65 protein-coding genes, 10 tRNA genes, 3 rRNA genes and 1 pseudogene (1 of these 79 cut by a window edge) are annotated in these 55,441 nt (G+C 36.5%); 15 read left to right on the plus strand and 64 right to left on the minus strand.

Annotated elements, in window-relative coordinates; translation table 11 throughout:
• The 9 genes from FKM95_RS00435 to FKM95_RS00475 all read right to left on the minus strand — a co-directional run.
• On the minus strand, positions 1-336 hold a 336-nt coding region (locus FKM95_RS00435; RefSeq protein WP_226338819.1), incomplete at its 3' end, for a hypothetical protein.
• Positions 333-710 (minus strand): 50S ribosomal protein L7/L12, encoded by a 378-nt coding sequence (rplL, locus tag FKM95_RS00440; protein WP_159128950.1) that lies wholly within the window; start codon positions 708-710, stop codon positions 333-335. The genes rplL and FKM95_RS00435, both read right to left, overlap by 4 nt.
• A gap of 8 nt (positions 711-718) precedes the next feature.
• Positions 719-1,204 carry a 50S ribosomal protein L10 gene (gene rplJ / locus FKM95_RS00445; protein WP_159128951.1) on the minus strand — a complete coding sequence of 162 codons (486 nt, stop codon included), beginning with the start codon at positions 1,202-1,204 and terminating at the stop codon, positions 719-721.
• Between the two features lie 17 nt (positions 1,205-1,221).
• Positions 1,222-1,878 carry a hypothetical protein gene (locus FKM95_RS00450; RefSeq protein ID WP_159128952.1) on the minus strand — a complete coding sequence of 219 codons (657 nt, stop codon included), beginning with the start codon at positions 1,876-1,878 and terminating at the stop codon, positions 1,222-1,224.
• Positions 1,871-2,305, minus strand: a complete 435-nt coding sequence (locus tag FKM95_RS00455) for an uL11 family ribosomal protein (RefSeq protein WP_159128953.1) — start codon at positions 2,303-2,305, stop codon at positions 1,871-1,873. The genes FKM95_RS00450 and FKM95_RS00455 overlap by 8 nt, the downstream gene beginning before the upstream one ends.
• Positions 2,306-2,891: 586 nt before the next feature.
• Positions 2,892-3,007, minus strand: a 5S ribosomal RNA gene (gene rrf / locus FKM95_RS00460).
• A gap of 14 nt (positions 3,008-3,021) precedes the next feature.
• Positions 3,022-5,936 (minus strand): 23S ribosomal RNA (locus FKM95_RS00465).
• A 68-nt stretch (positions 5,937-6,004) separates the two neighbouring features.
• Positions 6,005-7,569: ribosomal RNA gene (locus FKM95_RS00470) — 16S ribosomal RNA — on the minus strand.
• The 16S, 23S and 5S rRNA genes sit together here, the layout of an rRNA operon.
• A gap of 161 nt (positions 7,570-7,730) precedes the next feature.
• Positions 7,731-7,922 carry a hypothetical protein gene (locus FKM95_RS00475; RefSeq protein WP_159128962.1) on the minus strand — a complete coding sequence of 64 codons (192 nt, stop codon included), beginning with the start codon at positions 7,920-7,922 and terminating at the stop codon, positions 7,731-7,733.
• 45 nt (positions 7,923-7,967) lie between these two features.
• On the opposite strand from FKM95_RS00475, the gene FKM95_RS00480 reads away from it, so the two are divergent.
• Positions 7,968-8,144, plus strand: coding sequence for a hypothetical protein (locus FKM95_RS00480; protein ID WP_206167471.1), 177 nt, complete (start codon positions 7,968-7,970; stop codon positions 8,142-8,144).
• Between the two features lie 61 nt (positions 8,145-8,205).
• Complete coding sequence (locus FKM95_RS00485) at positions 8,206-8,778, plus strand: hypothetical protein (RefSeq protein WP_159128960.1); 573 nt, start codon at positions 8,206-8,208, stop codon at positions 8,776-8,778.
• A gap of 109 nt (positions 8,779-8,887) precedes the next feature.
• Here the strand turns inward: FKM95_RS00485 and dnaJ are convergent, their stop codons facing one another.
• The 3 genes from dnaJ to grpE form a co-directional block, all read right to left on the minus strand.
• Positions 8,888-10,000 carry a molecular chaperone DnaJ gene (dnaJ, locus tag FKM95_RS00490; protein WP_159128959.1) on the minus strand — a complete coding sequence of 371 codons (1,113 nt, stop codon included), beginning with the start codon at positions 9,998-10,000 and terminating at the stop codon, positions 8,888-8,890.
• 102 nt (positions 10,001-10,102) lie between these two features.
• Entirely contained in the window at positions 10,103-11,998 is a 1,896-nt protein-coding gene (gene dnaK, locus FKM95_RS00495; RefSeq protein ID WP_159128958.1) for a molecular chaperone DnaK, read from the minus strand.
• Complete coding sequence (grpE, locus tag FKM95_RS00500) at positions 11,991-12,584, minus strand: nucleotide exchange factor GrpE (RefSeq protein WP_159128957.1); 594 nt, start codon at positions 12,582-12,584, stop codon at positions 11,991-11,993. Before grpE ends, dnaK begins: the two co-directional genes overlap by 8 nt.
• A gap of 174 nt (positions 12,585-12,758) precedes the next feature.
• Between grpE and FKM95_RS00505 the strand changes: the two genes are divergently transcribed.
• Positions 12,759-13,835 carry a 3-deoxy-7-phosphoheptulonate synthase gene (locus FKM95_RS00505; protein WP_159128956.1) on the plus strand — a complete coding sequence of 359 codons (1,077 nt, stop codon included), beginning with the start codon at positions 12,759-12,761 and terminating at the stop codon, positions 13,833-13,835.
• Here FKM95_RS00505 and FKM95_RS00510 read toward each other — a convergent pair.
• From FKM95_RS00510 to FKM95_RS00525, 4 genes are all read right to left on the minus strand, one after another.
• Complete coding sequence (locus tag FKM95_RS00510; RefSeq protein WP_159128955.1) at positions 13,832-14,731, minus strand: lipoyl synthase; 900 nt, start codon at positions 14,729-14,731, stop codon at positions 13,832-13,834. The two genes, FKM95_RS00505 and FKM95_RS00510, sit on opposite strands and share 4 nt — an antisense overlap.
• Positions 14,732-14,888: 157 nt before the next feature.
• Positions 14,889-17,135: a 5-methyltetrahydropteroyltriglutamate--homocysteine S-methyltransferase gene (gene metE, locus FKM95_RS00515; RefSeq protein ID WP_206167472.1), complete on the minus strand. Its 2,247-nt coding sequence runs from the start codon at positions 17,133-17,135 to the stop codon at positions 14,889-14,891.
• Between the two features lie 278 nt (positions 17,136-17,413).
• Positions 17,414-17,551: a 50S ribosomal protein L34 gene (rpmH, locus tag FKM95_RS00520; RefSeq protein WP_159128797.1), complete on the minus strand. Its 138-nt coding sequence runs from the start codon at positions 17,549-17,551 to the stop codon at positions 17,414-17,416.
• Positions 17,552-17,663: 112 nt separating this feature from the next.
• Positions 17,664-18,785 (minus strand): DNA polymerase III subunit beta family protein, encoded by a 1,122-nt coding sequence (locus FKM95_RS00525; RefSeq protein WP_159128796.1) that lies wholly within the window; start codon positions 18,783-18,785, stop codon positions 17,664-17,666.
• A gap of 159 nt (positions 18,786-18,944) precedes the next feature.
• On the opposite strand from FKM95_RS00525, the gene FKM95_RS00530 reads away from it, so the two are divergent.
• From FKM95_RS00530 to tilS, 3 genes are all read left to right on the plus strand, one after another.
• Positions 18,945-20,393 (plus strand): sigma-70 family RNA polymerase sigma factor, encoded by a 1,449-nt coding sequence (locus tag FKM95_RS00530; protein WP_159128795.1) that lies wholly within the window; start codon positions 18,945-18,947, stop codon positions 20,391-20,393.
• 72 nt (positions 20,394-20,465) lie between these two features.
• Positions 20,466-20,537 (plus strand) — tRNA-Glu (locus FKM95_RS00535).
• Positions 20,538-20,586: 49 nt separating this feature from the next.
• Positions 20,587-21,990 carry a tRNA lysidine(34) synthetase TilS gene (gene tilS / locus FKM95_RS00540; protein WP_159128794.1) on the plus strand — a complete coding sequence of 468 codons (1,404 nt, stop codon included), beginning with the start codon at positions 20,587-20,589 and terminating at the stop codon, positions 21,988-21,990.
• Between the two features lie 73 nt (positions 21,991-22,063).
• Here tilS and FKM95_RS00545 read toward each other — a convergent pair.
• From FKM95_RS00545 to trpD, 6 genes are all read right to left on the minus strand, one after another.
• Positions 22,064-22,136 (minus strand) — tRNA-Gly (locus FKM95_RS00545).
• A gap of 127 nt (positions 22,137-22,263) precedes the next feature.
• Positions 22,264-22,345, minus strand: a tRNA-Tyr gene (locus FKM95_RS00550).
• Positions 22,345-23,157: a tryptophan synthase subunit alpha gene (gene trpA, locus FKM95_RS00555; protein ID WP_159128793.1), complete on the minus strand. Its 813-nt coding sequence runs from the start codon at positions 23,155-23,157 to the stop codon at positions 22,345-22,347. The genes FKM95_RS00550 and trpA overlap by 1 nt, the downstream gene beginning before the upstream one ends.
• Positions 23,147-24,343 (minus strand): tryptophan synthase subunit beta, encoded by a 1,197-nt coding sequence (gene trpB / locus FKM95_RS00560; protein WP_159128806.1) that lies wholly within the window; start codon positions 24,341-24,343, stop codon positions 23,147-23,149. The genes trpA and trpB overlap by 11 nt, the downstream gene beginning before the upstream one ends.
• 64 nt (positions 24,344-24,407) lie before the next feature.
• Positions 24,408-25,775, minus strand: coding sequence for a bifunctional indole-3-glycerol-phosphate synthase TrpC/phosphoribosylanthranilate isomerase TrpF (trpCF, locus tag FKM95_RS00565; RefSeq protein WP_159128792.1), 1,368 nt, complete (start codon positions 25,773-25,775; stop codon positions 24,408-24,410).
• A gap of 5 nt (positions 25,776-25,780) precedes the next feature.
• Positions 25,781-26,776 carry an anthranilate phosphoribosyltransferase gene (gene trpD / locus FKM95_RS00570; RefSeq protein WP_159128791.1) on the minus strand — a complete coding sequence of 332 codons (996 nt, stop codon included), beginning with the start codon at positions 26,774-26,776 and terminating at the stop codon, positions 25,781-25,783.
• 79 nt (positions 26,777-26,855) lie between these two features.
• Between trpD and FKM95_RS00575 the strand changes: the two genes are divergently transcribed.
• Positions 26,856-26,927, plus strand: a tRNA-Asn gene (locus FKM95_RS00575).
• A gap of 36 nt (positions 26,928-26,963) precedes the next feature.
• Positions 26,964-27,035, plus strand: a tRNA-Lys gene (locus FKM95_RS00580).
• A gap of 60 nt (positions 27,036-27,095) precedes the next feature.
• On the opposite strand, the gene FKM95_RS00585 is transcribed toward FKM95_RS00580, so the two are convergent.
• The 4 genes from FKM95_RS00585 to FKM95_RS00600 all read right to left on the minus strand — a co-directional run bounded on the left by FKM95_RS00585 (position 27,096) and on the right by FKM95_RS00600 (position 28,716).
• Positions 27,096-28,046, minus strand: coding sequence for a methionyl-tRNA formyltransferase (locus FKM95_RS00585; protein WP_159128790.1), 951 nt, complete (start codon positions 28,044-28,046; stop codon positions 27,096-27,098).
• Complete coding sequence (gene def, locus FKM95_RS00590; protein WP_159128789.1) at positions 28,043-28,504, minus strand: peptide deformylase; 462 nt, start codon at positions 28,502-28,504, stop codon at positions 28,043-28,045. The genes FKM95_RS00585 and def overlap by 4 nt, the downstream gene beginning before the upstream one ends.
• Positions 28,505-28,554: 50 nt before the next feature.
• A tRNA-Leu gene (locus tag FKM95_RS00595) sits at positions 28,555-28,636 on the minus strand.
• Positions 28,637-28,645: 9 nt separating this feature from the next.
• Positions 28,646-28,716 (minus strand) — tRNA-Cys (locus tag FKM95_RS00600).
• A gap of 204 nt (positions 28,717-28,920) precedes the next feature.
• Here FKM95_RS00600 and mnmG point away from each other — a divergent pair.
• The 4 genes from mnmG to FKM95_RS00620 all read left to right on the plus strand — a co-directional run bounded on the left by mnmG (position 28,921) and on the right by FKM95_RS00620 (position 31,759).
• Complete coding sequence (mnmG, locus tag FKM95_RS00605) at positions 28,921-30,801, plus strand: tRNA uridine-5-carboxymethylaminomethyl(34) synthesis enzyme MnmG (protein ID WP_159128788.1); 1,881 nt, start codon at positions 28,921-28,923, stop codon at positions 30,799-30,801.
• 91 nt (positions 30,802-30,892) lie between these two features.
• Positions 30,893-31,498 (plus strand): RlmE family RNA methyltransferase, encoded by a 606-nt coding sequence (locus FKM95_RS00610; protein WP_159128787.1) that lies wholly within the window; start codon positions 30,893-30,895, stop codon positions 31,496-31,498.
• A gap of 75 nt (positions 31,499-31,573) precedes the next feature.
• Positions 31,574-31,656: transfer RNA gene (locus tag FKM95_RS00615), tRNA-Leu, on the plus strand.
• Positions 31,657-31,684: 28 nt separating this feature from the next.
• A tRNA-Met gene (locus FKM95_RS00620) sits at positions 31,685-31,759 on the plus strand.
• 334 nt (positions 31,760-32,093) lie between these two features.
• On the opposite strand, the gene FKM95_RS00625 is transcribed toward FKM95_RS00620, so the two are convergent.
• On the minus strand, positions 32,094-32,246 hold the full coding sequence (locus FKM95_RS00625) for a hypothetical protein (RefSeq protein ID WP_226338820.1): 153 nt from the start codon (positions 32,244-32,246) through the stop codon (positions 32,094-32,096).
• Positions 32,247-32,289: 43 nt separating this feature from the next.
• On the opposite strand from FKM95_RS00625, the gene pnp reads away from it, so the two are divergent.
• The 3 genes from pnp to rsmD all read left to right on the plus strand — a co-directional run bounded on the left by pnp (position 32,290) and on the right by rsmD (position 35,184).
• Positions 32,290-34,404: a polyribonucleotide nucleotidyltransferase gene (gene pnp, locus FKM95_RS00630; RefSeq protein ID WP_159128781.1), complete on the plus strand. Its 2,115-nt coding sequence runs from the start codon at positions 32,290-32,292 to the stop codon at positions 34,402-34,404.
• A gap of 28 nt (positions 34,405-34,432) precedes the next feature.
• Positions 34,433-34,515, plus strand: a tRNA-Leu gene (locus FKM95_RS00635).
• Positions 34,516-34,602: 87 nt separating this feature from the next.
• Positions 34,603-35,184: a 16S rRNA (guanine(966)-N(2))-methyltransferase RsmD gene (gene rsmD, locus FKM95_RS00640; protein WP_159128780.1), complete on the plus strand. Its 582-nt coding sequence runs from the start codon at positions 34,603-34,605 to the stop codon at positions 35,182-35,184.
• A 27-nt stretch (positions 35,185-35,211) separates the two neighbouring features.
• Here the strand turns inward: rsmD and FKM95_RS00645 are convergent, their stop codons facing one another.
• The 37 genes and pseudogenes from FKM95_RS00645 to rpoC all read right to left on the minus strand — a co-directional run.
• Complete coding sequence (locus FKM95_RS00645; protein WP_159128779.1) at positions 35,212-35,724, minus strand: shikimate kinase; 513 nt, start codon at positions 35,722-35,724, stop codon at positions 35,212-35,214.
• 134 nt (positions 35,725-35,858) lie between these two features.
• The gene (gene tsaB / locus FKM95_RS00650) at positions 35,859-36,587 is read right to left on the minus strand and encodes a tRNA (adenosine(37)-N6)-threonylcarbamoyltransferase complex dimerization subunit type 1 TsaB (protein WP_159128778.1); all 729 of its coding nucleotides are present in this window, start codon (positions 36,585-36,587) and stop codon (positions 35,859-35,861) included.
• Positions 36,588-36,869: 282 nt separating this feature from the next.
• Positions 36,870-37,097, minus strand: coding sequence for a 30S ribosomal protein S21 (gene rpsU, locus FKM95_RS00655; RefSeq protein ID WP_159128915.1), 228 nt, complete (start codon positions 37,095-37,097; stop codon positions 36,870-36,872).
• A 338-nt stretch (positions 37,098-37,435) separates the two neighbouring features.
• Complete coding sequence (gene aroB / locus FKM95_RS00660) at positions 37,436-38,530, minus strand: 3-dehydroquinate synthase (RefSeq protein WP_159128916.1); 1,095 nt, start codon at positions 38,528-38,530, stop codon at positions 37,436-37,438.
• Positions 38,531-38,672: 142 nt separating this feature from the next.
• Positions 38,673-39,023: a 50S ribosomal protein L17 gene (gene rplQ / locus FKM95_RS00665; protein WP_159128917.1), complete on the minus strand. Its 351-nt coding sequence runs from the start codon at positions 39,021-39,023 to the stop codon at positions 38,673-38,675.
• A gap of 1 nt (position 39,024) precedes the next feature.
• Entirely contained in the window at positions 39,025-39,687 is a 663-nt protein-coding gene (locus FKM95_RS00670; protein WP_159128918.1) for a DNA-directed RNA polymerase subunit alpha, read from the minus strand.
• On the minus strand, positions 39,677-40,291 hold the full coding sequence (gene rpsD / locus FKM95_RS00675; RefSeq protein ID WP_159128919.1) for a 30S ribosomal protein S4: 615 nt from the start codon (positions 40,289-40,291) through the stop codon (positions 39,677-39,679). The genes FKM95_RS00670 and rpsD overlap by 11 nt, the downstream gene beginning before the upstream one ends.
• 29 nt (positions 40,292-40,320) lie before the next feature.
• A complete protein-coding gene (rpsK, locus tag FKM95_RS00680; RefSeq protein WP_159128920.1) occupies positions 40,321-40,710 on the minus strand; it encodes a 30S ribosomal protein S11 in 390 nt (129 codons plus the stop codon).
• Between the two features lie 14 nt (positions 40,711-40,724).
• Positions 40,725-41,078: a 30S ribosomal protein S13 gene (gene rpsM / locus FKM95_RS00685; protein ID WP_159128921.1), complete on the minus strand. Its 354-nt coding sequence runs from the start codon at positions 41,076-41,078 to the stop codon at positions 40,725-40,727.
• On the minus strand, positions 41,079-41,195 hold the full coding sequence (rpmJ, locus tag FKM95_RS00690; protein ID WP_159128922.1) for a 50S ribosomal protein L36: 117 nt from the start codon (positions 41,193-41,195) through the stop codon (positions 41,079-41,081). It lies immediately after the preceding gene.
• Positions 41,173-41,418, minus strand: coding sequence for a translation initiation factor IF-1 (gene infA / locus FKM95_RS00695; RefSeq protein WP_159128923.1), 246 nt, complete (start codon positions 41,416-41,418; stop codon positions 41,173-41,175). Before infA ends, rpmJ begins: the two co-directional genes overlap by 23 nt.
• A 14-nt stretch (positions 41,419-41,432) precedes the next feature.
• Positions 41,433-42,509, minus strand: coding sequence for a hypothetical protein (locus FKM95_RS00700; RefSeq protein ID WP_159128924.1), 1,077 nt, complete (start codon positions 42,507-42,509; stop codon positions 41,433-41,435).
• 95 nt (positions 42,510-42,604) lie between these two features.
• Positions 42,605-42,952, minus strand: coding sequence for a 50S ribosomal protein L15 (rplO, locus tag FKM95_RS00705; RefSeq protein WP_159128925.1), 348 nt, complete (start codon positions 42,950-42,952; stop codon positions 42,605-42,607).
• Complete coding sequence (locus FKM95_RS00710) at positions 42,939-43,154, minus strand: uL30 family ribosomal protein (protein ID WP_159128926.1); 216 nt, start codon at positions 43,152-43,154, stop codon at positions 42,939-42,941. Before FKM95_RS00710 ends, rplO begins: the two co-directional genes overlap by 14 nt.
• A complete protein-coding gene (gene rpsE, locus FKM95_RS00715; protein ID WP_159128927.1) occupies positions 43,151-43,639 on the minus strand; it encodes a 30S ribosomal protein S5 in 489 nt (162 codons plus the stop codon). The genes FKM95_RS00710 and rpsE overlap by 4 nt, the downstream gene beginning before the upstream one ends.
• 48 nt (positions 43,640-43,687) lie before the next feature.
• Positions 43,688-44,050, minus strand: a complete 363-nt coding sequence (gene rplR / locus FKM95_RS00720) for a 50S ribosomal protein L18 (protein WP_159128928.1) — start codon at positions 44,048-44,050, stop codon at positions 43,688-43,690.
• The gene (rplF, locus tag FKM95_RS00725) at positions 44,047-44,583 is read right to left on the minus strand and encodes a 50S ribosomal protein L6 (RefSeq protein ID WP_159128929.1); all 537 of its coding nucleotides are present in this window, start codon (positions 44,581-44,583) and stop codon (positions 44,047-44,049) included. The genes rplR and rplF overlap by 4 nt, the downstream gene beginning before the upstream one ends.
• 4 nt (positions 44,584-44,587) lie before the next feature.
• Complete coding sequence (gene rpsH / locus FKM95_RS00730; protein ID WP_159128930.1) at positions 44,588-44,983, minus strand: 30S ribosomal protein S8; 396 nt, start codon at positions 44,981-44,983, stop codon at positions 44,588-44,590.
• A gap of 5 nt (positions 44,984-44,988) precedes the next feature.
• A complete protein-coding gene (gene rpsN / locus FKM95_RS00735) occupies positions 44,989-45,294 on the minus strand; it encodes a 30S ribosomal protein S14 (protein WP_159128931.1) in 306 nt (101 codons plus the stop codon).
• On the minus strand, positions 45,287-45,847 hold the full coding sequence (gene rplE, locus FKM95_RS00740) for a 50S ribosomal protein L5 (protein ID WP_159128954.1): 561 nt from the start codon (positions 45,845-45,847) through the stop codon (positions 45,287-45,289). Before rplE ends, rpsN begins: the two co-directional genes overlap by 8 nt.
• A gap of 47 nt (positions 45,848-45,894) precedes the next feature.
• Complete coding sequence (gene rplN / locus FKM95_RS00745) at positions 45,895-46,263, minus strand: 50S ribosomal protein L14 (protein WP_159128932.1); 369 nt, start codon at positions 46,261-46,263, stop codon at positions 45,895-45,897.
• A gap of 9 nt (positions 46,264-46,272) precedes the next feature.
• Positions 46,273-46,509: a 30S ribosomal protein S17 gene (gene rpsQ, locus FKM95_RS00750; RefSeq protein WP_159128933.1), complete on the minus strand. Its 237-nt coding sequence runs from the start codon at positions 46,507-46,509 to the stop codon at positions 46,273-46,275.
• Positions 46,494-46,721 (minus strand): hypothetical protein, encoded by a 228-nt coding sequence (locus FKM95_RS00755; RefSeq protein ID WP_159128934.1) that lies wholly within the window; start codon positions 46,719-46,721, stop codon positions 46,494-46,496. Before FKM95_RS00755 ends, rpsQ begins: the two co-directional genes overlap by 16 nt.
• Positions 46,722-47,129: a 50S ribosomal protein L16 gene (rplP, locus tag FKM95_RS00760; protein ID WP_159128935.1), complete on the minus strand. Its 408-nt coding sequence runs from the start codon at positions 47,127-47,129 to the stop codon at positions 46,722-46,724.
• Entirely contained in the window at positions 47,116-47,763 is a 648-nt protein-coding gene (gene rpsC, locus FKM95_RS00765; RefSeq protein WP_159128936.1) for a 30S ribosomal protein S3, read from the minus strand. Before rpsC ends, rplP begins: the two co-directional genes overlap by 14 nt.
• 6 nt (positions 47,764-47,769) lie before the next feature.
• Entirely contained in the window at positions 47,770-48,108 is a 339-nt protein-coding gene (locus FKM95_RS00770; protein ID WP_159128937.1) for an uL22m family ribosomal protein, read from the minus strand.
• Positions 48,109-48,147: 39 nt separating this feature from the next.
• Positions 48,148-48,450 carry a 30S ribosomal protein S19 gene (gene rpsS / locus FKM95_RS00775; RefSeq protein ID WP_159128938.1) on the minus strand — a complete coding sequence of 101 codons (303 nt, stop codon included), beginning with the start codon at positions 48,448-48,450 and terminating at the stop codon, positions 48,148-48,150.
• A gap of 1 nt (position 48,451) precedes the next feature.
• On the minus strand, positions 48,452-49,207 hold the full coding sequence (gene rplB / locus FKM95_RS00780) for a 50S ribosomal protein L2 (RefSeq protein ID WP_159128939.1): 756 nt from the start codon (positions 49,205-49,207) through the stop codon (positions 48,452-48,454).
• Positions 49,201-49,497, minus strand: coding sequence for a hypothetical protein (locus FKM95_RS00785; RefSeq protein WP_159128940.1), 297 nt, complete (start codon positions 49,495-49,497; stop codon positions 49,201-49,203). Before FKM95_RS00785 ends, rplB begins: the two co-directional genes overlap by 7 nt.
• Positions 49,497-50,126: a 50S ribosomal protein L4 gene (gene rplD, locus FKM95_RS00790; RefSeq protein ID WP_159128941.1), complete on the minus strand. Its 630-nt coding sequence runs from the start codon at positions 50,124-50,126 to the stop codon at positions 49,497-49,499. The genes FKM95_RS00785 and rplD overlap by 1 nt, the downstream gene beginning before the upstream one ends.
• Positions 50,126-50,749, minus strand: coding sequence for a 50S ribosomal protein L3 (rplC, locus tag FKM95_RS00795; protein ID WP_159128942.1), 624 nt, complete (start codon positions 50,747-50,749; stop codon positions 50,126-50,128). Before rplC ends, rplD begins: the two co-directional genes overlap by 1 nt.
• 13 nt (positions 50,750-50,762) lie before the next feature.
• Complete coding sequence (gene rpsJ / locus FKM95_RS00800) at positions 50,763-51,083, minus strand: 30S ribosomal protein S10 (RefSeq protein WP_159128943.1); 321 nt, start codon at positions 51,081-51,083, stop codon at positions 50,763-50,765.
• Positions 51,084-52,274 carry an elongation factor Tu gene (tuf, locus tag FKM95_RS00805; protein ID WP_159128944.1) on the minus strand — a complete coding sequence of 397 codons (1,191 nt, stop codon included), beginning with the start codon at positions 52,272-52,274 and terminating at the stop codon, positions 51,084-51,086.
• 19 nt (positions 52,275-52,293) lie between these two features.
• Positions 52,294-54,408, minus strand: a complete 2,115-nt coding sequence (fusA, locus tag FKM95_RS00810; protein ID WP_159128945.1) for an elongation factor G — start codon at positions 54,406-54,408, stop codon at positions 52,294-52,296.
• Positions 54,409-54,417: 9 nt separating this feature from the next.
• Entirely contained in the window at positions 54,418-54,885 is a 468-nt protein-coding gene (gene rpsG / locus FKM95_RS00815) for a 30S ribosomal protein S7 (RefSeq protein ID WP_159128946.1), read from the minus strand.
• Between the two features lie 16 nt (positions 54,886-54,901).
• A complete protein-coding gene (gene rpsL / locus FKM95_RS00820; protein ID WP_159128947.1) occupies positions 54,902-55,276 on the minus strand; it encodes a 30S ribosomal protein S12 in 375 nt (124 codons plus the stop codon).
• Positions 55,277-55,293: 17 nt separating this feature from the next.
• Positions 55,294-55,441: pseudogene (gene rpoC / locus FKM95_RS00825) on the minus strand (DNA-directed RNA polymerase subunit beta'); its annotated part runs 3,902 nt beyond the window's last position; the annotation flags it as partial.

Below are 55,441 nucleotides of genomic sequence, written 5' to 3' on the forward strand. Positions count from 1 at the left end.
ACAATTCCTGAACGAAACTTTAACTAGAATGTTTAAGGATGAAGAATATGTAAGCGAACGGCACCTACATTCTGCAACACTTAAAACAGACTCAGAAGCTGAATATTTGATAAAGTCTACATTGATAAGTCCGTTGTTAGATTTAATTGGAAAAGCTCTACATAAAATCCGTTGTAAACCAACTTGTTGTCTGTTTGAAGCTGGGGTTTTGTGTTGTAAGAACTTATGGAAGGATTCCTTTTGGATTTGAAGTAGGTTAGGAATATTATGCATGTAACTACTTTTGGTAAAGCTCTTTCTTTGGAACGCTAACGCTAGGTTTTCATTATTCATCATTCTACGTTTGCTTTAGCACCAACGGTTTCTATCTTGGTTTTAATTTCTTCTGCTTGCATCTTATTCAGATCTTTCTTTATCAGTTTTGGAACATTTTCTACAATGTCCTTTGATTCTTTGAGACCTAAACCAGTCACCTCTCTGATAATCTTAATGACAGCTATTTTGTTGTTACCAACAGCAGTTAGAATTACCTTAAGCTCTTTGCTATCAGGACTAACGTTAGGTTTTTGATCTTTGGAGTTTACATTAGGTTTCAAATTGGTTAGGCTATTTGAGATATTAAACCTTTTTGCGAGTGCTTCTATCAAGTCATTTAATTCTGTTACGGTCATTGATTCAATCTGTTTCAATAACTCGTCTTTAGACTGCACACTTCCTCCTATTTTGTTTTGTTGGTTATTGTTCTTAAGATGGTTAGAAACTTAACCACGAAAAGCTTTAGAACTAAATATAGTTTAGCTGTTAACTCGCTTTTGGTTGGGAGGTTGGCTATTCTGATGATATCTTCTTTTTCTATCAGTTGTTGGTTGTTTTGTATTGCAAACTTAACTTTGTTCGTATGGACATAGCCTGAGTCTTTGAGAAGCTGGGAAATAGCTTTTATGTCTTTACCATAAACATGCATTAACTGACCTGTAAGGTTAGTTCTCATTTCTTTAGTAAGCTTCAGGGTTTTCAACGTTGCTTTCAATAAGCTGTTAGGAAATACCTTTATACATATGTTCTGAGAAACTGTTTTAAGTCTAAGTTGAGTTAGCAGTTGAGAACTTATATTGCTGAAGTCACAAAAAACAACCAGCGTATGGATGCTCATTAGTTTTAATATTGCTGTTGCACCTGCTTTGTTCTTTTTAGAGATCTTCATTCGAGAAGTTCCAGATGTCAAAGATCCTTTAACGAACCTAAACAAATATGCATACCTTCGCTCATTGTACTAGAGAGTACTAACTTCTTTAGATAGCTGTTTGTGGTTACATTATTTGGTTTGAACCTTAATATTTCTCTGACTATGCGGGTTATGTTTTCACTAAGAATAAAGAAAGGAAAGCTTAGTTTACCTATTGAAACATTTATAGAACCCGACTTACTAGCGTGAAAACATGTCTTTCTGTTTATTAAACCTAAGGAGCTTTTGATGGAGTCTTTTGCAGTTATAACCTTTGTTGGTTTTAAGTCTGAGTAGTTTAATGTGGTCTTTAAGTTGTTAGGTATCAAAAGCACATGCAGTTTGCGGTTTATTATATCTCTAGGTTGAAAGCTTCTGTTCTCAACAACATATATTCCTGCTTTTCTGGCAGCATTGATGTTAAGCTCTGCGTATTTATGGCGTTGGGTTAGTCTTGGAACGGCTTGAATATGGACGGCTGCTAGTTGGGTTGGTTGATATGCTCCAAGCAGTTTAGAAGTATATATCATGTTGTGGTTAGCTTTAAAAGAATCATGCAACACAATGGAAATATCTACTGACTCTTCAAACCTCGAACTGAGCTTTTTCTTTATATGGTTAAATGCATCTATTATAGACCAAGTTTTATTCATAGTGTGTTCCGACTTTCACTTTGACTCTCATAGACTTTATGGTTCCTTTGATTGTTTTTATAGCTTTGACTAGGTTTAGCGTATTTAGGTCTCTGAGCTTTATTTCAGCAATGGTTTTTACGTCTGTATAGTCTATATAGGTTGTTTTAACGGAATGTATGGTTTCGACTCTAGCCAGCTTTTTAATTAAACTTGAGGTCAATGAAGTTCTTGTTCTGATCTTGAAGCTTTTGTCTTTCTGGATGCTTACAATTGTAGGCACTAATGTTCCTGTTTCTATGGGTTTTGTTAGCATGTTGAAGGTGTTACAGAACTCCATTATATTAACACCCTTTTGTCCCAATGCGGGACCAACCGGAGGACTGGGGTTTGCTTTTCCTGCTGGTATAATTAACCTCAAAGTGCATACTGGCTTTTTTGTATCCATGTGGGAGAACCTAGTTAGGATTGGCTGAGCTAGGAGAACAATCTTAAAACAGCTGAAATGAGGCTATCGTAAATGTATGAGGCTAACGAAACTAACGAAACAATGAACAGACTTACAGTAGCTTCTTCGACTGCCTTCCACCCCAAGCTTCTCCATCGGGTGCACAGTAGTCTTGTCAGGCTGAGATGTTCTTTCCTACTGTCAGCCTGTTCTAGCATAGAAAAAGGGGATCTCTTCCAACCCAACTCAACTCAACTCCAACTCCAACTCCAACTCCAACCCCAATGAAAGTATTCATGATAGCTTTCTGATTAGATATAGATACCCATATAACATGCTGTTCCATTTTTGGTTCCATTCTGAAGTCCTTATATCCATATAAGCTACTGGAACCCTCCTTCTATATTCATTCTTTTATATCCATCTATACTACTTCTATACTCATTCCCCCCCCCCTCTAACCAAACCCAAACCAAACTCTCAACACTCTCTATATACTTCTCTATATTCTAGCTCTATCTTCTACCACCCACATCCTCCCCACACTTTCTTCTGTTCGATTCTTCTGACAAATGCATACAGAGGAGCCTGACAATACTTACCTTTGCGTGGATCAAGCCCACACTATTCTCAGCGTAAGACCGTTTCACTCAACCTGTTCGGAATGGTAAGGTGTGGTTCCGATCTTCTGTGGTTGTCAGGCTTGTATTAGATATAGGTTTAAGCCTCACGGATCATTAGTATTGGTTAGCTAAACATATTACTATGCTTGCACACCCAACCTATCAACGTCCTAGTCTAGAACAACCCTTTAGGATAGAACCCTGGGATATCTCATCTTAGGACAAGCTTCCTGCTTATATGCCTTCAGCGGTTATCTTTTCCAAACGTAGCTACCGGGCAGTGCCAATGGTTTAACAACCCGTACACAATAGGTTTGTCCGTTCCGGTCCTCTCGTACTAGGAACAGCTTCCTTCAGATATCCAACGCCTACGGTAGATAGGGACCAAACTGTCTCACGACGTTTTAAACCCAGCTCACGTACCTCTTTAAATGGCGAACAGCCATACCCTTGGGACCTGCTTCAGCCCCAGGACGAGATGAGCCGACATCGAGGTGCCAAACACCGCCGTCGATATGAACTCTTGGGCGGTATAAGCCTGTTATCCCCAGAGTACCTTTTATTCGTTGAGCGATGACCCTTCCATACAGAATCACCGGATCACTATGACCTGCTTTCGCATCTGTTCGACCTGTTTGTCTTACAGTTAAGCACGCTTATGCCATTACACTATAAGTACGATTCCCGTCCGTAGTTAGCGTACCTTTGTACTCCTCCGTTACTCTTTAGGAGGAGACCGCCCCAGTCAAACTGCCCACCATACATTGTCCCTGATCCGAATAACGGAACAGGTTAGACATCTAAGCTGAAAAGGGTGGTATTTCAAGGTTGGCTCGGTACGAACTGGCGCCCATACTTCAAAGCCTCCCACCTATCCTATACAGATCGACTTAAATCTCAATGCAAAGCTACAGTAAAGGTTCATGGGGTCTTTCCGTCTAGCCGTAGGTAGATTGCATCATCACAACCATTTCAACTTCGCTGAGTCTCAGGAGGAGACAGTATGGCCATCGTTACACCATTCGTGCAGGTCGGAACTTACCCGACAAGGAATTTCGCTACCTTAGGACAGTTATAGTTACTGCCGCTGTTTACTAGGACTTTATTTGAAGGCTTTCACCTTCTCAATTAATCTTCTAGCACTGAGCAGGCGTCACACCCTATACTTCCACTTCCGTGTTAGCAGAGTGCTGTGTTTTTATTAAACAGTCGCAGCCACCATTTCATTGCAACCTCTTGAATCTTATGATGTTGTATCACTTATTCTCAAGGCATACCTTATCCCTAAGTTACGGTATCAATTTGCCGAGTTCCTTCTCCTGAGTTCTCTCAAACACCTTAGAATATTCATCCTGTCCACCTGAGTTGGTTTGCGGTACGAACGCCACACTTTTAAACCGTTTAGAGGCTTTTCCTGAAACCATCAGTAACCACTTTAGACTCGTATTGCACCCAGGGAAACATAGTACAAATATCTGCTTGGGTTTTTCCTAAGCATTCCTTCAATACAATAACCAGAGGAGACCACGTTCTTGGCTAGTTACCTTTAGTTTGTTACCCCATCACTTTAGTGTAAGCGGCACAGGAATATTAACCTGTTAGCCATCGATTACGCCTTTTGGCCTCACCTTAGGCTTTCGGCTTACCCTATGTCGAACAACGTTGCATAGGAAACCTTGGACTTGCGGTGAAAAGGATTCTCACCTTTTTTCTTGCTACTCATGTCAGCATTCGCACTTCCGATACCTCCAATACTTTTAGCAGAGTACCTTCGTTGGTTTACGGAACGCTCCCCTACCACATAGCTTCATATGTTCGCAGCTTCGGTATGCAGCTTAGCCCCGTTATATCTTCCGTGCACCCAAGCTAGATCAGTGAGCTGTTACGCTTTCTTTAAATGATGACTGCTTCTAAGTCCACATCCTGATTGTTTTTGCTTGGACACCTCGTTTTACACTTAGCCGCATTTAGGGACCTTAGCTGGCGATCTGGGTTGTTTCCCTCTTGACGTTGGACGTTAGCACCCAACGTCTGTCTCCCATGATTGTACTCTTTCTGGTATTCGTAGTTTGCTATGGAAAGATAATCTTAAAGATCTCTAAGCCATTACAGTGCTCTACCCCCAGAAGTAAGAACATGAGGCGCTACCTAAATAGCTTTCGGGGAGAACCAGCTATCTCCAGGTTTGATTGGTCTTTCGCCCCTATTCACAGGTCGTCCCCTAACTTTACAACGTTAGTGGGTTCGGTCCTCCAGTTAGTATTACCTAACCTTCAACCTGCCCATGAATAGATCACCTGGTTTCGGGTCTACATTCAACAACTTGATGCCCTTAAAGACTCGCTTTCGCTGTGCCTTCCTGACTAAGTTAAGCTTGCTATTGAATGTAACTCGCTGACCCATTATACAAAAGGTACGCCGTTACTTTACTTAGAGACAACCTAGAAGATAGGCTTAAGAAAAGCTTCGACTGTTTGTATGCACACGAATTCAGGCTCTGTTTCACTTCCTTTTCGGGGGTTCTTTTCACCTTTCCCTCACGGTACTTGTTCGCTATCGGTTGATCACTTGTATTTAGCCTTAGAGGATGGTCCCCCTATCTTCAAACAAGGTTTCACGTGCCTCGTTCTACTTTATACTGCATGTAGTACGGTATTAACTTTTACCTACAGGACTATCACCTCCTATGGTCATTCGTTCAAGAATGTTCGGTTAGTCAAAGCATACTCTCCAAATGCACGGCTCTTCCCTGTTCGCTCGCCACTACTAAGGGAATCTCATTATTGATTTCTTTTGTCTGTGGATACTTAGATGGTTCAGTTCTCCACGTTCGCTTCGCTAAGCCTATGTGTTCAGTTTAGGATAAGCTATGTTAGTTTAGGTTTACCCATTCGGAATCCTCCGGGTCAAAGCTTTCTTGCCAGCTCTCCGAAGTTAGCGTTGGCTGAAACGTCCTTCTTCGCCAGTGATCACCAAGGCATCCATCATGTGCACTTTCTTACTTAAACCTTCATACAGCTCCACAATGATAGAAAACGTGAACGTTCGAACAGCTCCCCTTTTATATATGCTTGTTAAAGGAGGTAATCCAGCCACAGGTTCCCCTACAGCTACCTTGTTACGACTTCACCCCAGTTATGAACCTTGCCTTTATGGATTCCCGGTTTCCTGATATATGGATTAGGTTAACCATTTCTGGTAAGACTCGCTTCCATGGTGTGACGGGCGGTGTGTACAAGACCTAAGAACGTATTCACCGTGGCATTCTGATCCACGATTACTAGCGATTCCGGCTTCATGCGCTCGAGTTGCAGACCGCAATTCGAACTGAGGTTAGGTTTGTGAGATTGGCTCCTTCTTACGAATTTGCAGCTCTTTGTTCTAACCATTGTATGACGTGTGAAGCCCTACCTATAAAGGCCATGCGGACTTGACGTGATCCCCACCTTCCTCCAACTTATCATTGGCAGTTTCTTTAAAGTGCCTGTTAAAATAGGAGCAATTAAAGATAAGGGTTGCGTTCGTTGCGGGACTGAACCCAACATCTCACGACACGAACTGACGACAACCATGCAGCACCTGTGCGCCAATCCTCTTACGAGTACTTCCGCCTCTCGGTAGAACTTTGGCCATGTCAAAGGTAGGTAAGGTTCTTCGCGTAGCATCGAATTAATCCACATCATTCACCGCTTGTTCAGGTCCCCGTCAATTCCTTTGAGTTTTAACCTTGCGGTCGTACTTCCCAGGCGGTCGATTTAACGCGTTAGCTACGTCACTGAAAGGAAAAGGGGTCCTTCCAATGGCTAATCGACATCGTTTAGGGCGTGGACTACCAGGGTATCTAATCCTGTTTGCTCCCCACGCTTTCGTACCTCAGTGTCAGTATCGGACCAGGGGACTGCCTTCGCCTTTGGTATTCCTCCAGATATCTACGCATTTCACCGCTACTCCTGGAATTCTATCCCCCTCTTCCATACTCGAGTTTGTTAGTCACCACAGCAGTTCCTAGATTGAGTCTAGGGATTTCACCAGCAGTCTTAACAAACAACCTACGTACTCTTTACGCCCAGTGATTCCGATTAACACTCGCACCCTACGTATTACCGCGGCTGCTGGCACGTAGTTAGCCGGTGCTTATTCTTTCGGTACCGTCATGCTACTTAATTGTTGGTTAGGTAGTCTTTCTTCCCGAACAAAAGTGCTTTACAACCCGGAGGCCTTCATCACACACGCGATATTGCTGGATCAGGGTTGCCCCCATTGTCCAAGATTCCCCACTGCTGCCTTCCGTAGAAGTCTGGACCGTGTCTCAGTTCCAGTGTGGCTGACCATCCTCTCAGACCAGCTACTGATCGTTGCCTTGGTAGTCATTTACACCACCAACTAGCTAATCAGACATTGACCACTCCTGAAGCGTGAGGTCCCGAAGGTTCCCCACTTTTGTCTAACGACATTATGCGGTATTAGCTACCGTTTCCAGTAGTTATTTCTCCCCCACTTTAGGCCATGTTCCAATGTATTACTCACCCGTTCGCCACTCGCCGGCAAAGAAGCAACTTCTTTTATCCGCTGCCGTTCAACTTGCATGTGTTAGGCATATCGCAAGCGTTCAATCTGAGCCAGGATCAAACTCTGACGTCTATATTCCCGTGCACTTAAAAATGTTATCAAAGCTGAGTTCAATACGTTCAAGCTGAGAATTAAGGAACTTAAAGGATGGTTCGTCGTTTGAATGCATAACAACGGGGTCAACTACAGATTCTTATAGCTAATAACCCTTCTGTTAAAAGCTTATGGTTTAACTAACTCCAGTATGGAATGTGGCCTATTGCTCTTTGAGGAATTACCTTCTTCATAGGCTTTATGGGTTTGTTGGTTCTTCCAGCTCTCCTCCAGCTCCAGCTCCTTCTCCTTCTCCTTCTAACTATCCACCTTTCTCCTCTCCTTTTCTTAAGCCTATCTTCTTTCTTCTTTCTCCTTCCTCGAGAGGACATGCAGTAAAGGACAGCTATTGGGTTTATGGTGTGTGGTTTATGGTTATGGTGTTGGAGTTTGTATTTGTTAAGAAGAAGCCTTTTGGGTCGTTGACTGTTGAGACAGATGGGGCTACTAAAGCTGGATGTCGGGCTCTGATTCATGAAGTACAGAGAAAAGAGACACCTTTTAGGCATGTGTTAACAAATAAGAATAATTGGGAGTCAGGCCAAAAAGCATAATCCTTAAGAGTTGTGATAGATAAGCGTATTTATTAAACTATTTTTCCAAAGGTGAAATGTTATGTTAAGCGTAATAGCTCTACATCGAAAATGGGTTGGTAAAAGCAGTTTGGCAACTAAGAAAGATAACAGCGTTCGAGGTTTCATAAGTGGAAGCTTTTCAGTTCCAATCTCCATAAAACAAGAAGCAGTGGAGAGGCTTTTAAAAGGAAACCAAAGGATGTGCTGTGTGCTAAATACATTGTATAAAAGAACTAAAAGCTGTGTAGTTACCAAAGCAATTCAGAAACATTGTGTAAGTGAAGCAGTTTTGCATATAGACTTCTTATCTGTGAACCAAAACGATAGAGTTAATATAAAAGTTCCAATCAAAACCGTAAAAGAACCAAAGAGGCAAGTTGGGTTGTTGTGGGCTTTGGTTAAAAATGAGATAGAAGTGAGTTGTTTATACAATAGAATGCCTAGAGTTTTAGTTTTAGATGCCTTTGCATATGAAGTGGAAAAGCATATATTTTACGTTAGAGATCTATACCTTCCTGAACATGTTGGGTTATCTTTACAGGAGCAACTGAAGGATTCATTACTACTTAACATGATGAATATAAGGCTTAAAAAGGCTGAAACAGCAGAATGAGGTCCTTGTAGTTCTGCTACCCTTTGAAGTTCTGGAGGTTTTACTATTTAAACAATGTCTATGTCTGGTTTTCAAATGAAGGAGAAGTCAGGTTCAATTATCAAGAGAATTAATGATGTGCTTTAAGCTTCTCCAACCAACTCTTTTGCATCGGGCTATGTTTCAAGTCATCTCGGGTTGCTCTTTCAAATTCCATTAAAATACTACGTTGGTATTCACTTAGTTTTATAGGCACTTCAATTAAAACGTGAACATACAGATCTCCATTCATATTAGACCTAATACTTTTAGCTCCTTTGCCCTTTACTCTGAATATTCTATTGCTTTGAGTCCCTTCTGGAATGTTAAATGTGACGTTATTTCCTAAAAGAGTGGGAATGCAAATATCTCCACCTAATGCAGCTACGGTATATTTTATAGGAACATGACAATGCAGATCACTTCCATTTCGTTCAAAAAGTTGGTGTTGTTTTACATTGATCTCAACAAAAAGATCTCCGTACATACCTGAACTGTTAACATCTCCGTGTCCAGAAACTCTAACCTTCATACCACTTTCAATGCCACTTGGTATTTTAACTGATAACCTCTTTCTTTCTTTTAGCCTACCAGAACCCTTGCAGCTAACGCATGGGTTTGTTATCACTGTTCCCGCGCCATTACAAACTGTACAAGATTGCTGAATGCTAAAGAAGCCTTGAGATATGTGGTTGACTCCAAGACCTGCACAAGCTGAACAGGTTTTAGGCTTTGTGCCTGCTTTCGTTCCTGCGCCATTACAAGCGTTACACAATATGTGCCTTGAGATCTGAATCTTTACCTCATGACCCCGGATAGCCTCTTCTAAAGATACTTCAGCTTTAGCAAACACATCGGTACCCCTATTAAATCTTTTCTTCCTTCGATTAGAGCTGGAGCCACCAAAGAAGTCTGCAAAAATGTCTTCAAACGTTCCAGTGAATCCTCCAAAACCATGACCCATATCTCCTGACGCTGTTTGTTCACCTAAGCTATGTCCGTGTTGATCGTACAATGCGCGTTTCCTTTTATCCGATAAAACCTCATATGCTCTCTTTACTTCCTTAAAACAGGCTTCGGAGTTACTGTCTGCGTTTCTATCTGGATGATACTTCATAGCAAGTTTTCTATATGCTTTCTTTATTTCTTCGTCACTTGAATTCCTATTTATGCCCAGCACTTCATAATAATCCCTTTCTGACATTCCTTCAGAGCTCCTGCATTAGATAAAGAATTCAAGCTTGTCGTTCTGTTCCCATTACAAACGTTTCTATGAATGTTAGCTTAAGCTTAAGTAATTATCTCTTTAGCTTTTGATGTCTGCATCAACTATGTCGTTTTCGTTTTCTTTAGTCTTGTCTTGGTCTTTAGTGGTTTCTTTTTTGGTAGCATACATTTGTTCTCCAATGACTCTTGATTCTTCAATAAGATGTTTGATTCTTGAGTCAATTATGGTTTTATCATCAGACTTCAGAGCTTCTTCAAGAGATTTAATTGATGTTTCTATCTTTTCACGAACATCAGCTTTAAGTTTGCTACCATATTCCTTTAATGACTTCTTAGTACTATGAACTAAAGCATCTCCTTGGTTTTTGGAATTAACGAGTTCTTTTAGTTTCCTGTCCTCTTCTTCGTTTAGCTTTGCATCTTCAACCATCTTTGATATTTCGGACTCTGATAAGCCTGAGTTAGCTTTTATTGTAATTTTATTCTCTTTACCTGTTGCTTTATCTTTAGCACTAACATGAAGTATTCCATTAGCATCAATATCAAACGTTACTTCGATTTGAGGTATTCCTCTTGGTGATGGCGGAATGCCTTCAAGGTTAAACTCTCCTAAAAGCTTGTTCTTAGCAGCTATTTCACGTTCACCTTGGAATACTTTTATGGTTACTGAAGGCTGGTTATCTTCAGCTGTTGAGTAGATCTGTGAGTGTTTAGTTGGAATGGTTGTGTTTTTACTTATCATTTTTGTCATTATGCCACCCAAGGTTTCTATACCTAAGGACAATGGTGTTACATCTAACAAAAGAACGTCCTTTCGCTCACCTGATAATACTTGTCCTTGAATTGCTGCCCCAATAGCCACTGCTTCATCTGGGTTAATATCTCTTCTAGGTTCTTTCTTGAAAAAGCGTTTAACTCTCTCTACAATCTTCGGCATTCTGGTTTGACCACCTACAAGAATGATATCATCTATTTCAGACTTGTTTAACTTAGCGTCTTTGAGAGCTATCCTACAAGGTTCCATAGTTTTTTCAATCAAATCTTCAACCAATGCTTCCAGCTTTGCACAAGTCATTTTAAGATGTAAATGCTTTGGTCCGTTTGCATCGGCGGTTATGTATGGTAGGTTAACTTCGGTCTGTTGGCTGGACGATAGTTCTATCTTTGCTTTTTCGGCGACCTCTTTAAGTCTTTGAAGAGCCAAGATGTCATTACGAAGATCAACTCCTTGGTCCTTTTTGAATTCACTTATTATATGTTCCATGATTCTCTGATCGAAGTCTTCACCTCCAAGAAAGGTATCACCATTGGTCGCAAGAACCTCAAATTGCTTTTCTCCATCAACATCAGCAATCTCAATAACTGAAATATCAAACGTACCACCTCCAAGGTCATATACTGCAATCTTGCGGTCTTTCGCTTCTGTTTTATCAAGACCATAAGCTAAAGCAGCCGCTGTTGGTTCATTGATTATCCTCTTAACCTCAAGACCTGCTATTCTCCCCGCGTCCTTTGTTGCTTGTCTTTGGCTGTCATTGAAGTAAGCAGGGACTGTAACTACAGCGGACTTAACTAACTCCCCTAGATAATCTTCAGCCGTTCTTTTCATCTTTCGTAGTATCTCCGCAGATACTTGAGGTGGTGCTATTTTTCTACCCCTAACCTCTATCCAGGCATCAGAGTTATCTGCCTTTACTATCTTGTACGGCATTATATCTATATCTTTCTGAACCTCTTTATCTTCAAAGCGACGTCCAATTAAACGCTTGATGGCAAATAAGGTGTTCTGTGGGTTTGTAATAGATTGTCGTTTAGCAGGAGCCCCAACTAAAACCTCGTTATTGCTTTGATATGCTACAACAGAAGGGGTTGTACGGGAGCCTTCTGAATTCTCAATAACTCTTGGCTTGCTGCCTTCCATTACGGCTACACATGAATTTGTTGTTCCAAGATCTATACCTATAATCTTAGTCATTTAGCCTCCAGCTGTCATGTTGATTAAGGATAACACACTTTCTTGAAACTATTACTAAAGCGGGTCTAAATAAACGACCGTGTATTAAGTGGCCTTTTTGTAGGACTGAAACCACAATATTATCTGGTTCATTTGTTTCTAGTATTGCAACGGCTTGGTGAAACCTGGGATTAAACATTTGATGTAACGGATTTAGTGTGGAAACCTTATTTCTTTCTAACACCAACCTAAACTGCCTGATGATTAAACCTATTCCTTCCTTTAACTGCCTAATGCTTGATGAGTCACTTAAAACTAACTCTAAGCTGTCCAAGAATGGGAAAACACCCTCTGCAAACTTTTCTACTGAAAGCTTCTTGGACTTTTCCAGATCTTCGTGTGCTTTCCTCCTGATGTTCTCTAGTTCTGATCTGGTTCTTAGGAGGCGTTCTTCTAAATCTATTGACCTCTCATACAGCTTCTTTAGTTCTTCGTTGTTGGCTTTGTTGATAATAAACTCCGGGGTTGCTTGAGGAAGCATCTTTTTAGTGGTATCAGAAACTGCTCTCTTATCGATTGCTTCTGAGTTATAAGGTTTGCTTTTCATGGTCTATGATTTGTTAAGTGATTGATATTGAACAGTATGGAAAAACCATGCGAAGCATGAAAAACCATGCGAAGCATGAAAAACCATGCGAAGCACAGCTCACATTCTGTTGAGTTACGATGATGTATTTAACTGAACTCACCATAGACTACTGTTTCTAAGGAGGAACAACAAATGAGAAGTAGAACGTTCGAATGCATTGACCCATCAACCTTAAAAGAAAAGCTTAGAGTAAACATAAGAACCGTAAACTTCATTAAAAATGTGAGGGGTTCTGTTAAAAGAATTGTAAATGGCACCGATAACAGACTAATAGTAATAATAGGTCCATGTTCAATTCATGATATAGAATCTACAATGGATTACTGCTATAGGCTTTCAAAGATAAGAACTCAATTACAGCAAGACCTTGAAGTTATTATGAGGGCATTTCTTGAAAAGCCTAGAACGTCTGTAGGTTGGAAAGGTTTGCTAAATGATCCATATTTAGATGGGAGTTCTGCTATCGACAATGGCTTAGAAGCTTCAAGAAAGCTATATCTTCAAATTAACAAAGCTAATGTGCCAATAGGTGCTGAGTGTTTGAATCCAATAGCTGTGTGGTTTATTCATGACCTGATAGCCTGGGGTGCTATTGGAGCTCGTACTACTGAATCTCAGGTCCATAGAGAAATAGCTTCAGGTTTACCTTTTACTGTTGGTTTTAAAAATAATACAGAAGGAGCTATCTCAACTGCTATCAATTCGATAACAGCAGCTGCAAACCCACACTACTTTCTTTCCGTTAATAAAGTTGGTAAAGCATCGATCATTGCAACCGATGGGAACAGCAGCTGTCACTTGATTCTAAGAGGTGGGCATAAGGTGACTAACTATGATTCTCAAAGTGTCAGAAACGCTAGTACATATTTAAAGCAAACAGGCCTAAAGAACAAAGTATTAATAGATGTTAGTCATGCTAACAGTAAGTCGAACCATGTTGAACAGGCAAGAGTGTGCAAAGAAATAATAAAGCAAATAAGCAATGGTGAAAGAAGACTCTTGGGAATTATGATGGAGTCTTACTTAACGGAAGGAAAGCAAACGAACGATAGCGATAGCGATAGCGTATGTGAATGTGGATGTGGATGTGGATGTAAAGCTAGATATGGTAAAAGTATTACTGACGCATGTATTGGATGGGTTGATAGTGTTGATATGTTTAAAGAGTTAGCATCTGCGATTAGAATTAGACGTAAGGTTTCACGTTAAGATATTTTTAATGAGGAACGTGCCATAACTTCAGAAGCTACAACATGAATTCCTATTTGGTGAGATATCTTTTTATATATTTTAAATATGTTAGGATGTAAATACTTGTTTGGTGTAGGCTTATGCTGAGAGGATTTAAGGAGCTGTCCGAGAGTTAAATAACTTATTCCACAGCTTCTAAGGTCACAAACAGTGATCAAAACTTCTCCTACAGCTTCTCCAAAACCTAATATAATACCAGACTTAGGCTTGGAGCGTTGGTTGAGTTTATTGAACTGACCTAGCAGCAAAACTGAATTTAAGTATTCGGCACCAAGCTTAACATTAGTATACAGCCTAGGAATCGTTTCTATGTTATGATTAATAATGTTGGGTAACCTTCCCTTAAATCCATTACACACAGACTTAAGCTTACTTTTGAAATCAGGAACTAACAACTCAGTGGTTAATTTAGGATAATTTCTTTTAAGTTCAATTACACACCTAATAAACTGCTCAACTCCTCCATCTGATAAGTCATCTCTATTAACACTAGTCATTACAATATGGGTTAAATGTAAGCTTCTTAGAGATCTGATAATATAGAAAGGCTCTAGTGGACTTATGAATAATAAACGATCTTTGTGGACACTACAGAATGAACAGCTTCTGGTGCAGCTAGCACCCATAACTATAAAAGCAGCGGACTTACTTTTAAAGCATTTATGAATATTTGGGCAGTTCGCATCCTGACACACCGTCCTAGCTTTACTGGTTCCTAATATTACTTTTGTTTCATTGTAGTGTTTACGTTTGGCACCTAAACTGATTCTTGCCCAACATGGTTTCCTATTTAAGTATAAATATGTGTACATCATTTGTAGTTCTTGATTTGGTTTAACAACGGAGTACCACATTCAAATGTCCAACAGTTGAAGCCTTGCAGTAAACCCTTTTAACAACTGCATTCTTGTTGGGTTCTTAGCTCCTAACTCAATGACTGCTTCTCATTTCTCAAAAAGTAAGAACATCTCAGACCCATCTAACGCTTCAAGATATAAGAACCCTAAATGACTAAACGCTTGGCTCTTGCAGTCTTGCTATTTTGGCAGCTTTCACCATATTAGATAACGAACTGTCAACTTGAGACCACGTTCTGGTTTTCAAACCACAATCTGGATTCACCCAAACTCTTTCCTTGGAAATACTTGTTGTGATATATTTGATCCTAAGTAAAACTTCTTCAACGCTAGGAATCATAGGTGAGTGTATGTCATATACGCCAGGTCCAATTTCATTAGTAAAACCACATTCTTTGAACGGCTCCAACAGAACCATGTTTGAACGTGCTGCTTCAATTGAAATTACATCCGTATCCAACTTTACTAGCGTATCTACTATTTCTCCAAACTCTGAATAGCATAAATGGGTATGTATTTGTGTTGATGCTGATACTCCAGATGAAACTATATGAAAGGCTTTAACAGACCAACTTAAATATTGGTTCCAATTCTCATACAACAACGGTAAACCTTCTCTTATTGCAGGCTCGTCAATCTGAACAATTCTTGTGCCATGGTTCTCTAGTAGGTTTACTTCTTTTCTTAGAACAGAAGCTATTTGCAGAGACATCTCTTGTATTGTTTGGGTTTTCCTTAGGAAAGACCAATTTAGGATAGTCATTGGGCCTGTTACCATACCTTTTACTGGTTTGTTGGTTAAGCCTTGTGCGTACCTCGTCCAGTAAACAGTGATTGGTCTAATGAATGATAGGTCCTTAAAAACTATTGGAGGCTTAGTGCACCTTGACCCAAAGCTTTGAATCCAACCGTTTTCAGTTATCATAAACCCTTCAACTAACTCTCCAAAATACTCAACCATATCATTTCGCTCAACCTCTCCATGGACAAAAACATCTAAACCATAAACTGCCTGCTTCTTTATTATGAAGCTGACTTCGGTTTTTAGGGTTGTTATGTATTCTTTTTGGGTTAGGTTCCCTTTCTTAAATTGAGAACGTATCTTTCTAATGTGTTCAGTTTGTGGGAATGAACCTACTGTGGTTGTTGGGAATATTAGGTGTTTGCTAATGTTCTTCTGTAATTTTATACGATCCAAATAACTCAGCCTCTTGAAGCAACATTCGTTTTCTAATTCCTCAGTGTAAAAGCCAACTCTGGGATTGAAGTGGGTTTCTTTTACTAAGACCGAAGTTGCAATGTTTGAATTCTGGTTCGTTAAGTGCTCTTTGATGGCAACGGCTTCTTGTATTTTCTGGACTCCAAAAGATAGCTTACGCTTGAGGCTTTCACTAATCCTTCCTTCTGTTGAAAGATCACATGGGACATGCAATAAAGGACAGCTAGTAGAAACCCACAGCTCACTTCTTATTTTACTACGAAGCCTTTCAACCCTATGAATGGAACGCTTAAGGTCATTCTTCCAGACGTCTCTACCGCTGACAATGCCTACCGATAATACTTTATCTGATGGATAAGACTCTAACAGATTAATTGAAACATTATTGGTAATATCAAAGTGGAACCCATCTACTGGTAAAGACTTGAGGAATGAATACATCTCATTTGGGAATGCGTAATAGGAAGTAAAAAGTATTCTAGGAGAACAAGAAGACAGTTGTTCATATGTTGTGCTTAAAGCTCTACGCCAAATAGCTGGTAGATTGAAGGAAGCTATTGGTTCTTCAAGTTGAACCCACTCAACTCCTTTAAACTTAATGTTCATCAGTACCCTTTTGTATGCCTCTAACAACCTTGGAAGCACTTCAATTCTGTTAACTAAGCCTCCGTATTCTTTACCAAGCCACAAGAGTGAAGCTGGACCTAACATACATACTTTGATTGGATGTTGAAGTGTTTTTGCCAATTCTATTTCTTCTAACAACCAAGGAAACTCTGCGTGGAACTCCATTCCGGAAGTGTATTCCGGAACTAAATAATGGTAGTTAGTGTTAAACCATTTCTTCAAGTCCATAGCTCTAAAGTTACTGTTTCCTCGAGCAGCATCAAAGTAATTATCAATGGAAGGGCTTTTAACATTGAAACCATATCTTTTTGGAAGACCCCCTAAACCACACAAAGTACTTAAAACATGATCATAAAAAGAAAAATCACCTACAGTTAGAAAGTCTAAGCGTAACAGCTTTTGCATTTTCCAGGTTTTGAGACATATTTCCTTTCTTGTTTTAAAAAGCAGTTCTTTGGTTTCTGGAGTTCTGTGGTTCCAATATGATTCTAGGGTAAACTTAAGCTCTCGGTTAAAACCAATTCTTGGAAAGCCTAGTAAATGGGCAGTAACCATAGATTATACCCCCCTTTAGGTTGGTGCTCTCCTCCCCTTAAACTAACTAACAAACCTGGTTCTTTGCTATGAGTTTACTAGCCTGGGTAGTGGAGTTAGTAACTATTATTTATTAAGCCTATCGATGTAAAATATTAGCCAAGCTTGCGGAAGTAGGAGTAGTTCTCTTTATAGGCTAATCATTGTTGTTACCATTCCCATCTGAACAGCTAAACTACTAAGAAGAAGTCCACAAAAGAGATGCCTCTTTGGAACTACAGCATAATACATACCACTACCTAACAGCATGCTACATTGGTTCTCCCTTTTAGTCTTCTTGCGTTGATAGTTTTACGTCCGTTCTTAGTCTTCATTCGAATACGGAACCCATGTTTTCTTTTGCGTCTGGCTTTTGAAGGCTGATAAGTTCTCTTCATACAAACCCTTGCGTCTGTCTTTGGTTAATTATAAGCTATGCAGCTGGTGCGTTAATGAAGCAACTAGACTAGAAGCCAATGAGAATCAGACAGAATAAAGCTCTAACCTAAACTAATTCTTAGACATCACTAGCACATGTCTATATGTATTTTGATGAACCAACATAATACTTTTACTGTTGTCTTCAACTAAAAGATTTACCAACAGAAAGCCTATGTTAGTGAGTAACTCTATGATGTAATTGATGTTGATACTAACTTCTGAGCTGTGCAGATGTTTGTTGTAGTTTCGGATCGGGACTACTTCTTCTAGCTTTTCAGCTGTTAAGTTAGTGGCTCTTATTGCTAAACGACCGGCTTTGAGACTAAGGTTAACAGTTTTAAGATCACCTGTTATGAGTACTAAGAGGCGGTTTAATGCTGTTACTAAAAGAAGTCTCTCTACCTCTAAATAAAATAGATATTCCTTCTTCAGTATGTATTTGACATTTGGATGACTGCCTATTACCTGCTTGCATATGATTTCTGAGTTTGAAGCTGTGTATCTAAGGTAGTTCCTGCTAATATATAGCTTTGAAAGATGGTTGGTATATTCTAAAAGCTTGTATATTTCTGACAAAGAACTTCTGGTCATTACAGCAGTTACCGAACTGTTGCTATATATTCTTAGGGTTGCACTAGCATAAGACATTCTGCGACCGTCTAATGTGAAACAGTTTAGCCTACCATTTCTGAAATATACACAGATATTATTAAAATGAGAAAACAGCTCGTGTTTAGCAATAGAGAAAAAAGTAACCTTCAACAATTGTTTTAGAATCTTTTGATTTACGATAAGGACAATGCATTCTTCAGACACACCATAAAATAATGGAAACTTGGAAACACTCAATGTTTTAACATGAAAACTAGTGCTTTCAGTAAAGATGGCTAAGTGAGTTTTGTTGTAAACGAAGGATATTGTCTCAGATAGTGTTAACTTTAGCATATTAGTTAGGTTTTTGATGTGGACTAAGAAAGGAGCTGCTAATGAAAGACTATGGCTGTGTTTGACGCTAGATTGGATTTGAACTTCACCGTTACTAGAAACTAAGTAAACACGCCTTTTGTTTTCTGTTATCAAAAAGCTGTTGAATATGTCTGTTTGTTTTAGGTTCGTGATTTCACTAACTGTCTGAATACAATTGAGAACTGAACTCCTGCTTGCTCTGAAGAAAGGCTCTATGTTTTCCATTCTGTTTTAGATTTAGAGTTAACAATGAACATAACCATTTCCCCCCTTTGGGTCGGTATCAGCTGTATATCAGTTGGTTTGGTGTTAACATTTCGAACAAAAGCTAGAATGTGGCAGCTTCAATAATACATGTCGGTACAATGTAGGGCCTCCGTAGCTATGAATTCAATATACACAAAGAACATGAACAGCTTAAATAAGCTAGGTGAAATGATGCTATTGAAAATGCTTGAGAAAAGCTTGAGAAGTCTTTCACTATTGTTTTTCTCAACCCCCAGCTCTATACTATATATTTTAAATACAGCCGTTAAACTCTCAAAACCAAATGAATTATTTTACAAATTCAACCTTACGGATTTAAGAAGGCTAGAACCAAACTTAGTCTATGAAAGCTTGCCAAAAGCCAAACTCCAATATAATGATTCCTTTAAAACCAAGTGTAAGCTTAGCAATACTATAAAACATTTATCACTGAAGCAGTTATACAATACAGGTAAGCTATTCCATCATCTGATGCTTGTTTTAAGACATCAAGGTTTCAAAACAAAAGCTTATCATACGCTCTTAGATAAAATACGAATGAAGCTCCTTACTTTTAGGTTTATCCCTGAGGCAACTGAGTTACTTTTCAATCTGGTCTGCTCTGAATTTAATGAGTTCTCCAATGTTGAAACTAAACTGATTGGCTCATTGAAAACAAACCCAAACACAGGCTCTTCCTATGATGTTACAAAGGAGATCTGTAGAATAGGAATCAAACATATGGCGTTTATAGAAGGTGAAGGCCTGCTAAAACTCCAAAGTAATGCTGGAATGTATATAGATAAATACAAGCTGTTAAAAGCTAGGACATACCAAACAGTCACAAGAATTAAAAGCATCAGGACCAGAGTCGTTAAACTAAATCTAAGGCTAGTTAACTCAATAATTAAAAGATATATCTCAAACGGCCTATTCCAGCATGGTCTGAGCAATTATGATTTGGTTCAGGAAGGTAATGTTGGACTAATGAAAGCAATTAGAAGCTTTGATGACAAAAGAGGTTGTAAGTTTTCAACATACGCTACTTGGTGGATAAGACAAACTATTACCAGGTCAGCTTTAGACCAATCAAGAATGATTCGACTCCCTGAAAGCTTAATAGATATGATTAACAGAATTAACCGCTCGGTTAGAAGCTATGTGAAGGTAAAAGGTTACGAACCATCCTTAGAACAGCTTACACACGAACTGAGAACAACAAAAGAGAAGCTTACCAAAACCATTCAAACAGCAAAGGAACCAGCTTTAACAGAAGCGTTAGTTGCTAATGAAGACTTTCATTTGGAAGACTTAGCCGATAGTTCTAATGTATGTTCGCCAATGGAATTTGTTACCAGATCAGACACATACCTTAGCATTGAAAGAGCTCTTAGTTCTTTAAACGTTAGAGAAGCAAAGATTTTAAGAATGCGGTTTGGTATTGGAATGGTTTCTGGACACACTTTAGAAGAGATAGGCAGGCAGCTTGAAGTTACAAGAGAGCGAGTTAGACAGATTGAAGCAAAGGCATTAAGAAAACTACGACAGCCCAACAGGTTTAGGAAGTTAAAGCCGCTGTTGGAATAAGTCGTCTGCTTATCACTGTTTGGATTGGTGAACCTGTATTGCTTTTACATATGTATTGTTTTGTTGGATTTGGTCTTCTTCGTCTAGTGGTCAGGACATCGCTCTTTCAAGGCGGAAACAGGAGTTCAATTCTCCTAGGAGACGGTTAACACACAGGGTTGTTGTTAGAACCCAAAGAACTATCTGTATTCTAATGAATAATATACTAATTAATAATATGCTTGAAAAGACTTTTAATAATATGTTTGGCTTTAAAAGAATAGTTTTAGCTTACAGTGGAGGATTAGATTCAACAGTATTACTTGATATGTTTACTATTATCTCGAGTAAAAAGAACAGCTTATTATCTAATGAATATCTATTGAATATACGAGCTATACATATTAACCATGGGCTTAGTTGTAATTCAAAGCTATGGTTGCTCCAATGTAGAGAACAATGTTTAAAACGTAATATTGCATTTAAAAGCATATGTTTATGTTTAAATAAGTATTATAAAGGAATAGAAAATACAGCTCGTGAAGAACGTTATGGAAAGCTAATTAATAGCTTATTACCAAGTGAGGTTTTAGTAACTGCGCATCATAACGATGAACAGATTGAATCTTTTTTTATAAACTTAAAGAGAGGCAGTGGCCCATTAGGTTTAGCTTCAATGGCTAATATTTCTTATTTCAAAAGCTCTTTTTTATTACGACCTTTATTGCAGTTTAGTAAATATCAACTAAAAACATATGCGAACACATTTAACTTATCTTGGGTTGAAGATGAAAGTAATAATGATGTTAAGTTTGAACGTAGCTTTTTACGTTTAAAAATATTACCAACTTTAAAAGCCCGTTGGTTGAAGTTTAATAGTTCTGTTTCACGTAGTATATCAACCTTTTATGAGCAAGAATATTTAATAAATGAATTATTATCAAGCACTTTATTAAGATTAGTTAATTATGATGGTTCATTAAGTTTATTACCATTATTTAGTATGGATATTATTAAAAGATATGCTATAATAAGACGTTGGTTAATTAGATTTGGTTCTAAGATGCCATCTAAAAAGAAAGTTCTTTATATCTGGAAGTATGTTATAAATAGTCGTTATGATTCAAAACCAAGGTTAATACATAGTAATAATTACATATGCAGATTCCATAATAAGCTTTTCTATCTAGTAAAGAATAGGCTTTCTTCTTTTGATGAAGTTAATATTTCTTGGAACTCTTTTGAGGAACCTTTGAATCTACCTAAAAGCCTCGGTATTTTAGTTTGTTACTCCTTAATTCTAGGTACTAATTTAAGTAGGTCTAAAAGCTTTTCATATACTGTTAAAAGATTGGTAGTTAGTAATATTAGTTATATAGAGACACCTAGTTTTAATGAAAGTATAGCTATAAGAACTGGCAATATTAACAGAAAGCTTTTTGATATAGAATATATTAGTTCATTAAAAATCCTATGTCAGAAGTTAGGTTCTCCTTTTTGGGTTAGAAATAAGATGCCATTATTATTCTTTAAAAGCACCTACATAGATACTATTGGGGCTTATACAACTAAATCTAATAAAAGTAATAGATGCCAGGTTTATTGGTATATGAAGTAATAGCTGCATATTGCTAACTCATATTGGGGGGAAGGTTGGCTTATTCTCTGTTAGTTCTTCGTATAATAAAAGTAGCGGGAAACGAGACTTGAACTCGTGTCTCAATCTTGGCAAGATTGTATTTTAACCAACTAAACTATCCCCGCAGTTTCCTGCTAGTTTTTGGTTTCTGTCTGACTGATTGCTTTTTGAAATGTGCTACCACACCATCAGCATCAGTTTCCATCAGAAGAAAGAAAGGAGGGGAGAAAGGGGGGGAATCCCCTTTTCTCTTGGTGGAGGAAGGATTCGAACCTTCGAAGTCTATGACAGCAGGTTTACAGCCTGCCCCCTTTAATCACTCGGGAACTCCACCTAGCTAAAACCATAAATACTAAGCTTAACTAAAAGCATATATATTAAGTAAAGCATATGAAAAGAATTATATATGTTATTCTCAATAATGTTTATAACTGCCGATCCAGCTATAATGCCAGAAATATTATTCTTCAAAAGCCCGACCACCTGAATATAACTAAATATACCAAACCCTTGTAATATTGGCACAGAATAATAATAACCTAAACCCTTAACAGAGTTAACTAATGGTAACTTTAGGTTAGTTTCAATGCCTGTAATACCAAGCTTTGATAATAGGTAGATATATAAAGAGCTACAAAGAACTATTTTCTTTAGTAGTCTTAAAGAAGTTAAAGGAGGACATATGTATATAAAATATAATAAATATAAAACAAAATACTTATAAACCCATCTGCTTTCTTCTAAAGGCATATCAACAATAATAATAGAATCAGTTTTTATATATGAGCAATAAGAGCAAAAGATCCTTATTCCAAAGTTAAAAGCTAAGTTACTATACATTAACAACCCAATAGGAATGTATGGAAACCGATGCCTAATAAAAGATAAAGACTTAAAACAATTAAAAGACTTAATACCTATGTTAATAACTCGAAAAGCAGTCCTTTGAATAATTGGTCCATCTGCTAAAGGATCAGAAAATGGAATACCTAATTCTAAAGCAACAATACCAGATAAGATAAAGTTACTAACCACTTTTATAAACATGCTTTGATTAGGTTCACCAATTACATTAAAAACAATAAAAGAGATTTTATTTCTTCTAAATAAAGAATAAAAAGCTTCTCTATATCGGTTAAGTTTCAAGCTTCTCCTTAATATTTAAAAAGTTAGAAACATTAAATATATCTTTATCTCCTCTACCTGATAAATTAACCACCAATAGTTGCTTTTTATTTGGATTATTTTTAATAACTTTTAAAACATAAGCTATAGCATGAGAAGACTCTAAGGCTGGTATTATACCTTCATAATAAGACAGCTTTTTAAATGCCATTAATGCTTCATAGTCAGTAATAGAAATGTATTTAACGCGTTTAACCTCATGAATAAAAGCATGTTGAGGTCCAACTGAAGGAAAGTCAAGCCCAGCAGATAAAGAATATGAAGTTTTTATTTGGCCATTAGTAGATTGTAAAATAGGAGAACTCATTCCAAAATATATACCAAAACGTCCTTTACTAACAGAAGAACCATGTCTTTCAGAGTTAACACCTTTTCCTCCAGGTTCAACACCTACTAAAGATACTCTATTGTTTTTTATAAAGCTAGAAAAAATACCAATAGCATTTGAACCACCTCCAACACAAGCAACTATTGAATCAGGAAAACAGCTTTCATACATCAGTATTTGCTTTTTTAATTCTTCACCAATTAACCATTGAAACTCATGTACTAAAAAAGGAAATGGATAAGGACCTGCGACAGTTCCTAACATATAATGAGAATAGTTATAGCTATTAGACCAATCCCGTAATGCCTCATTACAAGCATCTCTTAAAGTAGCAGAGCCATTAAAAACTGGAATAACTTTTGCTCCCATTAGTTTCATTCTAAAAACATTAGGAGACTGCCTCTCCATATCCTTTGCCCCCATATAAACCCGGCATTTTAAGTTTAATAACGCAGATACTATTGAAGAAGCCACACCATGTTGACCCGCCCCAGTCTCAGCTATAACTTCCTTTTTTCCCATATATTTAGCTAGCAAGGCTTGGCCAATAACTTGATTAGTTTTATGTGCCCCTCCATGCAAAAGATCCTCGCGTTTCAAATATATCTTAGCATTAGAACCTAAAGCAATATTGTTACATAGCGTTAGTGGAGTTGCTCTTCCAGAAAAATAATTGAATAATCTCCTAAATTCCAATTGAAATAACCTATCATTTTTAGCTTTTAAAAAAGTAGCTTCTAATTTAAATAGAGTAGGAATAAGAACCTGAGGTACAAATATACCACCATATTTACCATAAAAGCAGTTAAACTTCATTATCATTCTCTATATATCTATTTATAATAAAGCTAATATTAAAATATAGTTAGTAAAAAAGATGCTTTTAATAAGTTCTTATTCTTTCAAAAGAAGAATATAGCTTTATATAGCTCTTACTACTAAAACCCATTTCCAGTTTAGAATTAAGATCTAATCCAAAGCAATCCAAACGAGCAGCATATGCACAGTTTAATTCTGACAAACCACCAGCTAAAATGACATCACAAATATCTACACCATCAACTAAAGACCAATCAAATAGGCTTCCACATCCACCTCCACAATCAAGTAAACAATTACTTATTTGAAATAGGCTTAAAAATGATAACTGAAACCTAACATTAAATGCTTTCCAAATAAGACAAGAAAAAGGTAGCTGTTGTCGCAATATATTTATGTAGGTTTGTTCTTCAAAGCCATGTAGCTGTATAACTCTAAGTCTAATAGTTTTAGATATTAAAGAAACAAACGGAACTAACTTATTATCAAATACCCCTACATAACTTAAAGAAATAACTGAAGATATAATATTAGCTTTTGTTATAGTTAAAAAACGAGAAGAGTTACCAATAAATATTAAACCACCATAAAAAGAACCAATAGTATGAGTATTTATAATATCAACTTCATTTAATAAACCGCATATCTTATTCTTTCCAAATAGCATTCGATAAAAAGAAGTATTCAAATTAGGTTCAGAATTTATGGAAGTGCCAATAAGAAACCCATTAACATAATAACTTAGACTTACTATTTCTTGATAGCTTAAAATACCAGACTCACTAACAATAATAAGCTTAGTTGATATTTCAGGAGCTAAAACAATTGTATTAGATACATTAACTAGAAAGCTATCCAAATTACGGTTATTTATACCAATTACTTTTATATTAAACTTTATAGTTCTTTGTAGTTCATTTCTATCTATTATTTCAGTTAATACACCCATATTTAAACTATTAGCCACAGAATATAACTCAATATAAAGACTATCTTTAAGAGCTGACAACAGTAACAAAATAACATTAGCACCATAAAAACGAGCTAAGTAGATTTGCCATGCATCAATAATAAAGTCTTTACATAATATAGGCTGTTTCACTAAACTACTAACTCTATATAAAAAGCTAAAGCTACCAAAGAAATGTTTTTCATCAGTTAAAACTGATATCACAGAAGAGAAGCTTTTACATATCTTAGAAAATAGATGAAGCCTATATTTAGAGAGTTTACCTATTTTTCCTTTAGATGGAGAATGGCTTTTGTATTCTATAATAAATATTGTTTTATTACTAGAGAGCACATTATAAAAGCTACGTTTATTTAAGCTAATATATTGTTGAAATAAACCTAAATGTTGATGGTTCTTATATATATATACCCAAAGCTTTTTAGCTCTTATAATACTATTAAGGATATGTCTATTATTCATCAATCTTACTTTATTTTAGCTAAGGAAATAACTTTAGCATAAGACTTACTGCTAAACATTTCTTTTAGAGAGCTACTAATAGTTTTTAATATAGTCCTACTACTAAACACCTTAAATAAAAGTGAAGCATTACTTGCTATATATATTATTCTTTGCCGATTACCCTTACCTTTTAGTAATCTATTTAAACTATATAGCCTATTTATATTAGAAATGTTATAGATATCTTCTACATATTGAATATCTAATTTAAAGTCTAAGCTTGTTAGTAGATAATTATCTTTTAGTTTATTTTTAACTTCTATAACCTTTGTTGGAAAATGTAATACAAGTTCATCTAGGCCTCCACCACATATAGCTATAGCATAGCTATAACTAAATATTGTTATTAGCTTAGCTATAAAAGCAAACAAATAACAATCATATATTCCTACTATAATTAATGAAGGCATAGAAGGGTTAATTAATGGACCAACTATATTAAAAACTGTGTTAACTTTAATTCTATTTCTTAACTTAATTAAAAGCTTTAGAGTAATATGATATTTTACTGCTAACAAAAAGCAATAGTTTGTTTTATCAAATATTATTCTAGAATGGACAGGAGCTATGTTTAAGTTTATGTTAAAAAATGATATTAAATCTGAAGAACCAAAGCTATAGTTACTACGGTTTCCATGCTTTATAATACTAACTCTACAACCTGATGCAACTATAGAACTAATAGTTGATATATTTAAGCTATTAGCAGCATCACCCCCAGTTCCAACTATATCACTAAATAAAGAATAAGGACGAGGAAAATAAATAGAATTAGCTAATAAAGAAATAATAATGCCTAAAACCTCATTCAAATACTCTCCACGTGCTTTTATATTAAAAAACAATAATAATAATTCATTTGCATAAAACCCATAAAAGCATTTAGTCTTAAAGAAGTTCATAGTTCGATAATAAGATATAGCTCTATAATATATAAAGCTTTGTATATTATTTTCCATTGTTGTATGGGATTTTCGTTTTAATAACTAAATAAATAATAAGCTACTGCAATCTTGTTGGGAAAGCCTCCCATATATATTCTCTGTAGTTCAGTGGTAGAACGGTGGGCTGTTAACCCGCGTGTCACTGGTTCGAATCCAGTCAGAGGAGCATCATAGTTCATATGTTTATATGTTTATATGTTGAGGGTCGTTAGCTCAGTGGTAGAGCAGTTGACTTTTAATCAATTGGTCGCAGGTTCGACACCTGCACGACTCAACCTATAAGAAACATAAGATAATTAATCATATAAGAATTCCCCCAATAAACCAATAAGTATTAAGCTATAGTATCCCCGATATCAAATATTTTCTTATTTGTATTTTTAAAATCATTAGCTGATATTACAGGCCTACCTTCTAATTGTATTTTAGAAGCTGCTAATACACCAAACCCGGTAGTTAAATATATTCCTCTTTTATTAACAGCTAAAACTAGACCAGGCCTAAGCATTTTATTCTTATATTCAACATATGCTTCTAATATCTTTATTCTTATCTTCCTAATAAATAGAAAGCTACCAGGCCAATATATAAAGGCTCGAATATGTTTTTCTAAAATAAAAGCAGGTAAACACCAATTTAATAAACCTTCTCTTATATATGCTTTATTAGCATAGACAGCAACCTTTTCAGTTTGATAAATATATGATATATTGCCACTAAATAACTTTAGCAAAAAGCCTCTTAATAGGCCTATACTTATTAAAACTAACTTTCTACTTAAAGTAATATGATCATCATTATAACTTATTATACATGGTTTTTTAAGCAATGTTGGACCAGTGTCTATTCCATTATCCATTTGAATAATAGTAACACCTGTTTTATTATCTCCTGAATATATAGCTCTTTGAATAGACGCAGAGCCTCTCCATCTAGACAAAAGAGATAAATGAATATTAATACAACCAAACCTTGGTAATCTTAATATTCTATTTGGCAAAGCTAACCCATATGAAACAACTATTATAACATCAGCTTTTATAGCTTTAATAATTCTAAATAGCTCTTCATTAAAACCTAAAGCCTGAAAAGAGTCTATATTATTTTCTAATGCTATTTTTAATACTGGCCTTTCATATAGGTTGTTATTTGAAAAGCTAGGCTTAGTTAAGATACTTATTACATTGCACTTTAAATCTAATAGGCTTTTCAAATGCATCGCAGATAACTCTGAGCTGCCAGCAAATACAATACGATAAATCCTAAATAATTCTTTAGTTATCATCTATCTATGATTAGGTTCCCAAATAAATGTTCTATTTCATGTTGAATACATATAGATAAAATACCATTAGTTCTTATTCTATATGTATAACCTTTTTCATCAAAAGCGCTAATATAGATACTTTTATATCTAACTACAAGAGCTACAAAGTTAGGAATAGATAAACAGCTTTCTTCAGAATAAGTCTTCCCACTACCTTCCAATATTTCAGGGTTAACTAAAACAAGCTTACTATTTTTATTAGGTTTAGCTTCTATATTAGGTTTAGAAATATCAATAACAATAATTTGTTTATGTATATCAACCTGAGTAGCGGCAAGGCCAATGGCATTATTAAAATACATAGTTTCAAACATATCATTTAATATTTTAAGGATATTATTATCGAACTTAACAACAGGCTCAGCAGTTTTCCTTAGCTTTTCATCTGGGTATTTCAATATGTTTAATAATGCCATAATATAACATTCCCCCCATAGACTTCGCAATAGGCAAGACTATTAGATAATGCCCAAAGTGGGATTCGAACCCACACAGCGGAAGCCGAGGGATTTTAAGTCCCTTGTGTCTACCCATTCCACCATTCGGGCTAAGTCATAAGGCGTGTCCCGGATTTGAACCGAGATTGCTGGGTTTGCAGCCCAATACATAACCATTCTGTCAACACGCCAGGCTTATTAATTTAAAAGCTATCAGTTAAATATTAAGGGAAAGGTTTGGTTTCATTCTACTGTATTCCCCCCACTTCTCCTTCTCAACCACATAGTACTACGCTACCACATAGCATCATCTTCACCTCCCACCCCATATTAACTACAATATAATATAACAATATAATACCTAATAATATACAACAAGAAGTTGGAGCTTATATATGTTAAATAGAAACAGCTTTGACGTTATTATTATTGGTGGGGGTCATGCTGGAATAGAAGCTGCTGTAGCTTCATCTAAAATGGGATGTAAATCACTTTTATTAACACAAGATATTCTAACTATAGGTAAAATGTCTTGCAATCCAGCTATTGGGGGAATAGGTAAGGGTCATTTAGTTAAAGAAGTTGCTGCATTGGGTGGAGTAATGGCAAAAGCTATTGATAATTCTGGGATTCAGTTTAAAACATTAAATTCTAGCAAAGGGCCTGCTGTACATTCTACAAGAGCTCAAGCTGATAAGTCTCTATATAATAAAGAAGCTTATAGTATCTTAAAAACCCAAAAAGGCCTTACAATCCTATCTCAAGAAGTAAAAGAATTAGTTTTAAAAAGCTATAATATAGTCGGAGTCATAACGACTAAAGAATTATTGTTTAATGCAGAAGCAATTATATTAACAACTGGTACTTTCTTGAATGGTAAAATATCTATTGGGAAAAGCTTTTTTAGTGGTGGAAGAGTTGGTGATAATTCATCTAAACTATTACCAAAGTTTCTATATAGGTTACCACTAAATATAAAAAGGTTAAAAACTGGGACTCCACCTCGTTTAAATATTAATAGCATTAACTTTAAGATATTAGAAGCTCAATACAGTGACTACCCACTTCCATATTTTTCTTTTTATAAAGGAAAAGCTAAAAGCATCAGACAGGTTCCTTGTTATATAACAAAGACTAATAAGATAACACATGAAATCATTTCTAGTAATATTGAAGATAGTCCAATGTATAATGGTAATATAAAAAGCATCGGACCTCGTTATTGTCCTTCTATAGAAGATAAAGTTGTAAAGTTTTATAATAAGCCTTCACACCAAATATATCTAGAACCAGAAGGTCTAAATAGTAACAAAATATATCCAAATGGGTTATCTACTTGTTTACCATACAATATACAAAAATATATAGTAAGATCAATAAAAGGATTAGAAAAAGCGCATATTATTTCACCTGGCTACGCAATTGAATATGATTTTATTAATCCTATAGATCTTAAACTAAGCTTAGAAAGTAAACTAATTAAAGGCTTATTTCTTGCTGGTCAAGTTAATGGTAGCACGGGTTACGAAGAAGCAGCAGGTCAAGGAATTATAGCAGGAATAAATGCTGCCAGAATGTGCTTTAATAAAGAAGCTTGGACACCTCGACGAGATCAAGCTTATTTAGGAGTATTATTAGATGACTTATGCACACAGGGAGTTGAAGAACCATATAGAATATTTACTTCAAGGGCAGAATATAGACTAATATTACGAGAAGATAATGCAGACCTCAGGCTAACTGAAATAGGTCGGAAGCTAGGATTAATTAGTGAGTCACATTGGAAAAGCTTTTGCGCAAAGGTTAATAATATAGAAGCTATACACCAAAAGCTAAAAGAAGCTTTCATCTATCCAAATACAAAAGCTAGTAACTATATAAATAAGCTTTTAGTAAACCCATTATTAAAAGAAACAAACTGTAAATGCTTACTAAAAAGACCAGCTATAAACTATAATATATTATTAACTTCAAAAGGGTTTCCATATTTTGATGCAAAAGCTTTTAAAGAAGCTGAAATACAAATCAAATACTCTGGCTATATTGTACGTCAATATGAAGATGTTAAACGTAACATAAGTAATGAACTAATAAAAGTACCTTATAATATTGAATATAATAATATCTCTGGTTTATCTAATGAAGTTACTGAAAAGCTAAAAAAGCATCACCCATCAACTATTGGCCAAGCTTCAAGAATAGCTGGCATTACACCTGTTGCCATTTCTATGCTTTTAATTTGGTTAAGGAAGAGCAATATGTTAAAACTACACTAATAATTAGAATTCATGAAGCATGTTGTTAAAGGCTGTCTAAGGTTCTTTTATGTTATAATGCTGCTTTTATAAGACCTATATAATAATACATATGAAACACCTAATTAAGACAAATAAAAGCATTGATTACTACACATTAAAAACAAATAAATTGGGTCTTCGTTCACGTGCTTGGTTTAAAATAGATGAAATACAAAAAGCTGTTAACTTATTAAAGCCAGGAATGTCAGTAGTTGAGCTTGGTTCAAACCCGGGTGGGTGGTCAGAATACGTCTTAGATAAAATAGGAAAACAAGGTTCAATCATAGCCTGTGATATTCTACCTATGAATAAACTAAAAGGAACATATTTTATACAAGGTAACTGCTTTGCTAAAAATACTCTAGAAATGCTATACCTAAAAACAAAAGGTTCCAAAGTTAATGTTATATTATCAGATATGGCTCCAGCTATTACGGGCATCTCTTCTATTGATATTCCTAACTCTATAGAACTTATAAAGCTATCTCTAAAAATATGTTTAGCTATTCTAAAACCAGGAGGTAGTCTTCTAGTAAAAGCTTTTCAAGGAGAAAGGTTTGCTAGTCTATATAATAAGCTAAGAACTATATTTAATAAGGTTAAGCTATGTAAACCAAAGGCTTCTCATTATTATTCAAGAGAGGTTTATGTTGTAGCTAAAGGACTAGCTGTATAGGTTTATAGATACATTCTTTATTGTACTAAGGAACTGTTGTTAGAGACTCTAGAGGGAGAAGTACTTCTAGCATATACCGAGGTGGCGGAATAGGTAGTCGCGTTACTTTGAGGTGGTAATGCTTTATAAGCATACGGGTTCAAGCCCCGTCCTCGGTATTATATAATAAACATAATACACATCTAAAGCGGAGTGGAGCAGTTTTGGTAGCTCATCGGGCTCATAACCCGAAGGTCGTTGGTTCAACTCCAACCTCCGCAACTACAGCTAACTTCCCTTCCTAGCTAGGAGCTCTTGGTTTATTAGGAGAAGGTAGGAGAGGAGAGAGTTAACAGCTATAGCTATTAAAGAGCTTCTCTCTCCCCTCTCTTATATATACTTCTACTTCTAACTAACCTTCTCCTCTTCTCTCCTTTCCCTTTCCTTATTCTTATCCACCTTTCTCCTCTCCTTTCTCCCCCCAGGCTTCCCCCTCAACACATCCAAACATTCCTCTCCTTTCATACCGCTAACTATAGTTCCAATAGCTACAGCAGCTATAATAGATTCTAGAGACAGTATGTATGGTAGTTTAACACATATTAGGTTTATAGTTCTAGAAGGCTAGGTATTTAGAACGCAATAAGCCTTTTGTCTTTATTACTGAACATATAGAAAGTAACCAACCTTTTGTTTCTATTGGATCTGTATCTTTTGAGGCTATATAGCTATGGTTTAAGGACATATTAGCTTTAGGTTTATTTAGCATATAATATAATAACTATTAACTAAACTGCACTAAGGATATTATATTGTTAAACCCAACAAAACATAGCTTTAAATATGGTAAACATACTGTAACTATCGAAACCGGTGTAATAGCTAGACAGGCAGATACTTCAGCATTAGTTAATATGAACGAAACAATCGTTTTAGTAACTGCTGTATATTCTAAACAAATAAAGCAACCTCAGGCTCTCTTTCCTTTAACTGTGAACTATCAAGAGCGAACATATGCAGCTGGTCGTATTCCAAGTGGTTTTTATAGAAGAGAAGGACGTCCTAGTGAATCTGAAATACTAATATCTCGCTTAATAGATAGACCTATTCGTCCTTTATTTCCAGATAGCTTCCTAAATGAAGTTCAAATATTTGCTACAGTATTATCTTTAAACCCTCAAGTTACTACTGATATAGTATCTTTAATAGGTGTGTCAGTAGTTCTTAGCTTATCAGAACTTCCATTTAATGGACCATTTGGAGTTGCAAGAGTTTGCTATGTTAATGACAAATATCTATTAAGTTCTGATATTACTGGCCAAACAGCAAGCAGCTTAGACTTAATAGTTGTTGGTAGTTCTAATTCAATACTTATGGTCGAATCTCAAACAAAGCTTTTAAATGAACAACAAGTACTAGAGGCTATTCTATTTGGTTACAAAGAACAGCAAAAAGTAGTTAATAATATTAACGAACTAACTAAAAGACCATGTAATAAAAGCTGTATTCATAAAAACTATAGTTCTAATATAGAATACATATTCCTAAAAGCTAAAGTAACAAAACTAGCAGAACCTCGCATATTTGAAGCTTATCAAAATACAAACAAGAAGGAACGCTTTTCTTCAATAGAACTAATTAAGCTTGATATCTTAAATAGTATAACTGACTCTAGAATACCTAGTATAATTCTTAGCTTAGAAAGGAATATTATGAGTAGCTATCTCTTAAAAAAAGGAATACGTATTGACGGTCGTAATAAAAAAGCTATTCGTAATTTAAACATTCGTATTGGCTTTTTACCTAGGACGCATGGATCTGCTTTATTTACTAGAGGAGAGACTCAAGCTTTAGTTACCGTTACTTTAGGGAATCAACGAAATGCTCAAAATGTAGACGAACTAAAAGGCGAACGCATAGATCGATTTCTTTTTCATTATAACTTTCCTCCGTTTTGTGTTGGAGAAGTTGGCATAATTGGTAGTCCAAAACGACGTGAGGTTGGTCATGGTTGGTTGGCAAAAAGGAGCTTACTACCTATTATACCTGAAGACAACATATTTCCATATACAGTTAGAATTGTATCAGAAATAACTGAGTCTAATGGGTCTTCTTCTATGGCTTCAGTATGCGGAGCATCCTTAGCTTTAATGGACGCAGGGGTTCCTATATGTTTTCCAATAGCTGGTATTTCTATAGGTCTAATAAAAGAAACCAATAACTATTTATTACTCTCCGATATTATAGGTGATGAAGACCATTTAGGAGATATGGACTTAAAAGCTTCAGGTACAAAGGCTGGTATGACTGCTATTCAAATGGATATAAAAATACAAGAGCCTGTATATAAAACCATTATAGACCTAGCCTTAAAACAAGCTAGATCTTCTATATATTTTATATTAGACATAATGAACAAATCTATTAGCTCTTCTAGAAAAACTATAGGTAAATATGCTCCAAAGTTATACACAATCAATATAAGTCCTGATAAAATTAAAAGTGTTGTTGGAAAAGGAGGTTCAATAATAAAGTCTTTAATAGAAGAAACTAATACTAATATAGATATTTCAGATGCTGGCATGATTACTATATACTCTTCTAATGATAATATGGCGAACATTGCCTTAAATAAAATAAAAGAAATTACTTCTGATATCAAAATAGGAAACACCTACTCAAGTAAAGTTATTCGTATTGTCGAGTTCGGAGTTTATGTTATATATTGTGGTTATAAAGAAGGTTTAGTTCATATTTCACATATAGCTAATAGATATATATCTAAGGTTTCTGATCATTTAACCATAGGCCAAGAAGTACTAGTTAAAGTTCTAGACATAGATCGTTTTGGCAAAGTAAAGCTAAGCATAAAAGAAGCAAGTAACCCTGCAATAAGTAACATTTCTAATAAGCTTAAGCCTAAATGACGTTACAATAGGGGTTTCCTCAGAGTCTACCGAAGTGGCGAAATGGGTAAACGCAGTTAACTCAAAGCTAACCACCTTGTAGGTTTATCGGTTCAAATCCGATCTTCGGTAGTTCTTAACATACACCCCCTATTGAATATACAATTGCTGTTAAATATAAAGACATTATAGAGAATACAAAAGCGAATAAACTCTCCTATGAAATATAACATACTTCCTAAAAGCTACAATAAAGTTCATATCATTGGTGGAAAGCTTAAAAAAGCTAAACTAAATATAAGCAATGACTACAACTTAAGACCTACTTCTAATAGAGTTAGAAAAGCTATTTTTAGTTGGTTAGATCCCTTAGCAAAAGGTTATTATTGTTTAGACTGCTTTGCTGGAAGTGGTGTTTTAGGAATAGAAGCTATCTCAAGATATTCGTTAAATGTTACATTCTTGGAAATAAACAATAACTTCTTCAATAGTTTGATAAAAAACATAAATAGGCTAAAGCTAAATAATATAAGCTTAGTTAATATAAATGCTTTAGAATGGTTAAATAATATTAACAAACCTAAACCTTTTGATCTAGTTTTCATTGATCCTCCATTTTTCAGAGGAATGATAGCTAAAACCATAAACCTACTAGAAAGCCTTAATTACTTATCTCATAAGTCTATAATATACATAGAGTCTGAAATAGGTCAATCAAACTATAAAGTTCCCAAAAGCTGGTTAATATACAAAGCTAAAGACTCAAATAATCTATCATATAAACTGTATATAAGAAGCTAAGGCTCCCGCATTCTGCTAGATTAGTGACTACATTAAACAGCTAGTCTTATTCAATATTATATTATAGGGTTTTTTATTAACGTTAATTATCTTATTAAGCACCTTAAGATACAGCTTATTTCTTTCTTTTATTACAGAATCTAATATCTTATATAGGCTTATCCTAATAACTAATGTTAAAGGTCTTTGTTTAGCTACTACCCTTTTAGATTGTTCTTTAATACCTATCTTAACCCATAAGACAATATTAGAATCTAATAGGCTCTTACATATATCTATATGGACAACAGATCCACCTCCAGTAGCTAATATAATGTTAGTTTTTATTAGCATAGTTCCAATTAGGCTTTCTTCTTTTATTCTAAATGATAGTTCTCCCTCTAAATAATAAGTTAAGTCAATAGATGCTTTATATTTAGCTTCTACTTTTATATCTGAATCAATATAAAACAGGTTTAGATGTCTAGCTAAGAAGTTACCTATCGTAGTTTTTCCAGAACCCATTAAACCTACTAAAGCTATGCTTATTATTTCTTTCATTTAGCTATATAGTGTTTATCTAATAAAGAAGTCTAAAAGAGCTAAAGAAGCTAGTATTTAGGAACATTCTAGGTTTAACTACTAGCTACTCTACTTTTAAATGCTTTAGGTTTAGGTGAAGAGGAGAGGGAGAGTTAGGGCCCTTTGTTCTTTGAGGTTAAAATATAACTAATACAATATTCCTTCCTATAGATATCAAATACGTATTTTGGAGAAACTTGCTCAGATGATAGCTTTTCACCTTTGATAGCTTTATGAATACCTATTGGTAACATACTTTTAGCTGTTAATAATATGGGCTTTTTTATAGTTATAGTTCTTAGTTCAAGGTTATCATCCAAATAAAACAATAAGTCAATATTACTAACTATTACATATTCTTTATATTGTTCTAGTTCTATAGATAGTTTCTTAAAGATGAGTCTAAGTCTATTTGGGTTAGTTCTTCTAAACCAGGTTATTAAACCAATATTGGGTTTATGGTAGTTTGTTAGATATGCTTCTTCATTAGCTTTTATAACTAATAGTATTTTGGGTTTAACAGAGAACCAGGGTTGAACAACAGCTTCTAATGTAGATATGTTAACTAAGGGTAGGTTTGTATAGATAGATAAGCCTTGAGATAAAGATATTCCTATCCGTATGCCAGTGTAGCTACCATAATTATTACTAAAAGAAAGGTATTTAATATCAGTTAATGAAAGGCCTACTTCTAACAAAGCGCTATCTATAATAGGTATAGCTAAATGAGGTTGTTTATATGGGGCTTTTGATAGGTATTCACTAATTATAACATTATTAATGGATAATGCGACAGAACAGAATATATTAGTTGTGTTAATAGCTAATAGACGTATATGCAAGGGAGAAGAACCGTAAATACAGTTAAGTTAGTAGTTGGTTCTTGGTTCTGCTAATACTTTAGTATATGGTTTAGGTTAGACATAAGCTTTCCCCCCAGTTAAGACCAACACATCATAACACAGATTCAAAGAGCTATCCTCTCCTTCCCCCATATATACCTACCGCATCTGTCTCATACTCTGGTTTTAATCCTTCAACAGCTTATTGATTAACCGGACAACCAGTAGGTCTTTCCCCCTTTCTAGTTCATATTATTAACACTTCCTCCTTCTCCTTAAACACTAACTAACCCCCTCCCCCCCCCTTCCTTCCTTTCCTTTAGTCTCAACCACCCTCCTGAAATACTTCTTTGCTGATGATGCTTTCTTTCTTTTCCGTTCAGAGGTTGGCTTTTCATAAAATAACCTAGAACGCACTTCACTTAGTAAACCGCTACGCTCAACCATCCTCTTGAACCGACGTATGGCTATTTCAAATGGTTCGGCTTCTTTAATAAAAACAATACACATAAATTCTCCTATACTATACGGGGGTTCATGTTGATATCTTTATTTAAATACAGCTATTGGTAACAGGTAATTCTTGGTAAGATGAAGCTGTTGAACCGACAAATAAGACAAGAGAACCTCTCCTTCCTTCTCTTTAAGTTCTAACTAAGAACTCCCCCTCTCAACACTCTCTCCTCTCTCCCTTCCTTTTTCCTATCTCTATATATACCTCTCAAACGTACCTCCACATCATTCCTCCTCCTCCTCCCCCCCCCTACCCCCAAACGCTAGAAGACCCATAATATCTTATCCTCACTACCATTCAAGCCTTCAAGTAACAACCTAAACCTAGGAACAACTTAGGAACAACAAACCCCAACACTTCGACTTGTCAATAAAAGCTTTTCCAATGAAGAAGCGCTCATTGTTAATATTAATGCTTGTCCTAAGTCTTTAACTAAAACAATGTTGCAGGAACGCACCAAAGAGTTAGTATTCTTCTTATCAACACTAATAGTTTTTAGGTAAGTCTCTACTTTCAACCCACTAGGCACAGATATAGGCAAACGACAGATGGATAACAAACGTATCAACCTACGCTGAACACTTAAATCAATTAACCCTAATCTAAAAGAGATGTCAGAAGCAATCACCATTCCACAGCTAACTGCCTCTCCATGTAACCACTTTTGATACGAAAGGTAAGATTCTATTGCATGTCCAAAAGTATGTCCAAAGTTTAAAACAGAACGCACACCAGCTTCTCGAGAATCTGTTGCTGTTACGTTTAACTTAAGCAAGCAAGCATGTTTAATCATGCTTATTACAACACTCAGTTTACGCTTCAATATCTTAAACATCATTTTCTCAAGCCATTTAAAAAAGTCCCCATCAAGCGCAACACTTATCTTAATAATCTCTGACAAGCCTGAGTGCCATTCTCGTTGAGATAAAGAGCTTAGGTTCGAAATATCTAATATTACTCTGTCTGGCAAATGTATTGTCCCAACAAGGTTCTTTCCAAGTGCGGTGTTCAGTCCATTCTTTCCTCCAAAAGCTGAGTCTACTTGAGCTAAAAGAGTTGTTGGGATGTGTATTAATTTAACACTTCGCATATAGCAGGATGCAATAAACCCCGAAATGTCACCAACCACTCCACCTCCAAAAGAAGCAACCTTCGAGTCTCTGCTTAGTTCCTCATACAAAAGAACTTTGAGTATACCGATGAAAAACCTTAACCGCTTATAACGTTCTCCAATTCCAATAATGACCTTTGTTACTTTAAGACTATTCTTATTTCTTTTGAAGCTTCGTAATCGCTTGAGCCTACATAAACTAGCAACTGAACTATTAGTGATTAGCACCAAGCTCTTGATGTTTTCATACGCTATAAAATCCCAATGCTTCTGAGACTGCATGCCTACATATCGAATGTTTCTTTTAGAAAAGCTCATAACAGGCTTTAGGTTGGTTTGTTATTGAAAGAAGAATGTTAAGTGAGAACTTCTCACTAAATAATATGTACACAAGAATGGGTTTCGGAATGTTGAGTTATTTAATGAGGTTTGGTGTGGTGTACTGGCATCTAGGCAGTTATCATATTAGCTCCACCATACTAACAACTGCTTTATCACCTTTGCGTATGTGTGATTTAATAATGTGGCAGTAACCTCCCTTTGTTTGAAGATACCTGGGTCCTAGAATGTTAAAGACTTTCCTAACGCATCTTTCATTATTTAATTGTTCCATCACTGACCTAATGTTAGCTACTGTTTTCTTTTTGCCTTGAGTAATTATTGGTTCAATGATTTTCCTAAGGCTTTTTGCTTTTACAAAACAAGTGCATATACGTTCCCTTGTTATAAGCGAATGTGCTAAGCTTTTAAACATCGATTGCCTATGGCTGCTCTTTCTATTCAGTTTTTTTAAGGATAGGTTGTGTTTCATCTTAGACAGAAAGTAATGAGAACTGAGACTTTAGGATATGTATCGACTGTCTTAGTGCTTCTATCGGAGTAACTGAACCATTTGTTTCAATGTTTAGAATTAGTCTCTCAGAGTTATAGTTAATGAGGCTGACAGAATAGCTAACGTTTTTAACTGGAGAATAAAAAGCATCCATAATTAGTTTACCATTATTCCAACATAACCCATTGCTTTTAGGAACATAGCCCCAGCCTTTCTGTATTTTAAGATATGCACTCAACCTTCCTGAGTCCAAATGGCATATTATATGGTTGGGGTTAACTATCTGACATCTGTAGTCCGTTTGAATATCTCTAGCATATACTGTTCCTGGATTTGTTTTACGTAGAGTGAGAGTTAGTGAAGCAATATGTACGTCCAACTTAAAAACAACATTCCTTATATTTAATGCTAACTGCAAAGAATCCTCTGCTATACCGGTAACTGAAGAGAATTCATTTGAAGAACCAACTATCTCAACTTCTGTAACAGCAGTCCCACATATTGAAGACAGCAAAGTACGTCTGAATGCGCAACCTAGAGTATCACCATAGCCTCTATCAAGAGCTTCTATTGAGAACTGAGACACATTACAGCCTCGTGCAACAATGGATCTTATTTGAGGTATCAGCATTCTAGCACCCATATAGTTCAATGATTAGTCTTTCGTTTAGCTCTATTGGAATCTCTTTGCGTGTTGGCTTTTGTTTAAATGTTCCTTCCATTTTAAAATGATCTACATTCAACCAACATGGAACTTTCTGATGTATCCTGATGGCATTTGTTATTCTGAGTTGGGTTTTTGACTTATCGTGGATTTTAATTGAATCTGCTGGCTTAACTAAAAATGAAGGAATGTTCACTACTCTGTTGTTTACCAAGATGGACCTATGTGCTATTAGTTGACGTGCTTCAGCTCTTGTTACACTAAAACCCATTCTGTACACAATATTGTCTAACCTAGCTTCTAAAGTCTGTAGTAGAAGGGTTCCTATTTCAGAATTAGCTTTATAAACACTTCGTAGATAAATTAGGAACTGCCTTTCTGTAATTCCATAGATTCGTTTAGCTTTTTGCTTTTCACGGAGTTGAATTCCATAGTTGGATACCTTCAGTACATGCTTACTCTGTTGTCCTGGTTTAGTTCTAGACTTACACTTCTCCTCAAACGAACGAATACCACTTTTTAGGAAGAGGTCACAGCCTTCTCTTCTGGAAAGCTTTTGTTTAGGTCCTATATATTTAGACATTGGTATCTTCCTCCTTTTTAGGTTGTATATTAAACTCTTCTACGCTTTGAGGAACGGCAACCATTATGAGGTATGGACGTGATATCTTCTAAAGAGACTATCTTGATGCCTGAGCTGTATAATGCTCTAATGGCAGACTCTCTTCCAGTGCCTGGTCCGTTTACTTTTACTTTTAACGTTTTCATTCCATATCCTACAGCTATTTTACCTACGGTTTCAGCAGTTACCTGTGCGGAAAACGGAGTTGACTTTTTGGATCCCTTAAAGCCATGTTTACCTGAAGCTGACCAAAACAGAACATCTCCATCTTTTGAAGTAATGGTTATGATAGTGTTGTTAAAGGTAGCATGGATATACGCAATACCATCCAGGTTCTTACTGTTAGTGGAACTTAGCTGTTTATCTTTTGTTTTGTACATTGGCTGTAAATTCCTTAGTTGTTGGATGTTTTGCTTTTCTTTCTAGTCTTGGCATTTGTTCTCGTTCTTTGTCCTCTAGTTGGGAGCTTCTTCCTATGACGTATGCCTCTGTAGCAGCTAATGTTAACTAGCCGCTTAATGTTTAAAGATACCAAACGTTTAAGATCACCTTCTACTAAAAGTTTGTTCACTGCTTCTTTTAGATCCACCAGCTTACTTTCGCTTAAGCTAGATATTTTGCAGTTAGGATCAATGCCAGTGACAGAACAGACTCTTCTCGATAAGCTTCTTCCAATACCATATATATATGTTAGGCCAACCTCTACAGATTTGTTACTTGGTATGTTAACTCCAATAAGCCTAGCCACTTATCCCTGCCTCTGTTTATGCTTTGGGTTAGAACTACATAAAACCCTAACAACACCTTTTCTCCTTACCACTCTACACAGCTTACATATTACTTTAACTGATGCTGACACTTTCATGGTTAGGTTTAGTTCTGAATATTATTCTAGCTCTCAAAGGGTCATACGGACTAACCTCAACAGTCACCATATCTCCAGGTAAGATCTTAATAAAATGTATCCTCATCTTTCCAGAAACGTAAGCTAAAACCACATGACTATTCTCCAACCTAACTCTGAAGTTGGTGTTTGAAAGGTTTTCGATCACTTCTCCGTGCATCTGAACATGTTTGGTTTTTGGCATACACTCCTCATATATTAACAGGTTTTAAAGAACTTGTTGAAACGTATGAAGTTAGCATAGAACTTCAATTGTTCTGTTAGAACCAAAGTTGTAGTTATTAGGGAAATAGACGTGAACTCATTTAGTACAAGGACCTGCTTAGTAAATAAAGATAATAGTCTAATAACAGCACAACCTAAAACTATACACAGAGACTTAGTAATGATTAATTCCCTAAATAAATAGTTTAAGCGTTCCTTAGTATTTAACCCAGGTCTAAGACTATCAATAAACGTTGCACTTCTTTTCATGTATCTTGAAACATTGTTAGCCTTCACATCCCATCTTGTGAATATAACGCAAAAGTAGAACATTAAACTAACATGGAACAAGACCTCACAGACTGCCTCAATGGCTTTAATAAGTTCCTGAATGCACAACCATTTATAAAGCGGAACACAAGCTACACATATCTTCTCAAAGAAGTTAACCTGAAGTGTTGACGTAACACAGGCTAGTGTTAAAGGAAAAAGGATTACTGGAACCAAACTAACAGAAAAGCAAGAGGAGTATATTCTGTCAGTCTTTTGACACCAGAATGTTAGTCTTTGTGATGCAAGCTCTGTTAAAACGCTAAAGTAAAACAGCAGGCTAAGGTCAGTTAGTAACAAGAAGCTAGGGGTTGGGGTCTTATCAATGGTTGTTTTCAGTATAAGCAACAACCTAGGAACATATGTTAATAGCCTAAACAGAATAATTAAAGAAGCTCCACTACCAATGCCAGACATGCTTATATGCTCAGTCAACCACATTAGAACCATTGAACCAACCGTTAACAAACCCACTAAACCCACAATGCCCACATATGGGTATCCAAATAAGGGTGTGAAATAATGCATACTAACTGCAGACTCAATAGATGTGAAAAGTAGTGTTAGTAGCCTAGCTAGCAATATATAAACGCTAGTTAGTAAAGAGGTTTCAGGGTTTGGCTTTAACAAGAATGTTAAAAAGACTTTCATAAGCAACTGCAAAGTCATTAACGGTGTTAACCTGATTGAGCTGGAATGTGCTTCTTTTGAAGGATAGCTTAGGGGAATGGGTATGTACATAATTAAGCGGCATATGAAAAGCATAACGAATGTTTTAAGAAGACGTTTCATCGAGTAATTACTGTAGTTCATGGGTCAGACACATGTAGATTCTCTTACCCTTGGCTATATATTCTGATGACTTTAGCATTATTTCCAACCAAGTTAAAGCGGTTCAATAGTAGGTTTGAAACTGTGCCATAGAAAAGGTCTACTTTTAATACTTTGTTATAACTCAGACTAACAATATGGTTTCTTTTATATCTTGTGAACCCAAGCTTTGGAACTCTTCTTTGAATTGGAGTTTGTCCGCCTTCAAAGCTTGGTTTAACTGCGCCTCCTGTTCTAGATCTTTGACCCTTGTGGCCTCTACCTGATGTTTTCCCTTTCTTAGAACCCAACCCCCGACCAACCCTAACATTTTGTTTGTAACGTGCATTTGGGATTAGCTCATTTAGTTTCATTTCCTTCGGGGTGTTTAATGTTGAGGGTTTTTATCAAATATGGAACTTTCTTAATCAAACCTACGGTGAATCTATTATTCGGTACAACTCTGAAGGACCAAAGCTTACGCAGGCCTAAAGACCTAATGTATGTTCTATGCTTACTGCTAACTGAAATTAAGCTCCTTACTAACTGCACCAAGATCTTCTTATTTGTTGTCATTGGCTTTTGAATGGAGAAATGCCTCTTTTACGAAATATGTAGTTCAAGCTGTTCAGACTCATTAGACCATCTAATACTGCTGGAATAACATTGAACGGATTATTGGAGCCATGACATTTAGCGACCACATGGTTAATACCTGCTACACTAAACACAGACCTTACATGGTTACTCGCTATGATTCCTCTACCTTTTATTGAAGGAATTAATATAACAGTAGCAGCTCCGAATTTACCAACGGCTTTGTGAGCGATTGTATCTTCCAACATTGAAACTTTGATGACATTTCTTTTAGCATTGTTAACAGCTTTTTGTACGGCTAACGACGTTTCTCTTGACTTACCTTTACCAACACCAAGGTTACCACAACCGTCACCAACTACAACTAAAGCTGTGAAGCTAAATATACGTCCGCCTTTCACTACCTTCGTAACTCTATTGATGGTAATTAACCTTTCAAACACCAGTTCTAATGGCTTATGCATTTTAGTATATGGGCTTATGGGTTTATGTATATTGTCTATGTATATTGTCTAAAACTGAAGACCATAGCACCTTGCTGACTCGGCCATGCTCTGTATTAAGCCATGGTATTGAAACCCAGATCTATCGAAAACAACCTTATTAACGCCAATGGAAACAGACTTTACAGCTATTAGTTTACCTATCAATGAGGCACCAAACTTGTTCTTTCTTAGTCTGAAGTCTATATATTTGAATGTTGCTATAGTAGAAACACCAGTAACTATGTGATTACCTTCTTCTGAAATGACATACGCATAAAGATGTGTATTTGTTTTATATACTACCAACCTAAATAAGCCTATCTTTTTAAGCTTAGCTCTTGTTCTTTTAGCTTTTGTTTTTACTAGCCTCTTTACGTTTAAGTGCTTCATTTCTTTTTTGTCCTCTCTTTCAAATTAACCGTCTCGTTAATAAACCTTATTCCTTTGCCTTTGTATGGTTCGATTGGATGGAAACTCTTTATTTCTGCTGAGACTTGTCCAACCAGCTGTTTATCCACTCCAAACACTTCCAGCTCATTAGGTGATATAAGATGAAGTTTAACGTTCCTATTCACACAATAGATAATAGGATGGGAGAACCCTAACGACAAGGTTAACATATTATTTCTAATTGATGCTCGAAAGCCAACACCGTTTAAAACTAAGACCTTTCTAAAACCTACGGTAACCCCTGAAACCATATTCGAGATTAGTGCTCGAACAGTTCCTTGTATTGCAGAGGTTCTTTGATTGCTAAAGAATGGAATTACCTTTAGTATTGTTTGGTGGAGTTTAAGTTTTATTACCGAAGGCACATTTAATGTAAGAGATCCGAGTGGACCGGTTACCTGAAATGGTTCTCCAACATTCACTTGCACATTGTTTAATGGTATGGGTTTTCTACCGATACGTGAGCTTTTCATATTGCTATGAAATATGACATATCACTTCTCCTCCTACATTAAGTTTCTTCGCCAGCTTATCAGTGATTGTACCTTTGGAAGTAGCGAGGATAGTTATTCCAAGGCCATTCAGATGAGGTTTTATATTGGTGTGTTTATTGTATATTCTCAGTCCGGGTTTGGATATTTGGTTTATGCAACTAATAACAGGCTTTTCGTCCATATATTTTAGCAATATGTTTAGCTTTAAATACCTCTTGCTAGAGCTACATACAAAGAATGTTTTTATGTAACCTTCTCTTTTTAAAACTCTTACTATGGAACATACGGCTTCTGAAAATGGAACAACCACCTGAACCTTCTTTGTAGCTTGTGCGTTCCTGATGTTCGTTAAAAGGCTTGCAACGGAATCTCTGTTCATCTTCGCTACCAGCTCGAAAGTGAAAGACCGGGTATTTCACCGTTAAAAGCAAGCTCTCTAATACACATTCGAGCAAGCCCAAAACACCTGAATACGCCTCTTGCTCGACCTGTAACAACACAACGGCTTCTTCTTCTTACATCGCTTGAGTCTCTTGGTAACTTATGGAGCTTTGTACGTATGCATTGCTTTTCGGATGTGCTCACTGTGGAGCACCTAAGTAGGTTTTTTAGCAAGTTACGATAAGCGAAATGTTTTACTCTCAGCGTAGCCCGTTTCTTTTCTCTTTCTATTACAGAAGCCTTAGCCATGTTCGGTGTCCTTAAATGGAAAGTTAAAGAGGGTTAACAAGTGTTTTGCTCGTTCTTGGGATTTGGTATTCGTTACTATGCAGATGTTCATTCCGCTGTCTACGTTACCTTCTGCATAATTGAATTCAGGGAAAACCATCTGATCTAATATACCTATGTTCAAGTTACCGAACGAATCGAAGGACTTAGTTGGTATTCCTCTAAAGTCTCTTAGTCTTGGTAATGAAATGTTAACTAGCTTATTTAAGAAGTCAAACATCCGTTCATTTCTGATAGTTACTTTTAGACCGACTGCGTCTCCTTGCTTAATCTTAAAGTTGGCAATTGCCTTAGAGGCCTTTGTAACTACAGGCTTTTGTCCTGAGATATTGGCTAAGCTCTCTGCTAGCTTTTCTATCTTTATTCTTTCAGAAATAGCTTTACCAAGCCCCACAGTTAAAACAACTTTAACTAACCTAGGCACTTCCATAAATGAGTTGGTTTTAAACCTCTTGGTCAATTCAGAAGTGGTTGAACCTAAGTAATGTGATAAATATCTGAAGTTGTAATTCATGTTCTTAGCGCTTAACTTCGATATGGTTTCTTGTTTTGGGTTTAGCATTACAGAACCTCCTGTGCTAAAGAAATTACTTTAACAAAGCTCAAGTCTTTAAGTTCTCTTGCCACAGGCCCAAAGATTCTACTTCCGATAGGTTCATATTTGCAATTCAACAAGACAACAGAATTATCATCAAACCTAATAATTGAACCATCAGCTCTATATAAACCCTTTTTCGTCCTAACAATCAGCGCACTATGGACTTCCCCTTTTTTAACCTTTCCCTTTGGAACTGCTTCTTTAATACTTACTTTTATTATACATCCGATGTTAGCGTATCTTCGCTTTGAACCTCCCAACACTTTAATACAGGCTACCGCTTTAGCTCCTGAGTTATCAGTAACGTTTAATATAGACTCTGTTTGTATCATATTCTTGAATCAGCTGTTAAAAGCAAACAACGCCGTCCATGACTTAGTTTTAGATATAGGCTTAACATTCACTATATGAACTATCTCTCCAACCTTAAACATATTGTTTTCGTCATGCACTTGAAGCCTTTTCTTTTTGGAAACATATTTATTGTACAGACTGTGTTTGTGTTTAGAGTTGACTGTCACGGTAATGGTTTTGTTACTCTTTCTTGAACTAACCACAGCTTTTATTGTATGTGCCATGTTGTATTTCCTTTTAGTGTTAAACGACGTAATAAGTTGTTCAATAGGTTTAACCTAACATCCGAACTTCCAACTGTTTGAGCTTGCACCTGTTTAGTCTTAAATGCTTTGGTTCTGACTTTGGATGTTAACAGAAGACTCACTAGCTTATTGAGTTCTTGCTTCAACGTACGTACACAGTAGGAAAGAGTTCCAGAATAAACGCAGTTCATCTAAGCCCTACATACAAACATCGTCTTTAGGGGTAACTTAGCAGCGGCTAGTTTTAATGCTTTCCTGGCCGCAGTTGGTTCCGTACCGCATATTTCATACAATACTTTCCCGGGTTGTGCTACAAATACATAGTGTTCAGGATTACCTTTGCCATTGCCCATTCTAACTTCAGCTGGCTTTTTTGTAATTGGTTTATCAGGAAATACTCGGATTAATACTTTGCCACCTCTCTTCAGATGATGTGTAATAGACCGTCTTGCTGCTTCTATTTGTTTAGAAGTTATTCTACCTCTTGATACTGACTTCAAACCAAACTCACCAAATGAAACATTGTTTCCGCTTTGAGCTATACCTTTATTTCGACCCTTTTTGTCTTTACGGAACTTTCTTTTCCTAGGCTGTAACATAAGACCAAACCTTAAGGTTACCCTTGTATATCCATACCTTAACACCAATAGTACCGTATGTTGTTTTGGCATTGGACGTTGAATAATCAATATCAGCGTTCAGAGTCTGAAGTGGTATTTTACCTTCCTTATACCACTCTTTACGCGCTATTTCAGCACCACCTAGACGTCCAGCACACATTACTTTTATGCCTAGCGCACCTTGACGTATGGAACCACTAACAACTCGTTTAATGATTCGTTTAAATGATACTCTTTTTTCTAGCTGTTCTGCTATGCCTTCAGCAACTAGACTAGCATCAAGCTCTGGCTTTGATATTTCTTCTACTGATATATTTACTGGAACTTGCACCAGGTGTTTAACCTCGGACTTTAAAGTATCGATATCCCCACCTTTCTTGCCAATGATAGTACCAGGCTTAGAGCTATGCACAATTATCTTTATGTTCTTAGGAAACCTTTCAATCATGACCCTTCCTACAGATGTTCTCCTAAACTTATCTTTTAAGACCCGCCTTAACTTAATGTCCTCCTTTAGAAAAGATGGAAAAGTATAGCTATTCGCATACCATCTGGAATACCAATTAAATCTAGCACACACCCTAAATATGTTAGGATTAACTTTTTGCCCCATATATCATCAGCTAATCTCAAAGATAATAGAAACATGGCAGCTTTGCTTTTCTAGGTAGTTTATCCTGCCTTTTGCCCTAGGCCATGGTTTTAACCTGGAAGAAGCCTTATCAACACTAATAGTTTTAATCTTCAGGTTTGTAACGTTGGTATTGTGGCTGTACTTTATGGCCTGAACTGCGGATTGAATCAGTCTCTTAAGTAAGCAGGCAGCTTTTCTCTTGTGAAAAGATAATAGCTCTGTGGTCTTGGAAGCTGGTACATTGTTGAATTCCCTACTTAATGACCTAACCTTTTGTGCTGACATTTGGATACACCTGTATATTACTTTTGTATTCATGCTCATTTGTTTTATTGGGGTTGGAGTTAAAGAACATTGTTTCCGTTACTTTTTCAACCTATCATGTCTCTCCTTGTTCCTTGGTTGCTTTTCCTTAGAATGTCCGTGAAATGTTCGGGTTGGTGCAAACTCTCCTAACTTATGGCCAACCATTTCTTCAAGTATTTGAATAGGAATATGTAGCTTACCATTGTGGACAAGAACAGTTAAACCAACGAATTCAGGAATAATCACAGACTGTCTAGACCAGGTCTTAACCCTTTCTTTTAACTTAAGCTTTAAGATTCGGTTAACTCTATTTAGAAGCGAAGGTGAACAGAATGGACCCTTGGATATCGAACGAGTCATATTACCTCCTTTTGTTTATGATAAGCTTGTCAGTTTGCTTGTTGTTTCTAGTTTTAAAACCTTTAGTTGGGGTACCCCAAGGACTTACAGGATGTCGTCCAGCGGTTGTTTTACCTTCACCTCCACCATGAGGATGATCAATTGGGTTCATTGCTACACCACGAACTGTTGGTCTTATTCCCAACCATCTTCTCTTACCTGCTTTTTCAAGACTAGATAAGTTGTGTTTAATATTACCTACGATACCAACAGTTGCTCGACACTCTTTGTTTATTAGCCTCACTTCTCCTGACTTTAACCTAATCTGTGTGTAATGGCTAGTGTTTGAAAGAATAGTCGCGTATGAGCCAGCAGACCTAGAAAGCTTTGCGCCATTAGCTGGAGTTAATTCGATACAATGCACGTTTGTTCCTGAATATATGAGACCGATTGGCAAGCTGTTACCAACCTGAACAGGTACACATCTACCAGATACAATGACGCTTCCAATGGCTAAGCTGTTTGGGGCAATGATGTAGCGCCTTTCTCCATCTGTATATAGAATTAGTGATATGTTAGCGCTTCTATTAGGATCGTATTCAGTTTTTTCTACCTTCCCTAAAATGTAGTCTTTGTTTCTATAGAAGTCTATTGACCTATAGCTTCTTTTGTGACCACAGCCTCTGTGTCTAACTGTGATCGTGCCAATGTTATTACGTCCTGAACACTTGCTTTCCGTTCTTAGTAGTTTTGGGTAAGGAATATTCTTGATCAGCATTCATAGTCTCTTGGTAAGAAGTTATATAAACGAATGTATGCTTTCTTCATTATCTTTTTCCTTAAGAGCTTTTGATGTGTGTTCTTGTTCTTAAGTCTCCGTTTGTGAGTTGGCACATTAAGCGAGTTGATACTGACTTTGAAATGTATTGGATCGAGTGCTAAATGTAGTGCTTCTTTAAGTTTATGGTTGGTTGCTTTTTTGCTAACATCAAGTACAAAGTAACTGCTGTTTAATTTATTCGTAAGCTTTCGGTTCTTTATTATTGTGTATTGGGTGGGAGTTTTCATCAAAGAGATTCCTGAAGCTTGAGGATGCCTTTTAGAGTGAAGAAGGCATTGTTGAACAGAAGCAGGTTGTATGGGTTAACTTCAGCATACGTCATAGTTGATATTCCTCTGACATTCCGAAGGGCTAAAAACAACTCAACACACATTTCTGACTTTTCAACAACGACTAATGATGGAGTCTTTTGTAGATGTTTATTCGAGTTTAGGAATAGCCCAGCTTTAGTTGAAAGAGCTAGAACTTCATTTACAACGTAGAGCTTATCTTTTGTCACGAACTCAGAGAGTATGTATTGTAGCGCTTTCTTGTATACTTTCTTGTTAATCTTAACTGAATAGTTTTTATACAAGGAACTTGGAAAAGCTCTACCTCCACCTCTCCATATAGGACTAGAAGACATGCCTGCCCTCGCTCGTCCTGAACCTTTTTGGACCCAAGGCTTCCTGGTGCTGTGTTTCACACTGGCTCTGTTTTTCTGAACGCTTTGTGCTATCCTTGAGTTAGAGCGATAGGAGGTAACAACTTGGTGTATTAAAGGTTTGTTTGGCTTTAATAAAAATATAGAATCACTTAAGATTACAGAACCAGCATAGTTTAACCCACAATCAAAGACTAATATATTTAACCTCATCACACCAACCTCATTGAAAGCCTGCTGCCTTTGAAACCTGGAACGGCACCCTTCACTAGAACAAAACCTAGTGTTCTAGATACATAACAGATCTCTAAGTTTTTAACGGTAACTAAGTTTGTACCCAAATGACCTGGCATCTTTTTTCTTTTAAATACTTTACCTGGACTTTGGTTCATTCCTGTAGAACCAGGGACATTATGTGATTTAGAGTTTCCATGTGTTGCTCTACCAGAATTGAAGTTATATCGTTTAATTGTTCCAGCAAAGCCTTTTCCAATGCAGCGTCCTTTAACATTTATCTTTCTGCCAACGTACAAAGCTTTGCTCAGTGGGAAACCTTCATTGTTAAACAAGTCCTTACATAGCTCTTTGAGTGCTTTAGATACTTTTAAGGTATTTCCTAAACAACAGTTGTATTTTAGGTATTGTCCTAACTGAGCTCTATTCATTCTAGGCTTTGTTCTTTCAGAGAATATGAGGTGAACCTTCTGTTCAGTTGGGTTTCTCTGAGATAGAAAGTTACCTGAAGTGTTTAATATTGAAGCTGGAATTACTTCGCCGTCCTTTTTATATATACGGGTCATACCTAACTTAACGCAGGGTAAATACAGAGCTTCCATAGGTTTGCCAAGGTTAAAGTTTAACGCTAATGTGTATTTCAGCTGGGATGACCATTCTCATCAAAAACTCAACAGTGTTAATGGTTGGCTGTGTTATCAAAAGTAGTCTCTTGTGGGTTCGGATTTCTAGTTGGTCTCTTGCTTTTTTGTCGATATGCGGAGACCTAAGAACAGTAATCTTTTGTATTTTTCTAGGTAGTGGAATCGGACCGCTTAACTGTGAGCCAGTCTTTACGACCATATTAACAACTTGTTTTATATATTTACCTATAAGACTCCGATTAAATGATTTAACCTTTATTCTAATATTACTAGGAGTCGTTCCAATATTCATTTACTTTATGACTTTTGTGACTAAACCTGCCCCAATAGTCTTACCTCCTTCTCTAACTGCAAAACGTAGACCTTCTTCCATAGCAATAGGGGCAATAAGAGTAACGATTATGTGGACGTTATCGCCTGGCATTACCATCTCAACTCCTTCTGGAAGCTCTATAGTTCCAGTGACATCAGTGGTCCGAAAGTAAAACTGAGGTTTGTAGTTGCTATAAAACGGTGTGTGTCTCCCCCCTTCTCCTTTATTTAAAATATACACTTCAGCTGAAAAGCTAATGTGGGGAGTTATTGTTCCTGGTTTAGATAACACCTGTCCTCGTTCTACATCTTCGCGTTTAACGCCTCTGAGTAAGATACCAACATTATCCCCTGCTTGGCCTAGGTCTAAAAGCTTTCGAAACATCTCAACTCCAGTACAAATAGTTTTTATCGTGCTTCTTAGACCAACTATTTCTACTTCTTCTCCAGGTTTAACTGTGCCTCTTTCCACTCTACCAGTCACAACCGTGCCTCGACCAGATATAGAAAATACATCTTCTACTGGCATTAGGAATGGTTTATCAATTGGTCTTTTAGGTTCTGGAATATAATTATCCAATGCTTCAGCAAGCTTCAGTATGGAACCTTCTCCTAATTCACCTTTGTCTCCATCCAAAGCTAACTTAGCAGAGCCTCTGATTATGGGAACTGATTCGCCTGGAAACCCGTATTTTGACAATAACTCTCTAACTTCCATTTCCACTAATTCCAATAGCTCTTCATCAGTAACAGTATCACATTTGTTTAAATATACAATGATGTGAGGCACTCCTACTTGTCTAGCTAAAAGGACATGTTCTCTTGTTTGAGGCATAGGTCCATCAACAGCAGAACAGACAAGAACCGCTCCATCCATTTGTGCAGCTCCAGTGATCATATTCTTTATATAATCCGCGTGGCCTGGACAGTCAACGTGCGCATAGTGTCTGTGTTTAGTTTCATATTCAATATGTGCTGTATTTATAGTAATTCCCCTGGCCCGCTCTTCAGGTGCTGCGTCTATATCTTCGTATCTCTTTACTTCTCCACCGAACTTGGAGGACAAAACGTTTGTTATTGCAGCTGTAAGTGTAGTCTTTCCATGATCTACGTGACCAATAGTACCAACGTTAATATGCACTTTCTTCCTTTCGAACTTTGGTTTAGCCATGTTTTTTAAAAGTTAAGGTTTAATAAAGGGTTTTAAGTTTAAGCCTCTCAATCATATCTTCTTTCACTTCATTGTAACATTTAAACTTCATTGAATATGTTGCTCGTCCTTGGGACATTGATCTTAAGGAAGTCGAATAGCCAAACATTGAGGACAATGGAACTTCAGACTTAACTACTTTTATATTATAGCTGGTTTCACTAGCAGACTGAACTATTCCTCTTCGAGCCAATATGTCCCCTACAATATTTCCAAGGTATTCATCAGGAGTTTCGATATCTACCATCATTATTGGTTCTAGTAGAACTGGGTTACAACTAAGTAAAGCTTTTTTACAAGCAATGGCTCCTGCCAACCTAAATGCATGTTCACTTGAATCAACTTCATGGTAAGAACCAAACACAAGAGAAGCTTTTACGTCTATGACTTGATAACCAGAAACGACTCCAGCTCTTAGTGTGTCTTGGATTCCTTTACTGACTGATGATATGTATTCTTTAGGTATAACTCCGCCTTTAATTTGATCTTGGAATTCATAGCCTTTGTTCTTATTCGGTTCGACAATGATTACCACATGTCCATACTGACCTCTACCTCCTGACTGCTTAATATATTTACCTTCGACTTTACCACTTTTGTTTTTAATTGTTTCTTTGTATGAGACTTGAGGTTTTCCTACTTTAACATTCAATCCAAACTCACGTTTCATACGTTCAACTAAAATCTCCAAGTGAAGTTCACCCATACCTGCTATTATTGTTTGACCTGACTCTTTCTCGGTATAGGCTTTGAAGGATGGATCTTCTAGTGTTAAGCGACTTAATGTGGTTCCTAGTTTCTCCTGGTCGCTTTTTGTGTTGGGTTCTATTGCTTGTGATATTACTGGTGTTGGAACAGCTATTTGCTCTAAGACTATAGGGTTGTTTATATCACTGAGCGTGTCGCCAGTGGAAACAGACTTTAACCCAACTACAGCTGCAATATCACCAGGTCTAACCTCGCATATGTCTTCTCTGGAATTAGCATGCATTTGAAGTATTCTACCGATTCTTTCTTTTTTGTTCTTGGAAGCGTTTAACACAGAATCTCCTGTCCTAACTCTACCAGAATACACTCTCACGAAAGCTAACAAACCAACAAAAGGATCAGACATTATTTTAAATACAATGGCTAAGAAGCCTTCATCATCTGATGCTGTCCTGCTAACCATTCTTTTACCAATAGTTGACTCTCCTGTAATTGGAGGAATCTCTAAAGGTGACGGTAAGAAATCAATAACTGCATCTAGTAGCATTTGGATTCCTTTGTTTTTAAAAGCACTTCCGCATAACATTGGTTGAGACAACCCACTGATGGTTTGTTTTCTTAATAAGGATATAATATCTTCATTGTTTATGCTATTGCTGTGTGTATCACTATATAAATACTTTTCTAAAAAGCTTTCATCGTATTCTGCTATTGATTCTATCAGTTTCTTACGCCACTCTTCAGCATTCATTCGAGACATTTCTGGTATTTCTTTGTATTCGAACCTTACGCCTTTTGAAGCTTCATCCCAAACGACTGACTTCATTTGTATTAAGTCTATTAAGCCTATGAATTGACCTTCGCTGTACAATGGAAGTGAGATTGGAACTGGATTGGCATTTAGCTTTGATTTAAGCTGTTGGTATACGTTGTTAAAGCTTGCTCCCTGTCTATCCATCTTGTTAACAAAGCATATTCGAGGCACCTTATGTTTTACAGCTTGACGCCATACTGTCTCAGATTGAGGCTGAACTCCACCTACTCCACAATAAACCATACACACACCATCAAGCACTCGCATTGAGCGTTCAACTTCGATAGTGAAATCTACGTGGCCTGGAGTATCAATGATGTTAATACGGTGCAGTTCTTTACAGTCTGTCATGCCAGACCAGAAAGTGGTAGTGGCCGCAGAGGTAATAGTTATGCCTCGCTCTTGCTCTTGTTCCATCCAGTCCATAGTGGCAGTGCCTTCGTGTACTTCTCCGAGCTTATGGTTAACACCTGTATAATATAAAATCCGTTCAGTAGTAGTGGTTTTACCAGCATCAATATGTGCGCTGATGCCTATATTTCTACAATGCGTGATTGGTGTATTTCTAGACATCTAATATAGCTAGGTCTTAAAATGACTGAAAGCCTTGTTGACTTCTGCTAACTTATGCATTTCATCTCGGTATTTTATAGCAGTACCTTTTTTGTTTAGCGCATCCATTAGTTCCTTGTATAGTTTTAAGCTCATTGTTTTTTCACTCCGAATGGTTGCTGCTGCCTTAATCCATCGTAAGGCTAAAGTTGTTCTTCTGGTGTGTTTGACTTCTACTGGAATACGATAGTTAGCCCCTCCAACTCTTTTACTTTTAACTTCAACTAATGGTTTAATGTTTTCTAAAGCTTGAAGAAAGAGCTCTAAAGACTTCTCCTGTCTAGGATGTAACATACTCAAGGTTGAATAAACTATGTTCTCTGCTTTCGGTTTCTTTCCAGACTTCATTATCACGTTTATGAGTTTTGATATTTCTAAGCATCTATATTTAAAATCTGTGCAGGGTTGAGCTTTATAGGTTTTCTTTTTTCTAGGCATGTGGGTTTAGTTATGGTTAAGGATTATTCTTCTTTGTCCCATATTTAGAACGTGACCTTTTCCTATCTTTAACGCCCTTTGAATCTAAGTTTCCTCTAATTATATGATAACGAACTCCTGGTAAATCTTTAACACGTCCACCTCTAATTAAAACCATTGAATGCTCTTGGAGATTATGTCCTTCTCCACCGATATAAGATATTACTTCAGGACCATTAACAAGCTTTACTTTTGCGACCTTTCTTAAAGCAGAGTTTGGCTTTTTGGGCGTAGTGGTATACACTTTAGTACACACACCTCTTTTCTGTGGCGAACCTTGTAATGCTGGACTTTTGCTTTTTTTCTTATACGAGCTTCTACCGTTTCTGACTAATTGGTTTATCGTTGGCATATTCGTTAGTGGGTTTCCTTTTTGTATTTATGATAGATATAACCTGTTCCAGCTGGCACCAACCTACCTACTATAACATTTTCTTTAAGACCTAATAAGTAATCTTGTTCTCCAATACTTGCTGCTTTGGCTAATACTCTTGTAGTCTCTTGAAAAGAAGCAGCG

Origin of the sequence: Candidatus Tremblayella phenacoccinincola (genome assembly GCF_009805595.3) — a bacterium.
Taxonomy (GTDB): Bacteria; Pseudomonadota; Gammaproteobacteria; order Burkholderiales; family Burkholderiaceae; genus Tremblaya; species Tremblaya phenacola_D.

What these genes read in the sequence shown, in the direction of transcription:
- dnaK (WP_159128958.1), bottom strand. Translation starts at nt 11,998, where the DNA reads ATGACTAAGATTATAGGTATAGATCTTGGAACAACAAATTCATGTGTA.
- trpCF (WP_159128792.1), bottom strand. Translation starts at nt 25,775, where the DNA reads ATGAATAATAGACATATCCTTAATAGTATTATAAGAGCTAAAAAGCTT.
- FKM95_RS00485 (WP_159128960.1), top strand. Translation starts at nt 8,206, where the DNA reads ATGTTAAGCGTAATAGCTCTACATCGAAAATGGGTTGGTAAAAGCAGT.
- rpsJ (WP_159128943.1), bottom strand. Translation starts at nt 51,083, where the DNA reads ATGAATATTGGAACGACTCCTAGTAATATTAGAATAAAGGTTAAATCA.
- aroB (WP_159128916.1), bottom strand. Translation starts at nt 38,530, where the DNA reads ATGAGCTTTTCTAAAAGAAACATTCGATATGTAGGCATGCAGTCTCAG.
- rsmD (WP_159128780.1), top strand. Translation starts at nt 34,603, where the DNA reads ATGAAATATAACATACTTCCTAAAAGCTACAATAAAGTTCATATCATT.
- FKM95_RS00585 (WP_159128790.1), bottom strand. Translation starts at nt 28,046, where the DNA reads ATGATAACTAAAGAATTATTTAGGATTTATCGTATTGTATTTGCTGGC.
- FKM95_RS00710 (WP_159128926.1), bottom strand. Translation starts at nt 43,154, where the DNA reads ATGACAACAAATAAGAAGATCTTGGTGCAGTTAGTAAGGAGCTTAATT.
- FKM95_RS00480 (WP_206167471.1), top strand. Translation starts at nt 7,968, where the DNA reads ATGGTGTTGGAGTTTGTATTTGTTAAGAAGAAGCCTTTTGGGTCGTTG.
- FKM95_RS00530 (WP_159128795.1), top strand. Translation starts at nt 18,945, where the DNA reads ATGAATTCAATATACACAAAGAACATGAACAGCTTAAATAAGCTAGGT.
- FKM95_RS00770 (WP_159128937.1), bottom strand. Translation starts at nt 48,108, where the DNA reads ATGAGCATGAATACAAAAGTAATATACAGGTGTATCCAAATGTCAGCA.
- FKM95_RS00645 (WP_159128779.1), bottom strand. Translation starts at nt 35,724, where the DNA reads ATGAAAGAAATAATAAGCATAGCTTTAGTAGGTTTAATGGGTTCTGGA.
- rplP (WP_159128935.1), bottom strand. Translation starts at nt 47,129, where the DNA reads ATGTTACAGCCTAGGAAAAGAAAGTTCCGTAAAGACAAAAAGGGTCGA.
- rplD (WP_159128941.1), bottom strand. Translation starts at nt 50,126, where the DNA reads ATGAGGTTAAATATATTAGTCTTTGATTGTGGGTTAAACTATGCTGGT.
- rpsC (WP_159128936.1), bottom strand. Translation starts at nt 47,763, where the DNA reads ATGGGGCAAAAAGTTAATCCTAACATATTTAGGGTGTGTGCTAGATTT.
- rplC (WP_159128942.1), bottom strand. Translation starts at nt 50,749, where the DNA reads ATGGAAGCTCTGTATTTACCCTGCGTTAAGTTAGGTATGACCCGTATA.
- rpsS (WP_159128938.1), bottom strand. Translation starts at nt 48,450, where the DNA reads ATGACTCGTTCGATATCCAAGGGTCCATTCTGTTCACCTTCGCTTCTA.
- FKM95_RS00700 (WP_159128924.1), bottom strand. Translation starts at nt 42,509, where the DNA reads ATGTACATACCCATTCCCCTAAGCTATCCTTCAAAAGAAGCACATTCC.
- rplR (WP_159128928.1), bottom strand. Translation starts at nt 44,050, where the DNA reads ATGAAGCACTTAAACGTAAAGAGGCTAGTAAAAACAAAAGCTAAAAGA.
- tuf (WP_159128944.1), bottom strand. Translation starts at nt 52,274, where the DNA reads ATGGCTAAACCAAAGTTCGAAAGGAAGAAAGTGCATATTAACGTTGGT.
- FKM95_RS00510 (WP_159128955.1), bottom strand. Translation starts at nt 14,731, where the DNA reads ATGTGGTACTCCGTTGTTAAACCAAATCAAGAACTACAAATGATGTAC.
- rplE (WP_159128954.1), bottom strand. Translation starts at nt 45,847, where the DNA reads ATGAATTACAACTTCAGATATTTATCACATTACTTAGGTTCAACCACT.
- rpsE (WP_159128927.1), bottom strand. Translation starts at nt 43,639, where the DNA reads ATGCATAAGCCATTAGAACTGGTGTTTGAAAGGTTAATTACCATCAAT.
- FKM95_RS00625 (WP_226338820.1), bottom strand. Translation starts at nt 32,246, where the DNA reads ATGCTAAATAAACCTAAAGCTAATATGTCCTTAAACCATAGCTATATA.
- rpsN (WP_159128931.1), bottom strand. Translation starts at nt 45,294, where the DNA reads ATGGCTAAGGCTTCTGTAATAGAAAGAGAAAAGAAACGGGCTACGCTG.
- tilS (WP_159128794.1), top strand. Translation starts at nt 20,587, where the DNA reads ATGAATAATATACTAATTAATAATATGCTTGAAAAGACTTTTAATAAT.
- metE (WP_206167472.1), bottom strand. Translation starts at nt 17,135, where the DNA reads ATGGTTACTGCCCATTTACTAGGCTTTCCAAGAATTGGTTTTAACCGA.
- FKM95_RS00785 (WP_159128940.1), bottom strand. Translation starts at nt 49,497, where the DNA reads ATGAAAACTCCCACCCAATACACAATAATAAAGAACCGAAAGCTTACG.
- rplB (WP_159128939.1), bottom strand. Translation starts at nt 49,207, where the DNA reads ATGCTGATCAAGAATATTCCTTACCCAAAACTACTAAGAACGGAAAGC.
- rpsU (WP_159128915.1), bottom strand. Translation starts at nt 37,097, where the DNA reads ATGTGTATTGTTTTTATTAAAGAAGCCGAACCATTTGAAATAGCCATA.
- FKM95_RS00755 (WP_159128934.1), bottom strand. Translation starts at nt 46,721, where the DNA reads ATGAACTGCGTTTATTCTGGAACTCTTTCCTACTGTGTACGTACGTTG.
- rpsG (WP_159128946.1), bottom strand. Translation starts at nt 54,885, where the DNA reads ATGCCTAGAAAAAAGAAAACCTATAAAGCTCAACCCTGCACAGATTTT.
- dnaJ (WP_159128959.1), bottom strand. Translation starts at nt 10,000, where the DNA reads ATGTCAGAAAGGGATTATTATGAAGTGCTGGGCATAAATAGGAATTCA.
- FKM95_RS00670 (WP_159128918.1), bottom strand. Translation starts at nt 39,687, where the DNA reads ATGGGTGCTAGAATGCTGATACCTCAAATAAGATCCATTGTTGCACGA.
- FKM95_RS00455 (WP_159128953.1), bottom strand. Translation starts at nt 2,305, where the DNA reads ATGGATACAAAAAAGCCAGTATGCACTTTGAGGTTAATTATACCAGCA.
- rplN (WP_159128932.1), bottom strand. Translation starts at nt 46,263, where the DNA reads ATGATACAAACAGAGTCTATATTAAACGTTACTGATAACTCAGGAGCT.
- FKM95_RS00450 (WP_159128952.1), bottom strand. Translation starts at nt 1,878, where the DNA reads ATGAATAAAACTTGGTCTATAATAGATGCATTTAACCATATAAAGAAA.
- rpmJ (WP_159128922.1), bottom strand. Translation starts at nt 41,195, where the DNA reads ATGAAAGTGTCAGCATCAGTTAAAGTAATATGTAAGCTGTGTAGAGTG.
- fusA (WP_159128945.1), bottom strand. Translation starts at nt 54,408, where the DNA reads ATGTCTAGAAATACACCAATCACGCATTGTAGAAATATAGGCATCAGC.
- rpsL (WP_159128947.1), bottom strand. Translation starts at nt 55,276, where the DNA reads ATGCCAACGATAAACCAATTAGTCAGAAACGGTAGAAGCTCGTATAAG.
- trpD (WP_159128791.1), bottom strand. Translation starts at nt 26,776, where the DNA reads ATGGAAAATAATATACAAAGCTTTATATATTATAGAGCTATATCTTAT.
- mnmG (WP_159128788.1), top strand. Translation starts at nt 28,921, where the DNA reads ATGTTAAATAGAAACAGCTTTGACGTTATTATTATTGGTGGGGGTCAT.
- rpsK (WP_159128920.1), bottom strand. Translation starts at nt 40,710, where the DNA reads ATGTACAAAACAAAAGATAAACAGCTAAGTTCCACTAACAGTAAGAAC.
- rplQ (WP_159128917.1), bottom strand. Translation starts at nt 39,023, where the DNA reads ATGAAACACAACCTATCCTTAAAAAAACTGAATAGAAAGAGCAGCCAT.
- rpsH (WP_159128930.1), bottom strand. Translation starts at nt 44,983, where the DNA reads ATGAACAGAGATTCCGTTGCAAGCCTTTTAACGAACATCAGGAACGCA.
- grpE (WP_159128957.1), bottom strand. Translation starts at nt 12,584, where the DNA reads ATGAAAAGCAAACCTTATAACTCAGAAGCAATCGATAAGAGAGCAGTT.
- FKM95_RS00475 (WP_159128962.1), bottom strand. Translation starts at nt 7,922, where the DNA reads ATGTCCTCTCGAGGAAGGAGAAAGAAGAAAGAAGATAGGCTTAAGAAA.
- rpmH (WP_159128797.1), bottom strand. Translation starts at nt 17,551, where the DNA reads ATGAAGAGAACTTATCAGCCTTCAAAAGCCAGACGCAAAAGAAAACAT.
- def (WP_159128789.1), bottom strand. Translation starts at nt 28,504, where the DNA reads ATGGCATTATTAAACATATTGAAATACCCAGATGAAAAGCTAAGGAAA.
- rpsQ (WP_159128933.1), bottom strand. Translation starts at nt 46,509, where the DNA reads ATGGCACATACAATAAAAGCTGTGGTTAGTTCAAGAAAGAGTAACAAA.
- rpsD (WP_159128919.1), bottom strand. Translation starts at nt 40,291, where the DNA reads ATGTCTAAATATATAGGACCTAAACAAAAGCTTTCCAGAAGAGAAGGC.
- FKM95_RS00525 (WP_159128796.1), bottom strand. Translation starts at nt 18,785, where the DNA reads ATGGAAAACATAGAGCCTTTCTTCAGAGCAAGCAGGAGTTCAGTTCTC.
- rplJ (WP_159128951.1), bottom strand. Translation starts at nt 1,204, where the DNA reads ATGAAGATCTCTAAAAAGAACAAAGCAGGTGCAACAGCAATATTAAAA.
- FKM95_RS00610 (WP_159128787.1), top strand. Translation starts at nt 30,893, where the DNA reads ATGAAACACCTAATTAAGACAAATAAAAGCATTGATTACTACACATTA.
- FKM95_RS00505 (WP_159128956.1), top strand. Translation starts at nt 12,759, where the DNA reads ATGAGAAGTAGAACGTTCGAATGCATTGACCCATCAACCTTAAAAGAA.
- infA (WP_159128923.1), bottom strand. Translation starts at nt 41,418, where the DNA reads ATGCCAAAAACCAAACATGTTCAGATGCACGGAGAAGTGATCGAAAAC.
- rplF (WP_159128929.1), bottom strand. Translation starts at nt 44,583, where the DNA reads ATGAAAAGCTCACGTATCGGTAGAAAACCCATACCATTAAACAATGTG.
- rplO (WP_159128925.1), bottom strand. Translation starts at nt 42,952, where the DNA reads ATGAAACTAAATGAGCTAATCCCAAATGCACGTTACAAACAAAATGTT.